60 protein-coding genes (2 of these 60 running past the window's edge) are annotated in these 55,961 nt (G+C 60.4%); 32 read left to right on the top strand and 28 right to left on the bottom strand.

Annotated features, from left to right (window positions below; translation table 11 throughout):
• The 7 genes from urtD to ureE all read right to left on the bottom strand — a co-directional run.
• A protein-coding gene (urtD, locus tag DXY30_RS09925) for an urea ABC transporter ATP-binding protein UrtD (protein ID WP_115094771.1) crosses the window boundary here: on the bottom strand, positions 1–296 show its beginning. 460 nt of this gene lie to the left of the window's left edge; only the first 296 of its 756 coding nucleotides appear in the window; its start codon is at positions 294–296; the stop codon falls past the left edge of the window.
• Positions 293–1,420: an urea ABC transporter permease subunit UrtC gene (urtC, locus tag DXY30_RS09920; RefSeq protein WP_115094770.1), complete on the bottom strand. Its 1,128-nt coding sequence runs from the start codon at positions 1,418–1,420 to the stop codon at positions 293–295. Before urtC ends, urtD begins: the two co-directional genes overlap by 4 nt.
• 4 nt (positions 1,421–1,424) lie before the next feature.
• Positions 1,425–2,579 carry a branched-chain amino acid ABC transporter permease gene (locus DXY30_RS09915; RefSeq protein ID WP_115094769.1) on the bottom strand — a complete coding sequence of 385 codons (1,155 nt, stop codon included), beginning with the start codon at positions 2,577–2,579 and terminating at the stop codon, positions 1,425–1,427.
• 93 nt (positions 2,580–2,672) lie between these two features.
• Entirely contained in the window at positions 2,673–3,971 is a 1,299-nt protein-coding gene (gene urtA / locus DXY30_RS09910; RefSeq protein WP_115094768.1) for an urea ABC transporter substrate-binding protein, read from the bottom strand.
• 119 nt (positions 3,972–4,090) lie between these two features.
• The gene (gene ureG / locus DXY30_RS09905) at positions 4,091–4,696 is read right to left on the bottom strand and encodes an urease accessory protein UreG (RefSeq protein WP_115094767.1); all 606 of its coding nucleotides are present in this window, start codon (positions 4,694–4,696) and stop codon (positions 4,091–4,093) included.
• A complete protein-coding gene (locus tag DXY30_RS09900; RefSeq protein ID WP_115094766.1) occupies positions 4,696–5,367 on the bottom strand; it encodes an urease accessory protein UreF in 672 nt (223 codons plus the stop codon). The genes ureG and DXY30_RS09900 overlap by 1 nt, the downstream gene beginning before the upstream one ends.
• Complete coding sequence (gene ureE, locus DXY30_RS09895) at positions 5,364–5,816, bottom strand: urease accessory protein UreE (protein ID WP_371411082.1); 453 nt, start codon at positions 5,814–5,816, stop codon at positions 5,364–5,366. The genes DXY30_RS09900 and ureE overlap by 4 nt, the downstream gene beginning before the upstream one ends.
• Positions 5,817–5,921: 105 nt before the next feature.
• Here ureE and DXY30_RS09890 point away from each other — a divergent pair, with 105 nt between their 5' ends.
• The 7 genes from DXY30_RS09890 to DXY30_RS09860 all read left to right on the top strand — a co-directional run bounded on the left by DXY30_RS09890 (position 5,922) and on the right by DXY30_RS09860 (position 10,658).
• Positions 5,922–6,857 (top strand): urease accessory protein UreD, encoded by a 936-nt coding sequence (locus DXY30_RS09890; protein WP_115094985.1) that lies wholly within the window; start codon positions 5,922–5,924, stop codon positions 6,855–6,857.
• Between the two features lie 18 nt (positions 6,858–6,875).
• Complete coding sequence (locus DXY30_RS09885; protein WP_115024644.1) at positions 6,876–7,178, top strand: urease subunit gamma; 303 nt, start codon at positions 6,876–6,878, stop codon at positions 7,176–7,178.
• Between the two features lie 10 nt (positions 7,179–7,188).
• Positions 7,189–7,509 (top strand): urease subunit beta, encoded by a 321-nt coding sequence (locus DXY30_RS09880; protein ID WP_115094764.1) that lies wholly within the window; start codon positions 7,189–7,191, stop codon positions 7,507–7,509.
• A 3-nt stretch (positions 7,510–7,512) separates the two neighbouring features.
• Entirely contained in the window at positions 7,513–9,222 is a 1,710-nt protein-coding gene (gene ureC / locus DXY30_RS09875) for an urease subunit alpha (protein WP_115094763.1), read from the top strand.
• Positions 9,219–9,977, top strand: a complete 759-nt coding sequence (locus DXY30_RS09870) for a type 1 glutamine amidotransferase (protein ID WP_115094762.1) — start codon at positions 9,219–9,221, stop codon at positions 9,975–9,977. Before ureC ends, DXY30_RS09870 begins: the two co-directional genes overlap by 4 nt.
• Positions 9,978–10,191: 214 nt before the next feature.
• On the top strand, positions 10,192–10,359 hold the full coding sequence (locus DXY30_RS09865) for a DUF4278 domain-containing protein (RefSeq protein WP_115094761.1): 168 nt from the start codon (positions 10,192–10,194) through the stop codon (positions 10,357–10,359).
• 80 nt (positions 10,360–10,439) lie between these two features.
• Positions 10,440–10,658 carry a hypothetical protein gene (locus tag DXY30_RS09860; protein WP_115094984.1) on the top strand — a complete coding sequence of 73 codons (219 nt, stop codon included), beginning with the start codon at positions 10,440–10,442 and terminating at the stop codon, positions 10,656–10,658.
• A 77-nt stretch (positions 10,659–10,735) separates the two neighbouring features.
• Here DXY30_RS09860 and DXY30_RS09855 read toward each other — a convergent pair whose 3' ends face one another.
• The 7 genes from DXY30_RS09855 to DXY30_RS14585 form a co-directional block, all read right to left on the bottom strand.
• The gene (locus DXY30_RS09855) at positions 10,736–11,410 is read right to left on the bottom strand and encodes a DUF1028 domain-containing protein (RefSeq protein WP_115094760.1); all 675 of its coding nucleotides are present in this window, start codon (positions 11,408–11,410) and stop codon (positions 10,736–10,738) included.
• Positions 11,407–12,609 (bottom strand): Zn-dependent hydrolase, encoded by a 1,203-nt coding sequence (locus DXY30_RS09850; RefSeq protein ID WP_371638801.1) that lies wholly within the window; start codon positions 12,607–12,609, stop codon positions 11,407–11,409. The genes DXY30_RS09855 and DXY30_RS09850 overlap by 4 nt, the downstream gene beginning before the upstream one ends.
• 181 nt (positions 12,610–12,790) lie before the next feature.
• Positions 12,791–14,815 (bottom strand): asparagine synthase (glutamine-hydrolyzing), encoded by a 2,025-nt coding sequence (gene asnB, locus DXY30_RS09845; RefSeq protein ID WP_115094758.1) that lies wholly within the window; start codon positions 14,813–14,815, stop codon positions 12,791–12,793.
• A gap of 9 nt (positions 14,816–14,824) precedes the next feature.
• Positions 14,825–15,940 carry an aspartate carbamoyltransferase gene (locus tag DXY30_RS09840; protein WP_115094757.1) on the bottom strand — a complete coding sequence of 372 codons (1,116 nt, stop codon included), beginning with the start codon at positions 15,938–15,940 and terminating at the stop codon, positions 14,825–14,827.
• Between the two features lie 161 nt (positions 15,941–16,101).
• The gene (locus tag DXY30_RS14590) at positions 16,102–16,230 is read right to left on the bottom strand and encodes a hypothetical protein (RefSeq protein WP_256359552.1); all 129 of its coding nucleotides are present in this window, start codon (positions 16,228–16,230) and stop codon (positions 16,102–16,104) included.
• A gap of 17 nt (positions 16,231–16,247) precedes the next feature.
• A complete protein-coding gene (locus DXY30_RS09835; protein ID WP_115094756.1) occupies positions 16,248–17,678 on the bottom strand; it encodes a sodium:solute symporter family protein in 1,431 nt (476 codons plus the stop codon).
• On the bottom strand, positions 17,668–17,793 hold the full coding sequence (locus DXY30_RS14585; RefSeq protein ID WP_006850406.1) for a hypothetical protein: 126 nt from the start codon (positions 17,791–17,793) through the stop codon (positions 17,668–17,670). Before DXY30_RS14585 ends, DXY30_RS09835 begins: the two co-directional genes overlap by 11 nt.
• A 201-nt stretch (positions 17,794–17,994) precedes the next feature.
• Here DXY30_RS14585 and DXY30_RS09830 point away from each other — a divergent pair, with 201 nt between their 5' ends.
• Genes DXY30_RS09830 through DXY30_RS09820 form a run of 3 tightly spaced genes read left to right on the top strand, consistent with a single transcriptional unit; the run spans position 17,995 to position 21,331 of the window.
• On the top strand, positions 17,995–19,470 hold the full coding sequence (locus DXY30_RS09830; protein ID WP_115094755.1) for a circularly permuted type 2 ATP-grasp protein: 1,476 nt from the start codon (positions 17,995–17,997) through the stop codon (positions 19,468–19,470).
• A complete protein-coding gene (locus tag DXY30_RS09825; RefSeq protein ID WP_115094754.1) occupies positions 19,464–20,459 on the top strand; it encodes an alpha-E domain-containing protein in 996 nt (331 codons plus the stop codon). Before DXY30_RS09830 ends, DXY30_RS09825 begins: the two co-directional genes overlap by 7 nt.
• A complete protein-coding gene (locus DXY30_RS09820; protein WP_115094753.1) occupies positions 20,432–21,331 on the top strand; it encodes a transglutaminase family protein in 900 nt (299 codons plus the stop codon). Before DXY30_RS09825 ends, DXY30_RS09820 begins: the two co-directional genes overlap by 28 nt.
• Here DXY30_RS09820 and DXY30_RS09815 read toward each other — a convergent pair.
• The 3 genes from DXY30_RS09815 to DXY30_RS09805 form a co-directional block, all read right to left on the bottom strand.
• The gene (locus DXY30_RS09815; RefSeq protein ID WP_115094983.1) at positions 21,319–21,810 is read right to left on the bottom strand and encodes a redox protein; all 492 of its coding nucleotides are present in this window, start codon (positions 21,808–21,810) and stop codon (positions 21,319–21,321) included. The genes DXY30_RS09820 and DXY30_RS09815 overlap by 13 nt on opposite strands.
• Before the next feature lie 79 nt (positions 21,811–21,889).
• Positions 21,890–22,933: a GTP 3',8-cyclase MoaA gene (locus DXY30_RS09810; RefSeq protein ID WP_115094752.1), complete on the bottom strand. Its 1,044-nt coding sequence runs from the start codon at positions 22,931–22,933 to the stop codon at positions 21,890–21,892.
• Complete coding sequence (locus DXY30_RS09805; protein ID WP_256359556.1) at positions 22,930–23,523, bottom strand: molybdenum cofactor guanylyltransferase; 594 nt, start codon at positions 23,521–23,523, stop codon at positions 22,930–22,932. Before DXY30_RS09805 ends, DXY30_RS09810 begins: the two co-directional genes overlap by 4 nt.
• A 265-nt stretch (positions 23,524–23,788) precedes the next feature.
• On the opposite strand from DXY30_RS09805, the gene DXY30_RS09800 reads away from it, so the two are divergent.
• Positions 23,789–25,330: a NarK family nitrate/nitrite MFS transporter gene (locus DXY30_RS09800; RefSeq protein ID WP_115094751.1), complete on the top strand. Its 1,542-nt coding sequence runs from the start codon at positions 23,789–23,791 to the stop codon at positions 25,328–25,330.
• Positions 25,331–25,411: 81 nt separating this feature from the next.
• Complete coding sequence (locus DXY30_RS09795; protein ID WP_115094981.1) at positions 25,412–27,643, top strand: nitrate reductase; 2,232 nt, start codon at positions 25,412–25,414, stop codon at positions 27,641–27,643.
• Here DXY30_RS09795 and DXY30_RS09790 read toward each other — a convergent pair.
• The gene (locus DXY30_RS09790; RefSeq protein ID WP_115094750.1) at positions 27,624–28,091 is read right to left on the bottom strand and encodes a nitrate reductase associated protein; all 468 of its coding nucleotides are present in this window, start codon (positions 28,089–28,091) and stop codon (positions 27,624–27,626) included. The genes DXY30_RS09795 and DXY30_RS09790 overlap by 20 nt on opposite strands.
• Before the next feature lie 278 nt (positions 28,092–28,369).
• Between DXY30_RS09790 and DXY30_RS09785 the strand changes: the two genes are divergently transcribed.
• The 4 genes from DXY30_RS09785 to DXY30_RS09770 are packed head-to-tail and all read left to right on the top strand — an operon-like array spanning position 28,370 to position 31,137.
• Entirely contained in the window at positions 28,370–28,681 is a 312-nt protein-coding gene (locus tag DXY30_RS09785) for a hypothetical protein (RefSeq protein WP_115094749.1), read from the top strand.
• A gap of 50 nt (positions 28,682–28,731) precedes the next feature.
• Positions 28,732–29,430, top strand: coding sequence for a carbonic anhydrase (locus DXY30_RS09780; protein WP_115094748.1), 699 nt, complete (start codon positions 28,732–28,734; stop codon positions 29,428–29,430).
• On the top strand, positions 29,427–29,903 hold the full coding sequence (gene moaC, locus DXY30_RS09775; protein ID WP_115094747.1) for a cyclic pyranopterin monophosphate synthase MoaC: 477 nt from the start codon (positions 29,427–29,429) through the stop codon (positions 29,901–29,903). The genes DXY30_RS09780 and moaC overlap by 4 nt, the downstream gene beginning before the upstream one ends.
• Complete coding sequence (locus DXY30_RS09770) at positions 29,887–31,137, top strand: molybdopterin molybdotransferase MoeA (protein WP_115094980.1); 1,251 nt, start codon at positions 29,887–29,889, stop codon at positions 31,135–31,137. The genes moaC and DXY30_RS09770 overlap by 17 nt, the downstream gene beginning before the upstream one ends.
• Here DXY30_RS09770 and DXY30_RS09765 read toward each other — a convergent pair.
• On the bottom strand, positions 31,122–31,931 hold the full coding sequence (locus tag DXY30_RS09765; protein WP_115094746.1) for a DUF3598 family protein: 810 nt from the start codon (positions 31,929–31,931) through the stop codon (positions 31,122–31,124). The two genes, DXY30_RS09770 and DXY30_RS09765, sit on opposite strands and share 16 nt — an antisense overlap.
• Positions 31,932–31,991: 60 nt before the next feature.
• Between DXY30_RS09765 and DXY30_RS09760 the strand changes: the two genes are divergently transcribed.
• Entirely contained in the window at positions 31,992–32,855 is an 864-nt protein-coding gene (locus DXY30_RS09760; RefSeq protein WP_115094745.1) for an NAD-dependent epimerase/dehydratase family protein, read from the top strand.
• Here the strand turns inward: DXY30_RS09760 and DXY30_RS09755 are convergent.
• Positions 32,819–33,247, bottom strand: coding sequence for a molybdenum cofactor biosynthesis protein MoaE (locus DXY30_RS09755; RefSeq protein ID WP_115094744.1), 429 nt, complete (start codon positions 33,245–33,247; stop codon positions 32,819–32,821). The genes DXY30_RS09760 and DXY30_RS09755 overlap by 37 nt on opposite strands.
• Positions 33,248–33,250: 3 nt before the next feature.
• Positions 33,251–33,487 (bottom strand): MoaD/ThiS family protein, encoded by a 237-nt coding sequence (locus DXY30_RS09750; protein WP_115094743.1) that lies wholly within the window; start codon positions 33,485–33,487, stop codon positions 33,251–33,253.
• A gap of 45 nt (positions 33,488–33,532) precedes the next feature.
• On the opposite strand from DXY30_RS09750, the gene moaB reads away from it, so the two are divergent.
• Positions 33,533–34,030 carry a molybdenum cofactor biosynthesis protein B gene (gene moaB, locus DXY30_RS09745; protein WP_115094742.1) on the top strand — a complete coding sequence of 166 codons (498 nt, stop codon included), beginning with the start codon at positions 33,533–33,535 and terminating at the stop codon, positions 34,028–34,030.
• Positions 34,031–34,041: 11 nt separating this feature from the next.
• On the opposite strand, the gene cobA is transcribed toward moaB, so the two are convergent.
• Positions 34,042–34,830 (bottom strand): uroporphyrinogen-III C-methyltransferase, encoded by a 789-nt coding sequence (gene cobA / locus DXY30_RS09740; protein ID WP_115094741.1) that lies wholly within the window; start codon positions 34,828–34,830, stop codon positions 34,042–34,044.
• Positions 34,827–35,489 carry a DNA mismatch repair protein MutS gene (locus tag DXY30_RS09735; protein WP_115094740.1) on the bottom strand — a complete coding sequence of 221 codons (663 nt, stop codon included), beginning with the start codon at positions 35,487–35,489 and terminating at the stop codon, positions 34,827–34,829. The genes cobA and DXY30_RS09735 overlap by 4 nt, the downstream gene beginning before the upstream one ends.
• A gap of 27 nt (positions 35,490–35,516) precedes the next feature.
• Between DXY30_RS09735 and DXY30_RS09730 the strand changes: the two genes are divergently transcribed.
• From DXY30_RS09730 to DXY30_RS09710, 5 genes are all read left to right on the top strand, one after another.
• The gene (locus tag DXY30_RS09730) at positions 35,517–35,783 is read left to right on the top strand and encodes a hypothetical protein (RefSeq protein ID WP_115094739.1); all 267 of its coding nucleotides are present in this window, start codon (positions 35,517–35,519) and stop codon (positions 35,781–35,783) included.
• A 256-nt stretch (positions 35,784–36,039) separates the two neighbouring features.
• Positions 36,040–37,581, top strand: coding sequence for a ferredoxin--nitrite reductase (locus tag DXY30_RS09725; protein WP_115094738.1), 1,542 nt, complete (start codon positions 36,040–36,042; stop codon positions 37,579–37,581).
• A gap of 27 nt (positions 37,582–37,608) precedes the next feature.
• Positions 37,609–37,788 carry a ferredoxin--nitrite reductase gene (locus DXY30_RS09720; RefSeq protein WP_244281354.1) on the top strand — a complete coding sequence of 60 codons (180 nt, stop codon included), beginning with the start codon at positions 37,609–37,611 and terminating at the stop codon, positions 37,786–37,788.
• A gap of 34 nt (positions 37,789–37,822) precedes the next feature.
• Positions 37,823–38,710, top strand: coding sequence for a formate/nitrite transporter family protein (locus DXY30_RS09715; protein WP_038552086.1), 888 nt, complete (start codon positions 37,823–37,825; stop codon positions 38,708–38,710).
• Positions 38,711–38,717: 7 nt separating this feature from the next.
• Positions 38,718–39,440: a HEAT repeat domain-containing protein gene (locus DXY30_RS09710; RefSeq protein ID WP_115094979.1), complete on the top strand. Its 723-nt coding sequence runs from the start codon at positions 38,718–38,720 to the stop codon at positions 39,438–39,440.
• A gap of 53 nt (positions 39,441–39,493) precedes the next feature.
• On the opposite strand, the gene cynS is transcribed toward DXY30_RS09710, so the two are convergent.
• Positions 39,494–39,979 (bottom strand): cyanase, encoded by a 486-nt coding sequence (gene cynS, locus DXY30_RS09705; RefSeq protein WP_170951222.1) that lies wholly within the window; start codon positions 39,977–39,979, stop codon positions 39,494–39,496.
• A 195-nt stretch (positions 39,980–40,174) separates the two neighbouring features.
• On the opposite strand from cynS, the gene DXY30_RS09700 reads away from it, so the two are divergent.
• On the top strand, positions 40,175–40,345 hold the full coding sequence (locus tag DXY30_RS09700) for a cyanate hydratase (RefSeq protein ID WP_115094737.1): 171 nt from the start codon (positions 40,175–40,177) through the stop codon (positions 40,343–40,345).
• A 77-nt stretch (positions 40,346–40,422) separates the two neighbouring features.
• On the top strand, positions 40,423–41,490 hold the full coding sequence (locus DXY30_RS09695) for an anthranilate phosphoribosyltransferase family protein (RefSeq protein WP_115094736.1): 1,068 nt from the start codon (positions 40,423–40,425) through the stop codon (positions 41,488–41,490).
• Here DXY30_RS09695 and DXY30_RS09690 read toward each other — a convergent pair.
• On the bottom strand, positions 41,451–41,918 hold the full coding sequence (locus tag DXY30_RS09690; protein ID WP_115094735.1) for a GNAT family N-acetyltransferase: 468 nt from the start codon (positions 41,916–41,918) through the stop codon (positions 41,451–41,453). The genes DXY30_RS09695 and DXY30_RS09690 overlap by 40 nt on opposite strands.
• Between DXY30_RS09690 and DXY30_RS09685 the strand changes: the two genes are divergently transcribed.
• From DXY30_RS09685 to DXY30_RS09670, 4 genes are all read left to right on the top strand, one after another.
• The gene (locus DXY30_RS09685) at positions 41,917–43,206 is read left to right on the top strand and encodes an MFS transporter (RefSeq protein WP_115094734.1); all 1,290 of its coding nucleotides are present in this window, start codon (positions 41,917–41,919) and stop codon (positions 43,204–43,206) included. The genes DXY30_RS09690 and DXY30_RS09685 overlap by 2 nt on opposite strands.
• Before the next feature lie 45 nt (positions 43,207–43,251).
• On the top strand, positions 43,252–45,390 hold the full coding sequence (ppk1, locus tag DXY30_RS09680; RefSeq protein ID WP_115094733.1) for a polyphosphate kinase 1: 2,139 nt from the start codon (positions 43,252–43,254) through the stop codon (positions 45,388–45,390).
• Between the two features lie 202 nt (positions 45,391–45,592).
• A complete protein-coding gene (locus DXY30_RS09675) occupies positions 45,593–46,579 on the top strand; it encodes an RpoD/SigA family RNA polymerase sigma factor (RefSeq protein WP_115094732.1) in 987 nt (328 codons plus the stop codon).
• A 5-nt stretch (positions 46,580–46,584) separates the two neighbouring features.
• Positions 46,585–47,235 carry a diacylglycerol/polyprenol kinase family protein gene (locus DXY30_RS09670; protein WP_115094731.1) on the top strand — a complete coding sequence of 217 codons (651 nt, stop codon included), beginning with the start codon at positions 46,585–46,587 and terminating at the stop codon, positions 47,233–47,235.
• Positions 47,236–47,237: 2 nt separating this feature from the next.
• On the opposite strand, the gene DXY30_RS09665 is transcribed toward DXY30_RS09670, so the two are convergent.
• The gene (locus DXY30_RS09665) at positions 47,238–48,305 is read right to left on the bottom strand and encodes a 3-deoxy-7-phosphoheptulonate synthase (protein WP_115094978.1); all 1,068 of its coding nucleotides are present in this window, start codon (positions 48,303–48,305) and stop codon (positions 47,238–47,240) included.
• A 96-nt stretch (positions 48,306–48,401) separates the two neighbouring features.
• Here DXY30_RS09665 and acnB point away from each other — a divergent pair, with 96 nt between their 5' ends.
• From acnB to DXY30_RS09650, 3 genes are read left to right on the top strand one after another with little or no spacing between them, the layout of a single operon-like run.
• Positions 48,402–50,984, top strand: a complete 2,583-nt coding sequence (gene acnB / locus DXY30_RS09660; RefSeq protein WP_115094730.1) for a bifunctional aconitate hydratase 2/2-methylisocitrate dehydratase — start codon at positions 48,402–48,404, stop codon at positions 50,982–50,984.
• Between the two features lie 18 nt (positions 50,985–51,002).
• Positions 51,003–52,448, top strand: coding sequence for a ClC family H(+)/Cl(-) exchange transporter (locus tag DXY30_RS09655; RefSeq protein ID WP_115094729.1), 1,446 nt, complete (start codon positions 51,003–51,005; stop codon positions 52,446–52,448).
• A gap of 56 nt (positions 52,449–52,504) precedes the next feature.
• The gene (locus DXY30_RS09650) at positions 52,505–54,091 is read left to right on the top strand and encodes a radical SAM protein (protein ID WP_170951221.1); all 1,587 of its coding nucleotides are present in this window, start codon (positions 52,505–52,507) and stop codon (positions 54,089–54,091) included.
• Here the strand turns inward: DXY30_RS09650 and DXY30_RS09645 are convergent.
• Together DXY30_RS09645 and purU are read right to left on the bottom strand one after the other, a co-directional pair.
• The gene (locus DXY30_RS09645; protein WP_115094727.1) at positions 54,009–55,286 is read right to left on the bottom strand and encodes an O-antigen ligase; all 1,278 of its coding nucleotides are present in this window, start codon (positions 55,284–55,286) and stop codon (positions 54,009–54,011) included. The two genes, DXY30_RS09650 and DXY30_RS09645, sit on opposite strands and share 83 nt — an antisense overlap.
• Positions 55,283–55,961, bottom strand: partial view of a formyltetrahydrofolate deformylase gene (gene purU, locus DXY30_RS09640; protein ID WP_115094726.1) — the 3' portion only. The gene runs 176 nt beyond the window's last position; 679 of the gene's 855 nt are visible here — the last part of the coding sequence; its start codon lies off the right edge, out of view; it ends in the stop codon at positions 55,283–55,285. The genes DXY30_RS09645 and purU overlap by 4 nt, the downstream gene beginning before the upstream one ends.

Raw genomic sequence — 55,961 nt, 5'->3', positions numbered from 1 at the left:
TCCTGGACGGTGAGCTTCTCGAAAACGCGGGGGCTCTGAAATTTGCGACCGATGCCCAGGCGAGCAATGCGATGCTCCGCTCGCCCCACGAGGGAACGACCTTGAAACATCACATCGCCTTCCGTGGGAGCCGTTTTGCCCGTAATCACATCCAGGAATGTGGTTTTTCCGGCCCCGTTGGGGCCAATCACAGCCCGCAGCTCACCAGGCTGCAGGCTGAGGTTGAGATCTCGCAGCGCCAAAAACCCATCAAAACTGACAGTGATTTGGCGCAATTCCAATAAAGCCGTACTCATGACTGAACCTCCTCCTGACCTTCAAGATCGAGACGTGGATAGGTCTCACTCCGACGGGAGATACCGAATCGGTTGAGCCAATTGCGAGGACCATCTCCTCGGAACCAACCAACGACGCCTTCAGGCAAGGCCGTCACCACAAGGATGAACAACCCCCCTTGGATGAACAGCCAACTTTGGGGGAGAGCTTCGCTCACCAAACTCTTGGCGTAGTTGATGGCCACAGCGCCAAGGATGGCTCCCACGAGCGTGCCTCGACCACCGACCGCAACCCAGATCACCATCTCAATCGAGAAGGGAACAGTCATGTATTGCGGCGAAACGATGCCCGACTGAACGGTGTACAGCGCGCCTCCGATTCCAGCCAAACCACCAGCGATGGCAAAGACGATCGTCTTGAAAAGGGTTGGGTTGTAACCCGCAAAGCGCAGCCGGGGTTCGTCATCGCGAATAGCAATCAACACATCACCGAACCGACCCCGCACCACCCAACGCAAAAACAACCACGCCAGGATCACAACAATTGCGGTCAGCCAGAAAAAACTGCGCTGCATCTCTGCCGAACCCACCACCTGACCGAACAACTCCGTGACATCGGTCTTGAGACCATTGGTGCCGTTGATCAGCTTTTGCTGCCCATTGAAAAAATTGAAAAACACCAGGAGCGCGGCCTGGGTGAGGATCGAAAAGTAGACCCCTTTGATGCGGTTACGAAAGACGAGATTGCCCAGCACCGCTGCCAAAACAGCCGGAACCAACCAAATCCCCACCAAGGTGACGAGGGGTGAGTGGAACGGTTGCCAGAACGCGGGCAAACGATCAACCCCATAGAGACTGAAAAATTCAGGGATGCCATTGGGCAGGTCCGCTGAACTGTTCAGCTGCAAGTACATGGCTGCCACGTAACCGCCAAGCGCGAAAAAGATGCCCTGGCCTAGGCTGAGCAGACCGGTAAAGCCCCAGATCAAGTCAATACCCAGAGCAACGATCGCCAGGGAGAGGAAGCGACCCAACAAATTCAGCCGAAATACCGGCAGAACAGCAGGCGCAGCAACGATGGCCGCAACGATCACCACCCAAAGGATGATCAAGGGCCAACGGCGTTGTTGAAATTCTTGGAACATCAGATCAAGCCTCCACCATGCGGCCTTTTTGCGGAAAGAGTCCCGCAGGACGGAACTGCAAAAACACCACGATCAGGGCAAACACCATCACTTGAGCCATGCTCGTTGTGGCGAAGAAATTGACGACACCGGCCAGAGGAGCGGGCATGTCTGGCCAAATCGTGAGCAAACGTCCAGCACCGATCAGATCGGTCAGAACGCCAATGGCGAACGAAGCCAGCACGGTTCCCAGCAAATTGCCGACACCGCCCAGCACCACAACCATGAAGCAGCCCACGATGTAAGACCCGCCCACGTTGGGGCCCACCGAACCCAGTAGGGAAACAGCAACCCCAGCCACACCGGCTAAACCCGAGCCAATGCCAAACGTGAGCACATCAACGGTCTCCGTCGGGATGCCAAGGCAGTCACTCATCGAGCGGTTCTGAGTGACGGCACGGATGCGCATGCCCCACACACTTTTGTTGAGGAACCAAGTCACCCCAACCACCGCAACGATCGTGAGCACGATGATCACGAGACGGGGCACAGGGAATGTGATGTCCATGTAATCGATCCCACCGCGCATCCATTTGGGCGCCGTCACATCCACGTTGCGGGAGGTGGCTCGGGCGATGCGGCTGATTTGTGAGGCCAAGCCACCAGCCAACAACACACCTGCCAGGGCTGAAACAGCCCAGCTCCCAGCACGCACCAAGCGGGCTCGCGGCCCCGCCAAGAGAGACGACGGAAGCAGCAGAGGAAGACCAAAGCCCAGCACCAAAGCCAGAATCAGGCCGGCGGCGTGAGCCAGAGGGACACTCCGCACAAACTGCTGAAGAATCAAACTGACACCCCAGGTCGCCAAGAGTGTTTCCAACGGATTGCCGTAAAGACGGCGAATCACGGTGCGCTCCAACAAAATGCCGACAACACCACTGACGATGAACGCCAGGGGAATGGCAACGAGAACGTAGGCGTTGTAAACGGGCTGCAGGGCAGGCAGCTTGAAGACAAGCTGCACCACATAAGTGGTGTAGGCCCCGAGCATGATCAACTCGCCATGGGCGAGGTTGATGACACCCATCAAGCCAAAGACAATGGCCAGTCCAAGGGCAGCCATCAGCAGAACTGAGCCGATGGCGACGCCGTTGAACAGGGTTTCAAACAGCAGTTGCACAGACGTGTGAAACGAAGCGTTCAGTGAAACGACAAAAGGAGGGACCCGTTAACGGGCCCCTCCCTGAAGAGAAATCAGGCTGTGATCCGTGGATCAGAGCTTGTACTTCTCGCCTTTCGCAGCGTCGGTCCAGTCGCAAGCGAAGCCTTTGGAGCTGGGCTCGAACTGGTTCCAGGCCTGAGGAGCCACAGGACCGTCGGTGGATTCGAGGATCTCGAACTGGCCGTCAGCCGTGATCTGGCCGATGCGGACGGTCTGAGACAGGTGATGGTTAGGCATCACCGTCACAGGACCCTGAGGTGCATCAAATTCGATACCAATCAGAGCTTCACGCACCTTGTCGTCGTCGAAGCTGTTGGCTTTCTCGACGGCCTTCTTCCAGAGATAGACCATGTTGTAAGCCGACTCCTGAGGGTCAGCCACCTGACGGTCTTCGCCGTACTTGGCCTTGAAGTCAGCAGCGAACTTCTTGGATGCCGGGGTGTCGATCGACATCATGTAGTTCCAAGCGCCGTAGTGGCCCTCGAGGAACTCAGAACCAATGGTGCTGATTTCCTCTTCCGCGATGGAATAGCTCATCACGTAGTAGCCGTTCTCAGGGGTGATCCCGGCGTCTTGGATCTGCTTGAAGAAGGCAACATTCTGGTCGCCATTCAGGGTGTTGATGATCACACCGCCGTCAGGCAGAGCTGTTTTGATCTTGGCGATGATCGGGGCAACTTCGGTGTTACCCAGGGGCAGGTAGTCCTCACCGACCACTTCACCACCCAGAGACTTGAGCTGCTCTTTGGTGATGGTGTTGGAAGTACGGGGGAAGACGTAGTCCGAACCCACCAGGAAGAAGGGCTTGCCAGCGGCAGGCGACTTCTCATACATGAACGCGGTGGCAGGCTCTGACTGCTGGTTCGGTGTCGCACCGGTGTAGAAGATGTTGTTGGAACACTCCTGACCCTCGTACTGAATCGGGTAGTAGAGGAAAGCGTCCTTCGACTCGTACACAGGCAGCATCGCCTTGCGGCTAGCAGAGGTCCAGCCGCCGAAGACCACGGGCACCTGATCCTGATCGATCAGTTTCTTGGATTTCTCAGCAAAGGTGGGCCAATCGGAAGCACCGTCCTCGACGATGTACTCGATCTTGTACTTCTTGCCATCGACTTCAACGCCACCATCGGCGTTGATCTCATCGATCGCCATCTTCTCAGTGTCCACCAGGGTGGACTCCGAGATGGCCATGGTGCCGGTCAGCGAATGCAGGATGCCAACGGTGACGGTGTCATCAAAGTCGGTCGCGGGTGCAGAAGCTTTGTCGTCACCACCACAGGCGGTCACGGCGAGACCCAGCGATGCCGCGGCCATGCCAGCAAACAGACGCTTGGAAAGAGGGGTGCTCATGAAATGAAGGGGCACTTAAAAGCTTGGACGCGCGAAACGTCCTGAGATCCGACCATCGCCACTGGAGCGGATTCAAAATGTCACAACGGGAACACTTTTGACCCCAAAAGCTTGTGTTTTCATGATTTTGGTAGCTGTTGCAACAAGAAGCCCACCACATGGTCCAGACCCTCGCCGCTGTGGAGGTTGGTAAAGCACCACGGCTTGTCTCCGCGCATCCGCCGGGTGTCCTGTTCCATCACCGCAAGGTCGGCACCTACCTGCGGTGCCAGATCAATCTTGTTGATCACCAAAAGATCAGACCGCGTGATGCCAGGCCCTCCTTTACGGGGGATCTTGTCGCCAGCAGCAACATCGATCACATAGATGCAGAGATCCACCAACTCTGGGCTGAAGCTCGCCGCCAGGTTGTCGCCGCCACTCTCAACAAGAACAAGATCCAGGTCAGGAAATTGGGCTTCCAGCTCTGCCACAGCTGCTCTGTTGATCGAGCAGTCTTCGCGGATCGCTGTGTGAGGACAACCGCCTGTCTCCACCCCGCGGATCCGCTCTGGATCCAGGGCACCGGCACGGGTGAGGAACTGGGCATCCTCCTGGGTATAGATGTCATTGGTGACCACAGCGAGCTGCAGGTCGTCGCGCAAGCGGCGACAGAGCGCCTCCACCAGTGCGGTCTTGCCGGATCCCACAGGACCCGCCACCCCCAGGCGCAGTTTGCTGCTCATCAGCTTCGAAACAGGCGTGAATACAGCTCAGCATGGGCAAGCTGAGCCATGCCCGCACCCACACCGCTGCTCCAGAGCTGCTGCGGATCGGCAGCCTGAAGCAGCTGCGCTTGCGAGGCAATCATGGGTAGCAGCCGCTGTTGCAGCACCTGCGCTCGGGACGGACCCAACGGCAGCAGCCGCACCGACGCACTGAGCTGATTGGCAACCCAGCCATAGAGATATCCCTCCACCATCTCGCACGCTGGAACAGACAACCCCACGGCGGCCCAAGCCCAGGCCGCTGGCCAGCTCAGGGGCACGTGTTCGGGCAGGGCCTGTCCCATATCAGACATCAACTGCACCAGCGACATTCCCATCTGACGCTGTTGCGCTCGCAGCTCTGCTGCTTCACGGGTGGCCAACAGCCAACCGTCCAGATCGATCAGGCGCGCTTTGGCCGCGCCATCCGCCTGGGTTGACCACCCCACCAGCGCCTCTGCAAGGGGCCTCAAGGCAGCGGCCTCCAGTCGCACAGCACCCCGTTGCAATTCGGCCTCCAACCAAGCCTGAACAGCCTGCTCATCAGCAATGGAGCCAGCCTGAATCAGCACCTCGAGACCTTCCGAGTAGCTGAAGGCACCAACGGGCAACGCCGGGCTAACCAGTTGCAACAACGCCAGGGATGTCATCCGTGCTGATGCCCCCCATAGGCGCCACCCTCGGGAGCAAACGGCTGAAGGCAGCGACTGACCGTCAAACCACGCCCTTCCAGCATCGTGGCCAACACGGAATCCTCCGGGAGCAACAGCTCTTGCTCATGCAGCTCAAGAGCAACGTGGCGATTGCCCAGGTGATAAGCCGCCTGCAACAGCTCAAGGGGATGCGAACCCTGCACCCGCAGCAGCGCTTCCGGCGCTGCCGTCACCTCCACCACGGTCGAACCGGACTGATCCCCCAGCAGATCACCAGGCTGCAGGGATCCCATACGGGGCAACTGAAGAAGAACAAGGCGACCGCAGGAGGTGGTGCGGCGACCGCGCAATACCGTGCGCTCTTCAGCCGTTAACGGCAAGTGCAGGGTTGCCATGGCACTGCTGTTCTGCAGGCGCTGCTCCAACACCACCACTGCATCTGTCACCACCATCTCCTTTCCAATTCCACAGAGAAAGCCTGCCCAGACATCAGCAGCACTTTGGTGTGCGTTGCTACAGAGATGAAGGCGATGGCAGCGGAGCGTGAAGCCATGCAACGTCTCGATCCTTGGCACGGCCGCTGCGACCTGCAGTTTCGTGCAGCCAACGGCAGCACCCGACACCAGGGGGGCTGCACGGCTCCGTTCAAGTTGCTTCGCAGTGAACATGGAGATGACGGACGCTGCGAGCTGCCGGTCCTGCACACCGCCGGAGGCCTGGTGGGCGGCGACCAACTCAGCCTGGCCATCAACCTTGCAACCAACAGCCGCAGCCTGATCACGAGTGTGGCGGCGCAGAAGGTCTATGGATCCATCGGCCGCAGCCGCTTGCAGCCTGAGGGCTGCTCTGCACAACAGCACGTGTGCTGCTCGCTGGCCAGCGGCAGTGATCTCGAATGGCTACCGCAGGAATTGGTGCTGTACGCCGATGCCTTGTTCGAGCAGCACCTGACGGTGACCCTGCCAATGGATGCCTCCTTTGTCAGTGCAGAAATCGTGCGCCTGGGTCGAACCGCCGCTGGTGAAACCCTGCAGCAAGGGCGATGGCGGTCCAGCCTCACGATTCAGCGCATCACCTCAACCAGCTCGACATGGGAGTTGGCTGATCGCGTGGAACTGGGCAGAGCCAGCCTGGAGGGCCCCCATGGCCTAGCTGGTGCACCGGTTTTCGGAACACTGATCTGGGCCGCACCCATGGCCATGAGCGCCGAAACAACCGCAACACTGCTGGACGGAGCGCGGGCCGACCGTGAGGGACTGACGGGCACGATGCGCTGCGGGGCCCTCGGGCAAGGGCTGATCGCCCGCTATTCCGGCAACTCCAGCCGTGATGCCCGCTTCTGGTTCAGTCGGATCTGGGAGCGCACGCGAACGCTCCGGGGACTGACAAAGCCACGCATCCCCAGGGTCTGGCCCCTGCAGGAACAGCCTCTGCGCCGACAAACGTCCACCATGAACGCTTTGGAGACCGCAGCGGAGACACACTGAAGAAGACCGAGCTTCGCTATGCATCTCAGTCCCCAGGAAAAGGACAAACTCCTGATCGTGACCGCGGCACTGCTTGCGGAACGACGATTGAACCGCGGCCTGAAGCTCAACCACCCCGAATCGGTGGCTTGGCTCAGTTTTCTGGTGCTTGAAGGTGCCCGTGACGGCAAGAACGTGGCGGAGCTGATGCAGGAGGGCACCACCTGGCTGCGTCAGGACCAGGTGATGGACGGCGTGCCCGAGCTCGTGCACGAGGTGCAGATCGAAGCCGTCTTCCCCGATGGCACGAAGCTCGTCACCCTGCACGACCCAATTCGCTGAGGCAGAACCCATGGCCCCTCTCATTCCCGGCGAACTGCTTCCCGAACCGGGTGAACTTGAGCTGAATGCGGGACGACCCGTCACCACGGTGAGCGTCTCCAACAGTGGCGATCGACCGGTGCAAGTGGGCTCCCACTTCCATTTCGCCGAAGCCAACGCCGCCCTGCAGTTCGACCGGGCCGCAGCCCGCGGTCATCGTCTCGACATCCCCGCCGGCACCGCCATCCGCTTTGAACCCGGCGACAGTCGCGACGTGAACCTCATTCCCTTTGCCGGTGCCCGACGTGTCATCGGCTTCAACGGCCAGATCAACGGATCCCTCGACGCCTGACCCATGCCCTACCGCATCTCCCGCCAGGCCTACGCCGAGACCTACGGACCCACCACTGGCGACCGGGTTCGCCTTGCGGACACCGAGCTGATCCTTGAAGTCGAGAAGGATTTCACCGTGTACGGCGACGAGGTGAAATTCGGCGGCGGCAAGGTGATTCGCGATGGCATGGGCCAGTCCCAGACACCTCGAGCCGCGGGTGCCGTCGACACCGTCATCACCAATGCTCTGATTCTCGATTGGTGGGGCATCGTCAAAGCCGATGTCGGACTGAAAGACGGCCGGATCGTGGGCATCGGCAAAGCCGGCAACCCCGACACCCAGGAAGGGGTCACGATCGTGGTGGGCCCCGGCACCGAGGCGATCGCTGGAGAAGGTCACATCCTCACGGCCGGTGGCATCGACACCCACATCCACTTCATCTGCCCCCAGCAGATCGAAACTGCTCTGGCCAGTGGCGTCACCACCCTGATGGGCGGCGGCACCGGACCAGCCACCGGCACCAACGCCACCACCTGCACCCCTGGGGCGTTTCACATCGGGCGAATGCTCCAGGCCGCCGAAGGCTTGCCGGTGAACCTGGGCTTCTTTGGCAAGGGCAACGCCAGCACCCCTGAAGCCCTGGAGGAACAGGTGCGCGCCGGTGCCTGCGGCCTGAAGCTGCATGAAGACTGGGGCACCACGCCGGCCACCATTGATGCCTGTCTGTCGGTGGCCGACCGGATGGATGTGCAGGTGTGCATCCACACCGACACCCTGAACGAAGCCGGCTTCGTCGAAGACACGATCGCCGCCATCAAGGGACGCACGATCCACACCTTCCACACCGAGGGTGCCGGCGGCGGCCATGCCCCAGACATCATCAAGATCTGCGGCGAAGCGAATGTGCTGCCGAGCAGCACGAATCCCACCCGGCCCTACACCCGCAACACGCTCGAGGAACACCTCGACATGCTGATGGTGTGCCACCACCTCGACCCCAAAATCCCCGAGGACGTGGCTTTTGCCGAATCGCGGATTCGCCGCGAAACGATCGCCGCCGAAGACATCCTTCACGACCTGGGCGCCTTCTCGATCATCGCCAGTGACTCCCAGGCCATGGGGCGCGTGGGCGAAGTGATCACCCGCACCTTCCAGACGGCCCACAAGATGAAGGTGCAGCGTGGTGCGCTCCCGGAAGACTCCAACCGCAACGACAACCATCGGCTGAAGCGCTACATCGCCAAGGTGACAATCAACCCCGCTCTTGCCCATGGCATCAGCAGCGAGGTGGGCTCGATCGAAACCGGCAAGCTCGCCGATCTCGTGCTGTGGAAGCCGGGCTTCTTCGGCATTCGCCCTGAACTGGTGATCAAGGGCGGTTCAATCGTGTGGGCCCAGATGGGCGATGCCAACGCCTCCATTCCCACCCCCGGGCCCGTGCACGGCAGGCCCATGTTCGGCGCCTTCGGCAAAGCCTTGGCTCCCAGCTGCCTCACCTTCGTGAGCACAGCCGCCATGGATGCTGATATCCAAAGTCAGCTGGGTCTGGAGCGCACCTGCATGGCGGTGAAGGACACCCGCAGCGTGGGCAAAAGCGCTCTCAAACTCAATTCGGCCCTGCCGAAGGTGAGCGTGGACCCGCAGACCTATGAGGTGTTCGCCGACGGTGAACTGCTCACCTGCGAGCCCGCCGAAGTGCTGCCCCTCGCCCAGCGCTATCTGCTGCTTTGAGCACCACCCTGCTGGTGATCCAGCACGTTGACCACGAAGGGCCCGAACTGGTGGGACAACTGGCACGGGAACGGGGAATGACTCTCCGGACCCTGCGGCCCGACCGAGGCGACCGCCTGCCGAACGCAAGTGAATGCCCGAACAGCATCGCGCTGGTGCTGGGAGGACCAATGGGAGTGAACGAGCATCATCAACCGGACCTGCACTGGCTACAAGCCGAGCTGAACTGGTTGACGGCCTGGCACCAGCAGCGTCGACCGGTGCTGGGCATCTGCCTGGGGGCGCAGCTCTTGGCTGTCGCTGCTGGCGGATCCGTGCAACCCCTGCAGGTTGGGGCACCACCACAGCAGCTCAAGGAACTGGGACTGGGCGCAATCCACTGGGTTGCTGATCCGACCCATGAGGCCTTACTGCAGGGACAACCGAGCGGGACCTTGGTCCTGCATTGGCATGGCGATCGCATCCACCTGCCGGCCGATGCAACCCTGCTTGGTTCCTCGCTGCACTGTGCGGAACAGGTCTTTCGAATCGGCGATCACGCCATTGGCCTGCAATGTCACCTCGAGATCAACAGAGACGCACTGCAACGCTGGATCGCCAACGACCACACTTACGTGATGAGCGCCCTTGGGCCTGAAGGGCCCGAACGCCTGATGCGGGAGTGGTACTGGCTTGGAGACAAGCTGCAGGAGCAAGGTCGACACTTTTTCAATATTGCGCTCGATCAGCTACAAGAGCGCTGCAAGACCAGGTGATTTACATCAACAAGGCCAACAAATTTCTACGGATAAAAATAAACAAAACCAAAAACTTTTCTGAACAAGTATCGAACCGAACGTCACCACCACGACTGAAAACGCTTCAATTGTTTTGTAGCAACAGCTACCGATCGTTCACTTCGCATCACGCGAAGCGCAGTTCGCCTCAGGCCATGGAACGGGGACCTGAGCTTGCTTCGAGGACCTTCCAATGACCACTCTTCTCTATCGCGGGCATCACTACCAGCAAAACAACACTGCTGAAGGCAAACCTGGTGTGCAGCTGGTCTACCGCCGCAACGTGTATCAATCCCGTCAGATCAACAGCCAACGGTCTCCAGTGCAGCTCGTATACCGCGGTGTGGGCTACACGCGCTAGGCCAACTTTTCAATCCGTAGCAAGAGGAACATTCTGTTCGCTTGGATTAGGGCGTAATGGATCCAGCTTCAGCAACGACGTTGGATCTCATCACTTCCCGCCTGGACCAAGGCCTTGTGCAGGTGAATCCTTCCAGTGTGCACGGGGTGTTCTGGCTGCAAACCCACTTCCCAGCCAGTGAATGGGATGCCTTGCTTTCTGGCCAGGCTGCTTTTGGAATGGATTGCATCGACGACCTCGTCAATGATGCGCGTCAAGCTGGTTTGAATGTGGAATGGGAAGCCACAGTCCCCAATTGAGCCATTCAGATTTTTCAAAAAGCCCTCGGCACTCAGTGTTGAAGGGCTTTTTTAATGGCACAAACGAACGAGCATTGTTAAGCCACCAACCGATTGAGCATGGGCAACTCTGAGAGTTCATCCCTCCATTCCTGGGCCCAAAGTGCCTGGCTGCGCTCGTAAACCTCCATCAACTGCTCCACCGCACTCTCATGGAAATCAACGCGTAGGTCCAACAGCGGAAAGGCAGCTTCACCACTCACCTGCACCGCTGCTGAGGTGCAGAAATCGGAGCGGTGATCACCTCCAGCTGCTTCACCCGCCTGAAGGGCAGCCATCAAGCGGCGGCCAAGTTTCAAGCTGGGATCGCTGGTGAGATACGCCTGCTCCATCGCCTCCACAACACCCTCGTCCACCAAACAATTGCCGGCGACGGACAGGTCACGACGATGGCGGTGCCCAGCCCAAGCGCCGCAATCCTGCCCCGTCCAACAGGCCGTTCGACCATCCAGATCGATCAGATGAAACTGACGCCGATCACGATGCTGATCATCCGCCAGAAGGCTGGCCAAAACACTCTCCGCATCCGCACTCTGCTCCAAGCGTTCAAGGCCACAGATCCCCAGATAGGGATTGGTGTGGGCCTGGGTCGCCACAGCTCCAACTCCGGCGCGGATGTGGGGCACGGTGGATCCAACGGCCAGATGACAGGTGGCAACAGCCACGCCAAAGCGGCCGTTGTTGGGATCACGGGCCAGGATCGAAAAGGTCACGGCAGCTGACTGTCGAGCCGTAGCAGTGTTTCCAGCAGCACAGCGGTGCCTGCCCAGCACTGTTCATCGCTGGTGAACTCCGCAGCTGAATGACTCAAACCGCCCCGACTGGGAACAAAAATCATGCCCATCGGCCAACGACGACCAACCTCCTGCGCATCGTGGCTGGCTCGGCTGGGGAGATGGCTGTGAGACAAGCCGAGATCGGCCGAGGCCTCAGCAATGGTGGCCATCACCAAAGCATCAGCAGGGGTGGGATCAACACTGAACTGTGGGTCCACCGCGATCGGACAGCCCGTTTCAGCACCAATGCTTTCGACCTGCTGCATCAACTCCTTCACTAACTGATCAAGAACAGTCGGGTCAACATCTCTCAGGTCGACCGTCAGGGCGACAGCGCCGGGGACGACATTGGCGGCATTGGGCCAAACCTCAAGTCGACCCACGGTCGCCACAGGATCTCCTGGATGGCTGGATGCCATGGCCTCGACGGCAAGAACAATGCGCGACGCCGCCACGAGGGCGTCCTGTCGCAGACCCATCGGTGTGGTGCCGGCGTGATTGGCCTGTCCCTGCACATTGATGCTGAACCGACGCTGACCAACAACACCCTCCACAACACCAATGGCATCCCCACGTTGCTCGAGAACGCCGCCCTGTTCAACGTGCAACTCAAGAAAAGCGGCATAGGCCTCATCGGAGCGTCGGGCCGACGCCAGCGAAGGCCAATGCCCCCCGATTCGCGCCAGATTCTCTTGAATTGTCTGGCCGTTACTGGTGACATAACTCTCCGGGTTATCGGAAGCCGTCCCCGCCAAGCCTTTGCAACCCACCATGGTCGACTCCTCGTCGGCAAAGGCGATCAACTCAATGCCGTGCCGCAGCCGCATGCCCTGGTCCTGAAGAGCGCGGCAGGCTTCCAGACCTGCAAGAACACCCAGGGCACCATCAAAGCGCCCACCGGTGGGAACGGTGTCGAGATGCGACCCGGTGACCAAAGCAGGACGGCAGGGATCGAGGCCTTCAAGATGCCCGATCAAATTGCCAGCGGCATCGACACGCACCTGCATGCCCAACTGCTTCATCCAACTGGCCAGCAACTCGCGGCCCTGAACGTCTTCAACCGAAAACCCGCGACGACAAACGCTCCCATCCGGCTTGGCGCCAATGCTGGCCAGCTGCTCAATCGTTCCAGCCAAACGACCACGGTTTGGACCCGCCGCAACTTTGCTTGGCTCAATCTCAATTGCAGGGCTGATCTGAGAAGTCGAGATGAGCGATGGCAATGCCGTGACCTGCGTTTCAAAGGGAGAACAATCTTCACCCGAAAAAACACAGAAACCTGTAGCTAGAGCAACGATTTAATCCCGATCAAAGAATTCAAACGGGCATCAGCACCCGCCACCCCAGGCGATCGGCCTCCCGACGGGCCAGGGCTGGAACGTCTTCTGCCACAAACATCCGGTGCAGCATTTGCACACCCAGCAGATGATTGATCACGGCATCCATCTGCACACGCTCCGCATCGGTGGTAGCAGGGTCCGCATGACGCGCAAACAAGGCGCTAACGCCGTCTTTGCTCAACAAACCGGCAGCATCGATCGCCTCATCACTGAGGTAGTCATCGGCGAGTTGCTTCATCTGCTCCCACTTCTCGCGCTCCGTATGAGCTGGCGGCGCCATGAAGGCAAACTTCTCGCGCCGATACAACACCTCGGGCAACAATCCCGCCATGGCTTCCCGCAACACGTATTTCTCGGTTTTTCCCTTAATCCGCAGTTCGGGTGGCACTTGCACGGCAACAGCGGCCAGATGGTGATCCAGGAAGGCCGGTCGCGCCTCCATGGAATTGGCCATGTCGACCCGATCACCACCCCAGGTCAAGATCTGGCCCTCCAACATGGTCTTGATCCAAACGTACTGAGCCTTATCCAGGGCATGGCGCCCTTCCAGTTGATCGGCATCCAATTGCTCAGCAATCGCTTTACCCGGGGAGTAATCCTGCAGAGCTGCAGCATGAGACTCCGCCAAAAGCTCCGGCACCAAGGGCGCACAGGCAAGCCACGGCTGCAGGCAACTGGGGGTGAAGCCAACCACCGCATCGAGGTCGGGATCGTCCACCTGGTTTTCAGCCAGCATCGCTCCCTGCACCAGGGCATTGGACTGCTGAAGCAAGATTTCCCAGCTGGCGCGCTCCTCCTGAGGCAGATCATCGAGACCGTGGAGGAACATGTCGCGACGAAAGGCGGGATAGCCGCCGAACAGCTCGTCTGAGCCTTCACCGGTCATCACGACCTTGTAGTCAACGTTGTTGACATGGCGACTCATCAAGAACTTCGCCACCGCCAAGGTGTTGTAGATCGTTCGCTCGGCATGCCAGATGGTGCGCTCCATATGGCCATAGAGCTCCTGGCCGGAGAGACGCATCAGATCCTGCTCAGCCCCCGTGGCCTCGGCCATCTCCCGAGCAATCGGCGACTCGTCGTAACGGGCATCATCAAATCCGATCGTGAATGCCTTCACCGGTGCCTGGCTGACGGCTGACGCCAAACCGAGGATCGAACAACTATCGATGCCGCCAGAGAGGTAACAGCCCACAGGCACGTCGGCCACCATGCGCAGCTCGACCGCCTCCAGCAAGGACGCACGGACAGCAGCGATATGGTCGGCCTCCGTGAGGCGACGATCGCGCTGGTCCTGACGCGGAAAGTCGACATCCCAGTAGGTCGACTCCGACACCTCCAGCTGCCCATTCGCACGTTGCACCTTGAGCACATGGCCGGGCTTCACCTGCTGCACCCCTGCAAACGCAGTGGTGCCAGGAACCATGGTCTGCATCAACTGATGGAACAGACCCTCCGAGGTGAAACGTCGCTCCACCGCCGGATGCGCGAACAGCACCTTCAATTCGGAACCGAATACCAGACCCTCAGGCGTCATCACCCAGTACTGCGGTTTGATGCCGAAGCGATCCCTCACCAGGTAAAGGCAATCCTCCGCACGATCAAACAACGCAAAGGCAAATTCCCCGCGCAATAGAGGCAAGGTCGCCTCCAAGCCCTGGCGCTGATAAAGCCGGAGCAGGATCTCGGAATCGCTCTTGCTGCTGAAGCGCACCCCCTGGGCAGTGAGGTCCGCTCTGATGCGTTGAAAGTCGTAAAACTCACCGTTGTGCGCCATCAGCACCTCACCGTCATCGGTGAGAAAGGGCTGACGGCCCCGTGACTCGTTCAGATCGATGATCGAGAGGCGGGCATGGCAGAAACCAACACCAGCCTGATCAAGCACCTCCACGCCAAAGCCATCGGGCCCACGATGGGCCTGGATCGCTGCCATGTTGACCAGCAGCTGGCGGTCCACCGTCTGACGACGGTCTGCGTTGAAAACACCTCCGATTCCGCACATAACGCTCGCTCAGACGACATCCATGACGCGTTCGGCCCGGTTCACCATGCAGGTGAGCAGTGCCATCCGCAGGAACACAGCTCCCCTGGCCTGGCTGAAATACCAGTTGTGGGGTGTGTCATCAAGGCAGGTGCTCAGTTCCGCTCCCCGCGCCAAGGGGTGGAGCACGATCGCTTCAGGCTTGAACGGCATGTCGCGGGTGAGGCGAAATCCTCCCCCGTGCACTTCATAGGTATCGCCAACCCAGGCGATGGCGTTGATGTAAATGACATCCAGATCGGGCACTTCAGCCTGTAGATCGGTGCTGCAGCGCACCTTCATGCCGCAAGCCTCGAGCTCCTCCAACTGCCCTGGGTCAAACAACTGCAGATCCGACTCCAGCCCGGGAGCATGAATCACCACCACCTCATCCACGGTCTGCGGGAATTTGGCCAGGATCCTCAGCAGTGAGCGAACCGTTCGCATCCGCGATGGAATCCCAACGATTCCGATGCGAATCCGATCAGCCGCAGCCACCTCAACTTCAGCGAGCTTGGGCCGCCACTTGAAGATGGTGTACAGATCCGCCATTGCCTGAGTCGGATGTTCATCAATGCCATTGCCCGCATTAATGATCGGGATTCGCAGAGTTGACGTCATCGCATAAACAGCGCCGGGATCGCTGTCCCGAAGCACCACGCAATCGCCGTAGTTGTTGAACATGTGGGCGACATCTTCAAGGGACTCGCCCTTCGCAATCCCGGTGGTAGCTCTGTCGGTGATGTTGATCGAGCTGCCACCAAGGCGATGCCAGGCACTGTCAAAAGAGAGACGGGTGCGCGTGCTCGGCTCATAAAACGCGTTAATCAGAATCTTGCCGGTCAGCGGCGTGTTGTGGCGGCAATACCGATCGGGATTGCTCTCGAATTTCGCCGCCAGCCGAAACACCTGCAACAAGGCCTCGGGTCGAAACGGTTGGATCGACACCACATGCTGATTCACCAGATCCAGCAACGGCTCTCCGTCCTCGGCAATCGCGGCCAGCAGCTCCTGGGGTTGGTTCTGGCCATAGACATCGGGACCCATCGGCTGAAACCGAATCTGTACCGACGACGCTTCAACTACTGCTGAATTTGCCTGTGCCATAGCTAAATCGGATCAACACTCTGTTTGCCAAACCGAGTGCTAAGGCCAAGAACTACATCTTTTACCGGTAACAACAACGACACCCCTTCGTCCACGAAGAAACAGCTTCTTAAGCAAAGATCCGGAAAAAATGTTCAGCTGGTTACTAACACCTGCAGCCGTCACCACACACGACCGTTCCGCCACTCAACCCACCAAATCAGTAGCAACACGAGCACAGACAGCACCAAGGCAAGCTGACTGGCCACCAGCAGAAACTGAAAGCCGGAGAGTCCAACGAGGTTGGCCATCAAAAGAAGACTTTGGATCATCCCTCCTCCTGCAACAAAGTGAAGTCGAACCGTTCCGGCCACGTGCGACTGCCGATCAGCATCACGACTGCTGACACGGCCGCCGAAAACACAGCAGCGCAGTAAGGCGCAATCAGCACATAAGCGAGCAGACCAACAACGCTGCCAGCGAGCATGGCCGCAATGGCAGCCGTGCGGTTGGCCGTGCGCCAGTACAGACCGCACGCCACAGGCCAGACCGTGGAAGCCACCAGGGCACCGGTGAAGAACAACACCGACGCCAAAGAATCCAGCCGCGGCCAGGACAGCGCCAGGGTGACGACCGCCAACCCCACCACCATCAGCCGCGCAGCCTGCTTGAGCTGCACGTCACTGGCCTGGGGTCGCAATAACCGGAAGTACACATCCTCCGCCAGAAGATCGGCAGTGGACGCCAGCAGCGAATCCAGGGTGGAGGTCAGCGAGGCAAACACCACCACGAACACCAGAGCAGCGCCGCCGGCTCCGAGCAGATCAGCTGCCATCACTGGGAACACCATGTTCACCTGCTCGAGAGGCAACTCACGCGCCAATGCCACCAGGCCGATGGAGCCCGTCACCATCGGCACGCTCATCCAGGCGACCCCCCCCAACACAAAGGAAGTCATCACCACCGAGCGACGGCTAGCGAAGACCCGAGACCACCAGATGTTGTTGTGAAACACCTCGCCCATCGAGAAGAGGGCGGAATTCCACGCAATCAACAAACCGGCAGGCAACAGCAGATCGAGCCGATCGGGATGCCGGGCAAGCAACGAGGCATGCACCTCGGGCATCGGGAATTGCCGGAAAGCGAGCACCGCCACCACCGCCAGCAGCACCATGATCAAGAGCGACTGGATGAAATCGGTGCCGATCACGGCCCGCATCCCCCCGAACAGGGTGTAAATCGTTGCGACACCAATGACCACAAGCATCCCCACGTGGTAATTGAAGCCTGAAAGGGCCTGCAGCAGCAGTCCGGCACCCATCGCCTGGGTCATCAGAAAACCCAGGGTGTAAATCGCGGTGATCACCATGAACACCCACCACGCCAGGCGCCCGTAACGCAACCGAATGAAATCGCCGCTGGTGCGCCCGTTGGGCATCAGCTGCTTGATCCGCGAAGCCAGGGGGGCAAACAGGATCAGTCCAAGCCCTGCCAGGGCATAGCTGAACATGCCCCATAACCCGGTCTTGTAGCCGAATTCAGGGGCAAGCAACGTGGTGTTGCCGGTGACCCAGGAAGCCATCAACGTGGCGGTGCTCAGGGCCAGCCCGATGTTGCGCCCCGCCAGCATGTAGTCATCGGCATTGCCTTGACCGCGCCGACCCCAGGCAATCCCTAGGGCAACCCAGAGAACAGAGAACAACACCACCAGCGCCCAAGCAATCCCTGGCTGGAGGAAGGGAACCGAGTCAGCGGACATCCGTCGACCCCCTGCGGTTCCAATAAAGATGTCCGCGCAGAATCATCACCACCGTCGCCGCAGTAACAACGGCACCGAGGGCAAAGATCAGTCGGGCCCAGAGCAATTCATCCAAAGCAAAGACCCTTTGAACTCCAGAAACAGATAAGCAAAAGAGTCTTCCCCGCCTGGCCCTTCGCACTCGATTCAGGTGCCTTCGGATACCCAAACATCAAGCGATCAGCGCCCTATCGCCTGAAATTGCGGAATGTGTAGCAACCACCACCCGAGGGGAAGTGGGGCGACGCATTGGATAGATATTGCTTACGCGACCAGGATGTTCACCGACTACAAACCCACGGTCGGGTTCGACGAATATTTCTGCAGTGAAACGGCGAGGCCGCGCGAAGATCTAGCCACGCTGCTCGCATCGCTGGGGCAGATGGGGTTGCCCGAACTGAACCGCAGCCATGCCTCTGCCAGCCAGCTGCTGCGTCGCCTCGGCGCCACCTTCCGCCTGAACGATTCCGGCCTCAAAGGCAGTGAACGGATTCTTCCTTTCGATCCCTTGCCCCGACTGATCGGACGCAGCGACTGGATCACCCTGGAGCGCGGACTGCTGCAACGCCTAGAAGCCATCGACTGCTTCCTCGCCGACATCTATGGCCCCCAACAGATCCTCAACGACGGTGTGATCCCGCGGGAAGACGTTGAAAGTTCATCCGGCTGGCGCCCTCAGATGCAGGGCATCACCTTGCCCCTCAACCGCTGGTGCCACATCTCCGGGCTCGACCTGATCCGGGACGGCAACGGCACCTGGCGTGTGCTGGAGGACAACCTGCGCTGTCCATCGGGTGTGGCCTATTTCCTTGAAAACCGTCGGGTGATGAAACGGTTGTTCCCTGGCCTGTTCGAAGGCCGTGCCGTTCAACCCATCGACGACTATCCCTCCCATCTGCTGCGCACCCTTCAGGACCTGGCGACCTGGAGTGACGCCCCTCGCGTGGCGATCCTCACTCCCGGTGTGTACAACAGCGCCTATTTCGAGCACAGCTATCTAGCCCAGCAGATGGGCATTCCCCTGGTGGAAGGCCGCGATCTGGTGTGCGACAACGGCCGGGTCTGGATGCGCAGCACCAACGGCCTCAAGCCGGTGGATGTGATCTACCGCCGCATCGACGACGATTTTCTTGATCCCACCGTCTTCCGACACGACTCAATGCTGGGGGTGCCGGGCCTGATCGACGTGCTGCGGCAAGGACGGGTCGCCATCGCCAATGCCCCCGGCACAGGCGTCGCCGACGACAAGCTGATCTACGCCCACGTGCCGGCGATGATCCGCTACTACCTCGATGAGGAGCCGATCATCGAGAACGTTCCCACCTATCTCTGTGCCCGCCCAAAAGACCGCCGCTACGTGCTCGAACACCTTGAACAGCTGGTGGTGAAATCGGTGGCGGAAGCCGGGGGCTACGGAATGCTGATCGGCCCCCAGGCCAGCCGCTCTGAGCTGGCTGACTTCGACTCGAAGATCCGTGCGAATCCCCGCAACTTCATCGCGCAACCCACCCTGCAGCTCTCCACAGTGCCTTCCCTCAGTGACGGTGAGCTGTACCCCTGCCACGTCGATCTACGCCCCTATGTGCTGCGCGGCTCGAGCGACTGGGTGAGCCCAGGGGGGCTGACACGGGTGGCCCTCAAGCGGGGCTCACTCGTGGTGAATTCATCCCAAGGGGGCGGCTGCAAGGACACCTGGATCGTCGAAGAACAACGGATCGCAGCAACACAACGAGTGGAGGCTGTGCCGTGTTGAGTCGCGTTGCCGATTCGCTCTACTGGATCAACCGTTATCTGGAACGCGCCGAAAACATCTCACGTTTTCTGGAAGTCAGTGAAGCGATGGCGCTGGACTGTCCTCCAGGGAGCGCAGAGCCATGGTTGCCGTTGGTGGAGGTGACGGGGGATCGGAACCGCTTCGATACGGCCTATCCCGATGCCACTCCCAAACAAGTGGTGCGCTTCCTACTGCTGGACCGCAGCAATCCCAACAGCATCGTGAGCTGCATTGCGATGGCTCGGGAAAATGCGAGGCAGATCAGGGATGTGATCACCACGGAAATGTGGGAGCAGATCAATGATCTGCACTGGAGTCTGCAAGACGACGAAGACATCTGGCGAGAACCCGTGCAGGAACAACTGCGGATCATCCGCCGCGGTTGCCAGCTCGTTTACGGGATTACCGACACCACCTTGAGCCGCGATCTGAGCTGGCTGTTCAGCCAGCTGGGACGTCTGATCGAACGCGCTGACAAAACCTCCCGCATCCTCGACGTCAAATACTTCCTGCTGCTGCCATCTCCCGAGGAAGTCGGCGGGGTGCTGGATGAATTGCAATGGATCACCCTGCTGCGCACAGCGGGGGCTTATCAGATGTACCGCCAGAGCGTCCAACAAGCGATCAGCCCCGCATCGGTGGCCCGCTTTTTGCTGCTAGGCCCCACCTTTCCTCGGTCGGTGCGGTACTGCCTCCAGGGCATCAGCGACACCTTGCAACAGATCCAGAAGCACCCGAGCCAAGACACGCCGGATGACCTCGACTGTTTGCGCGGGCAGCTCCTGGCCCGCTGGAGCTACGTGCGGATCGACAACCTGATCGAATCCGGCCTGCATCAAGCCATTGACCAGCTTCAGCAAGACCTCAATCAACTCCACATCCTGATCCAAACCCGCTATTTCACAAGCGCCGACCTCCGTACCACCCCAGCCGATCCAGCATGCGCGCTCTCATCGTTCACCGCCTGACCTATCGGTATGACGCCCCGGTTTTCTTAGGGGAGCATCGCCTCTGTCTGAGACCGCGGGGGCAGGGGTTCCAGACCTTGCTGGACCATCACCTCAGCGTGCTGCCTGAACCTGAGCAACGTCGGGAACTGGTGGCCGCCAGCGGCGACGAAATCCAACGGCTCCGCTTTCTTGGCAGCACCGAGCAACTCGTCTTTGAGGCCCGCAGCCTGGTGGAAACCCGACCGGCTCCACCGCTGCAGAGCTGCTTCAACGGACTCGAACCACCACTGCCCTACCCGAGGGGCCAACTCAACAGCGATCTGCAGGGCGCCTTAGAAGGCTGGTTGCCCAATGGACAGCACGAACCCGCAGCCATCGACCTCACCCAGGAAGCGCTGATGGGCAGCAACCAACAGACCCTGGCCTTTCTGAAGCAACTCATTGAACTGATTCAAGAGCGGGTGAAATACACCCAACGCCATGTAGGGCCGGCCTGGCCAGCGGGCCGAACCCTGCGCGAGCGAATCGGCTCTTGCCGAGATCTGGCCATGCTGATGGTGGCCTGCTGCCGCGTGGTGGGTCTTCCGGCCCGATTTGTGAGCGGATATCAACTGCAGCAACCTCCCCCGAAGGAGTACGACCTCCATGCCTGGGCGGAGGTCTACCTACCTGGAGCGGGCTGGAGAGGCTTTGACCCCAGTGCCGGCACGGAGGTCAATGAGCGATATGTGGTGCTCGCCACCTCCTCCAAGCCGGAACTCACCGCGGCCGTGAGCGGCAGCTTCAGCGGCCCCCCAGGAACAGCGAGTGAGCTGAATTGGCAGATTCAGATCAACGATGAAGCCACCGGAACGGAGAACTCACATCACAACCTCGTTCAGGCCGCCTGAAGCAGAGGTTCCACCCCATGCAACTGGGGCTTCCGAGCAGAGCTATGGGTTGCAGCCATCAAGGCCGGGATCTCGGCGCTGTTGTAGACGCGAAATTCCCGCACAAGAGAGACGCCTTCCTCACGGACCGCCTGGTTCAGAACGACGGAGCCATCGGGATCGGAAATCGAACGGTGGAAGGTGCCGGGAGGAATGCGAAGGATGTCACCACCACTCTCCAGCCGAACGATGTGAAACGGCTGCTCCCAAGCCAGATTCACCAAAAAGAAGGTTCTCCCGCCGCTAGCCGCCAGCAAATTGTCTTCCTGATGGGGATGCAAATAAAACTGCCAGGCTCCGCTCTCAGGGTCGTTGGGTGGCGACACCGCCGGACCGCTATGTATCACCAGGTCACGCGCGTTCGAGGTGTCCACAGTCACGTCGAAGAAACGAACCGATGGAGTGTCGCGAAAGCGCTCGTAGGCCAGCAGTTCGAACATCTCGATGGATCCTTGAAGATCCTTCAGCTGACCTGTTGTACCGGGAGCCTCACTCAAAAACGGTGACAATCACAACGGTTCAGCCCCCCAGATACGCCATCTCCGCATGAGTTGACGCACCGGCCTCTGGATCACGCTCCTCGCTGTAGCGATCTTGGCGCCGCTGCCAGAGATCGCGCATGGCCTGCTCTAGGCAAGGCTCCGACGAGAGCACAGGCTTGAGATCCATGCCATCAGCGGAGAACAAACAGGTGAACGCCTGCCCATCGGCGGTGACTCGCAACCGGTTGCAATCTCCACAGAACGGCTCACTGATCGAGGCGATCACACCGATGGCCCCGGCACCATCGCAATAGCTCCAACGCTGTGCCGTCCCACCCAGCGGGCGCCCCAGGGGTTCGAGGGGCCAACGAGCGTGAATGCGCTCCACCATCTGCGCCGCCGGCAGCACCTGGTCCAGCCTCCACTGGTTGCGGTTGCCCACATCCATGAACTCAATCAAGCGCAGCTCCACCCCCTGCTGCCGCGCCAAACCGGCCAAGGGAAGAAGTTGATCATCATTCATCCCCCGTTGGATCACGGCGTTGAGCTTGAGTTCACCGGCCGAGGGGTCAAAACCAGCGGCACGAGCCGCCGAAATGCCGTCCTGCACCTTGCGCACCAACCGTTCACCGGCGAAAGCGCCACCCTGGAGACCAGCCATGCGCGCTGCTGCATCCCCTTCTGCTGCATCCAAGCTGATGGTGATGCGATCCAACCCTGCTGCGCGCAGCGACCGAGCCATCGGTTCCGAAAGCAAAACCCCGTTGCTGGTCAGCGCCACCGCTTCAAGACCTGCCATCGGATCTGATCGACGCCTCCGGGCTTGCGCCACCGCCTCAAGCAAGGGCAACAACCGACGGCTCAACAACGGCTCTCCACCCGTTAGCCGTAGCGTTTGGGTTCCAAGGCGCGAGGCGACACGAATAACGCGCATCTGCTGCTCAAGCGTTAGCAAGCCAGGTGGGTCATCCACATCCGGACGGCAGTACGGACAGGCGAGATTGCAGCGGGCCGTCAGTGACAGCCGCAACACCCCGAGGGGCCGGTTGAATCGATCTGCGAGCGGCAGCGAGGTGCTCATCCTTCCAACGCTGACAGATCTGCGGAGCAGTTGGCATTGAGCAGAGCTTCTGCAGGCAACCGCACCGACTGATGAGGAACACGCATCAACCAGTCCATCCAGCGCAACTCTCCACGTTGCAATTGCTGATCGAGACAGGAACGAAAGGGGGGGCCTGAAGGAATCACCGCCAACAACGGCTGCAGCCGCTGACCGTCATGGGCCACCGCTGCTTGCTCAGGAGAACGGTTCCAGGCGGCGATGAGCTGAACAAAAACAGCCGTCCGCAAGCGCGGCATGTCCACCGGAAGCACCAGCAACGCCTCTCCGGGCGGAAGCGGCAGCACCCTGGCAAGCGCCTGCAGGGGGCCATTCCAGGGAGGGGGCTCCAACAGCACGGAACATCCGGGTCGGAGCTCCAGAACCTCTGCATGCTGGCGATGGCGACTCAACACTTGCACCGGGTACCCCAAAGGCAGCAGCTGGTCGACCAACGCCGTCAGCCAGACACCACCGGATGGATGGGGCAACAGCGCCTTGTCACGCCCCATGCGACGGCTGCGTCCGCCACTGAGCAAACAAACCCGCAAGCCTTGGTTCACATCGCTGATCAACAATCTGCACCAGCGAAGTCCAACAACCCAACAAAGTTGCAACCGCTACCAAATCATCCAGGCACAAGAACACCTGATCCAATCAATCAGCTCCATTGATGTTTGCTAAGGAACACAAAAACAGAGATTGGTAACCAATCTGACCAAACAAAGGCCCGGCAAGTTGATTAACTGCGCGAGTTAAACGGATCTTCTTTTTGACCGTTTTGCCATCCCTGGGCACCCTTCGTTTTGACGCCCGAGGTTTCACTTCTTCTTCTCAATGCTTGGCGACCTCTGGTCGTTCCAGGGCAGGTATCGAACCCTTCACCTGACCTGGATCGCCTTCTTCTTGACCTTCGTGGTCTGGTTCAACCTGGCCCCTCTGGCCACCACCGTGAAAGCGGACCTCGGATTGACTGTTGGTCAGATCCGCACAGTGGCCATCTGCAACGTGGCCCTCACCATCCCGGCTCGTGTGCTGATTGGCATGCTGCTGGACAAATTCGGACCCCGGGTCACCTACTCCTCAATCCTGGTCTTCTCGGCCATTCCCTGCCTGCTGTTTGCCTCCGCTCAGGACTTCAACCAACTTGTGGTGGCACGTCTGCTGCTCTCCATCGTGGGCGCCGGCTTTGTGATCGGCATCCGAATGGTGGCCGAGTGGTTCCCTCCCAAGGAAATCGGCCTCGCGGAAGGGATCTACGGCGGCTGGGGCAACTTCGGCTCCGCCTTTTCGGCCCTCACGATGGTGGCCCTCGCCGGCTTCCTCTCCTTCTCCGGTGGTTTCGAACTGCCGACCGGTGCTGTTCTGAACTGGCGCGGTGCGATCGCCCTCACCGGCATCGTTTCGGCTGCCTACGGCCTCTTCTACTTCTTTAACGTCACGGATACACCCCCCGGCAAGACTTACCAGCGTCCTGAGAAGACCGCAGGCCTGGAAGTCACCTCCATGCGCGACTTCTGGGGCCTGCTCGGCATGAACGTGCCCTTCGCGGCCATCCTCTGTGTTCTCTGCTGGCGCCTGTCCAAAGTTGGCTTCCTCACCGCAAGCACCTACCCGCTGGCCCTCGGTGCCGTCGCCGTCTGGTTTGCCTTCCAGACCTGGGGAATCATTCGCACCAACCGCGATCTGATCCTTGGCAACAAGGTTTATCCCAAGGAAGACCGCTACGAGTTCCGCCAAGTGGCGATCCTCGAGCTCACCTACATCGTGAACTTCGGTTCCGAACTGGCCGTGGTCTCGATGCTGCCCACCTTCTTTGAAACCACCTTCGACCTGCCGAAGGCCACCGCCGGAATCCTGGCCTCCTGCTTCGCCTTCGTGAACCTGGTGGCGCGCCCTGCAGGTGGTCTGATCTCCGACCGGGTCGGCAGCCGCAAGAACACCATGGGCTTTCTCACCGCTGGTCTCGGCGTGGGCTACCTGGTGATGAGCATGATCAAACCAGGCACCTTCTCTGGCACCACCGGCATCGTCGTGGCTGTGGTGATCACCATGCTCGCCTCCTTCTTCGTGCAATCCGGTGAAGGCGCCACCTTTGCGCTGGTGCCCCTGGTCAAGCGTCGCGTCACCGGTCAGGTGGCCGGTCTGGTCGGTGCCTACGGCAACGTTGGTGCCGTCACCTACCTGACGATCTTCAGCCTCCTGCCGATGTGGATGGGCGGCGGCGGCGAACCCACCCCCGAGGTGATTGCTGCCTCCAACAGCGCCTTCTTCCAGATCCTGGGCGTCGCAGGTTTGATCGTGGCCTTCTTCTGCTTCTTCTTCCTCAAAGAGCCCAAGGGCTCCTTCGCAGAGCTGCACGAAGGCGAAACGGCCTGATCCATCAACCTCAGCAGCAACTCGTTGCTGCGCAACGACCCGGAGCTCCAGCTCCGGGTTTTGTTCTTTTTTGGTTCCTGCATGGTGAACTCCCCCCGCAGCGTGCGCAGCCAGTGCCCCTACTGCGGAGTGGGCTGTGGCCTAGAGCTGCTCCCTCCTGCTGTGAAGGGCCAAGCCGTGAAGCGGGATGCTGAAGGCAATCCAATGTGGACGGCCCGCGGCGACCGCGAGCATCCCTCCAGTCTTGGTCAGGTCTGCATCAAGGGCGCCACGGTTGGCGAAACGCTGGCCCAAGGACGACTGCGCCAACCCCTGTTCCGCGAAACGCTCGAGGACGACTTCGCACCGATCAGCTGGGACGAAGCCCTCGAAAAAATCACCGGACAGATTCAGGCAAGCGTGACCCAGCGCGGCAATGCCGATGGCATCGCCATGTACGGCTCCGGCCAGTTCCACACCGAGGATTACTACCTGGCCCAGAAACTGCTGAAAGGCGCACTGGGCACCAACAACTTTGATGCCAATTCGCGGCTGTGCATGAGCTCAGCAGTGGCGGGCTACACCCGCAGCCTGGGTTCCGATGGTCCTCCCTGCAGCTACGAAGACCTCGACCACTGCACGGTGGCGTTTCTGATCGGCACTAACACCGCCGAGTGCCACCCGGTGCTGTTCCAGCGCCTGCTGAAGCGAAAACGAAAAAACCCTGGCAGCGTCAAGATCGTGGTGGTGGATCCACGCCGTACCGACACCGCTAAAGCCGCCGACATCCACTTGCCGATTGCACCAGGCAGCGACCTGGCCCTGCTGCACGGCATTGCCCACCTGGTGCTCCGCGAGAACGGCCAGGATCCAGCCTTCATCGACGACCACACCGAGAATTACGACGCTTTTTTTGACGTCGCCGCCCGCTGGACTCCAAGGCGGGTTGCCCTGTTCTGCAACATCCCCGAAAAACGCCTGCGGGAAGTGGCCGCTCTGTTCCACCGGCGCGAGAAGGTGCTCAGCCTGTGGTCAATGGGGGTGAACCAACGCCGTGAAGGAACAGCAGTCGTGCAGGGGTTGATCAATCTGCATCTGCTCACCGGTCAGATCGGCAAAGAAGGAGCGGGCCCGTTTTCCCTGACCGGCCAACCAAATGCCATGGGCGGGCGCGAGGCCGGAGGCTTGGCGCATCTCCTGCCGGGCTACCGCTTGGTAGCCAACGCTGACCACCGTGCCGAAGTGGAGCAGGCCTGGCGGCTGCCGGAAGGACAGATCAACGCCAAGCCTGGATTGGCGGCCTGGCAGCAGATCGAAGCAATGGAACAGGGCGCTCTGGATCTGTGGTGGGTGGCCGCCACCAACCCCCTGGTCAGCCTCCCGGATCTCGACCGGGTGAAGTCAGCCATAAACAATTGCCCGCTGGTGGTGGTGAGCGAGGCCTATGCCGACTCTGAAACGTCCCATTACGCCCACCTGCTTTTGCCCGCAGCCCAGTGGAGTGAGAAGGCCGGTGCCATGACCAATTCCGAACGACGGGTGACCTATTGCCCGGCCTATCGACGCCGCTTCGGCGAAAGCCGGCCCGACTGGGAGGTGTTCGCTGACGTGGGACGCCGCTTGGGCTACACCAAACAATTCAGCTTTGATTCAGCGGCCGCGGTTTACGCCGAATTCACCGAACTGACCCGAGGGCGCCTCTGTGACGTCAGTGGCCTGAGCCATGCACTGCTTGAACAGGACGGTCCACAGCAGTGGCCGTACCCCCACGGCAGCACCCCCAGCGCAACGGCGAAACGCCTCTACGAAGACCATCAGTTCCCCACCCCGAACAAGCGCGCCCGCTTCAGCACCGATCAACCGCTCGGGCTGGCGGAGCCCCCCTGCGAGACCTACCCCCTTGTACTGACGGTTGGCCGCTATCTGGGGCAGTGGCACACCATGACCCGCACAGGGAAGGTGGAACGGCTGATGAAACAGCATCCCGAACCGCTGCTGGAGATTCACCCCGGTGACGCTCAGGATCTAAAACTGCGTAACGGCGAACTGGCAGCGATCAGCTCGCGCCGCGGTCACCTCACCGCCACCGTGAAAGTCACCGATCGCATTCGGCGTGGATCGGTCTTTCTGCCAATGCACTGGGGATTCACCCAGGAGAAGGCCTGCGAGGCCAACACCCTGATGCACGATGAGGCCTGCCCGGTATCGAAGCAGCCGGAACTCAAGGCCTGCGCGGTGATCGTGGCTCCGGCCGTCTCGGTGGTAAAACCCGTCGAGCAGCAGAAAGGAAGGCTGGAGGCACTGCGCCGGCTGCTCACACCAGCACTTCGCTGAAGGCTGCTTCAAGGTTGTGGTGATCGTGTCCCGGCCGGGCCAACTTGCACAACGCAAAGCGATCCAGCTCACTGAGCTGAGCCCATTGCTCCAGAGTCATCAACACACCTCGCGCCGTTGCCGCCTCCTGCACCGCAGCGGGCAGCTCGGCCAGCTGTTGCCAGGGGGCGCCGCTGACCGGTGGAAGATCCTTCGCCATGCCATCGGCCATGGCGCTCGTGCAATCGCGCAGGTGTTGGCGAAGCTGCTCGATGGCGTCGGCCCCATCCGGCCAATCCACCAGGGTTTGACGTTGATCCTTGGAGAGTTGCAACCAGTGATTGAGCTTTAACTTCACCCCACAGAGATCAAGTTTCCGACGCACACAAAGCGGTATGCAGCGCCAGTTGCCGATGAAATCCTGCTCAAAGGCAAAGCAATGGCTGGCGGAATCGCAACGACTGGACATCAACCAAAGCCTTGATTGGTGTCAATGATGACAACAGAAGACCGCGGAAACAGAGATGTTTACTTTGATACAAATCTTGGCCTGTGCGCTTCGCCCTCTCCCTCGGAATGTTGCTGGGAATGTCCCACGGATGGGTCACGGCTGAAGCTCTCCAGCAACATCCAATGCAGGACTTTGATCCCATAGGAACTGTTAATTCCGCTACACAATTCAGCCCATTCAGTAGTCGTTCACACCAATTCTTTCCATACTGAAGATCTGTTCTGAGAGTTTCTGCCGTGACCAGCAGCATCTCGTCCACTTCCGGCCGCAGCCCCATCACCCTGGCAGCCGGCTTCCTGGGTGCGTTCATCGTTGGCTCGCTAGCCGTTCAGCTGGTTCGCAGCCAAACGGCTTCCGTCCAGGCCGGCACGGCTGCAGTGGAACCGGTGATTGCCGGGCCAGCTGCTCTCTGGGCTCCCTTGGCCGAAGCGGATGTCTCCTCCATGAGTGCGAATGTGAGTGCTCAACCGGCTGCTGCCATCAAGCCCGCCGTGGAACCCGTGGTCGGCTCCGAGGCCACTCTCTGGGCCCCCTTCGGCGAGCGCTGATCGCACTAGCGCTAATCGCACTTCCCAACAGCCGGCCATAAGGTGCCGGCATGGGGATCCAACGCCGTCAATTCCTCCAATCAACAGGCGGCATGGCCTTGGCCGCCCTGATACAACCGCGGCCTGTTGATGCTGCGGAGGATGGGTTCTGCGTTCCCGACGATCCACTTCAGGCCCTGATGGCGGGGAACCGCCGTTTTGCAGAAGCGTGGCGCCTGGCGCTTGAAGAGAACAGGGCAACGCTGCGCGGGACCGATCCTGACCCACGCTGCTTCAATTCCCCCAGAGCTTTGGCCACAAGCCAACATCCCTGGGCGACCGTGCTCACCTGCTCTGATTCACGGGTGTCACCGAGCTGGGTGTTCGACACCACCCCAGGCGACCTGTTTGTGATCCGCAACGCCGGCAACAGCGCTTTTGACGAAGCGATTGCCTCGGTGGAGTACGGCGTCAGCGTTCTCAAGACGCCGCTGGTGATGGTGATGGGGCACAGCGGCTGCGGAGCTGTCACGGCAGCGATGGACGACAAGCCTTTGACCCCTTCGCTGGAACGGCTGATCCATCCCATCGAGGAGACCATTAGCGGCAGCAGCAATCTGGCGGAGGCCGTCAGAAGCAATGCCCTTGCCACAGCATCCACGCTGATCCAACGCAGCTCGGTCTTGGCCGAGGCCAAAGGCAGCGGTGCCCTGAAACTGGTAGTGGGTTATTTCCAACTCACTAACGGTGTTGTGACCTTGATCAAATGACGGAAGACCTAAGTCATCTGAACCAACAAGGCGAAGTTCACATGGTGGACGTTGGGCACCGTCCTGCCACCAAGCGCGAAGCCCATGCCAGTGGAGCCATTCGTATGGCGCCCGCAACCCTGACACTGATCCAGCGGGGAGAGACGCCGAAAGGTGATCTTCTGGCGGTCGCCCGGGTGGCTGCCATCCAGGCCGCAAAACGCACTTGGGAATTGATTCCCCTGTGCCACCCCCTACCGCTCAGTGGCATGGATGTGACGATCGACGCTGACGAATCTCTACCTGGCCTCGTCGTCCACTGCCGTTGCCGGACAACGGGCCAAACCGGGGTGGAAATGGAAGCAATGACAGCCGTTTCCGTGGGGCTGCTGACCCTTTACGACATGCTCAAGGCGGTCGATCCAGCCATGACGATCGAGGCCATCCAGCTTCATTACAAAGAAGGGGGGCGCAATGGTGTTTGGAAGCGCTGAGCCGTACGGACGCGAAGGTCTACCCCTGGAGGAGGCACGCCGACGGGTTCTGGCAGCGATCCAGCCGATCACGGCCAGCAGCACGGTGCCCCTCCAGGCAGCCCTCGGCCGCGTGAGCGCAGGAACTGTGCTGGCCAGCGCGGCCGTTCCGGGGTTTCCGGCCTCAATCATGGACGGCTATGCCTTGGGGCAGAGCCACCAGCCCAAGCTCGGAGAGACCTGGCAGCTGAAAGGGCGCTCCGCCGCAGGCCAACCCTTCAACCAAACCCTGGCCAATGGCGATGCGATTCGGATCCTCACCGGAGCTCCACTGCCGGACGGTGCCGGCTGGGTGCTGCCCCAGGAGCTCATCACAGTGGACGGCAACACCCTCCAGCTGGCGAAAGAAGCGTCGGATCGTCCCTGGATTCGCCCGAAGGACGAGGAATGCCGGCCAGGGGACCTGCTGCTGGCCGCTGGACAGCGACTGGGGTCCGCCGATCTCGCACGCCTCGCCGGCTGCGGCATCGCCGCATTGGCCGTTGTGTCACAACCCCGCATCGGGCTGCTGATCAGCGGGGACGAGCTGGTGCCACCCGGAACAGTGCGGCACCCCGGTGCCATCTGGGAGAGCAACGGCACGCTTCTGGAGACGATGCTCCAGGCCCTCGGGCAGTCGGTGACCCAGCGACGGGTGGTGGCCGATCAACCCAACGCCCTGCGGCAGGCCCTGCTTGATCTGGCCAACGACTGCGACGTGGTGGTGAGTACCGGAGGCGTCTCCGCCGGCGATACCGACTGGATCCGACCCCTGGTAGCGGAGCTGGGTGCCGTGGACTTCTGGAAATTGTTCCTTCGCCCGGGTCGTCCCTTCGCCTTTGGAAGCATCGGTGAGGGCGTGCCGTTTTTCGGACTACCGGGCAATCCCGTGGCGGCGGCGGTCACCGCCCTGCAACTGCTCTGGCCCGCCCTGCAGGCCCTGGAGGGGCAGATCGAACCAGAGCTGTTCCCCCGGGTGATGGTGGAACTCGCCGACCCTTTAAGCCGCCGACCGGGACGGCCGGAACTGGCCCGAGCCCGCCTCGACACCAACGCCGCAGGAGCGCTGCTGGCACGGGTGGATGGCTCGCAGGCCTCCTCCCGAATCGGCTCCCTGCAACGGGCCGATCTTCTGTTGGAACTACCGGCGGAGGCCGGCTCGTTGCAAAGCGGTACGCGCCTCTGGGCCCAGGTGATCCGTCAGCGAATCTTCTGAACCGTCGCTGGGCAAAAGCATCGACGCTCCCAGGCCAAGAGCTGGCCCGATGCATCGAAATGGATGCTGACCTGCTGAAACAGCGCAGCGCCGAGACGTCCTGCGATCTCCAGGCTGAAAGGCTCCGCTGGAATTTCACTGGGCACCGAGAACACCAAGCCATCGGGCATCACGGCTGAGCAGTCATTGTGAAGAAATTGGTGCGCATCAAACACCACGGGAGCAGCGTCCTCGGCCTCGGCCTTCACCCCCAGCTGAGGTCGCAGCGTCTGCCGCTCACCGCTCCATCCCTTCACCAAATCCAGCAGAGCCTCGGGTGTCCCGCATGCGGGACGCTCGGGTTCGGGATCGGGGCTCAGACGGCAACGAAAGCCCACCGCCCCAACGCGCTGCAAGCGCCAACGGCCGTTCCGCGGTTCCCAGAGCAGCACCAGCATCGAGCGGGAGCGACCGCAAAACAGGTTGATCTCGTGGCCGAAGCGCGGACGATCGGCATCCAAGCCAAGGCTGGACTGGCCCCCCGCCCCGGGAAACTGCCAACAACCGCCACCGGCGTTGTATTTGGCTCGGCTGATGGGATAGGTGGCCAGGCCACCGGGAGCAAACGCCAGCCCCGACCCATCCCAGACCCCGTGGTCATCATCCGAAAAGGAAATCGCGTATGTGGTGGGATCAATCCGGCGGGATGGACGCTGTAGGTCCAGCCGATCGGCGCCGTCGCGTTCAAACCAATGGCCACATCCCTGCCAGTGGCCGGCGAAATTGCGACGGTTGAGGGTCCATTGATCAGTCATCTCCGTGACGGCATGGAACGGTCGATCTCCTTAGGGTCGCTGCAACAGCCATCCCCCGCCATGGACCTCACGATCGTTGGCTGCGGGTATGTGGGGCTTGCCCTGGCGGAGCGGCTGCAACTGAGACGGCCACAGCTAAAGCTGACGCTGACCACCACCAGCAGCGAACGGCTGGAGCACCTCAGCTCCCTGGCGGATCGGGTGAGGGTATGCGATGCCACCAATCCCGCCCAATTGCTGGACGCACTGCGGCAGAGCAGCAGCGCCGTGTTCTGCCTCGGTCCCAAGGGAGATCGCCAGGTGGATGCCAACGGCTACCGCCACACCTTCGTCAACAGCTTCCGCTGCCTGAAGTCGCTGTTGCCAGAACTCCCGAATCTTCGACAGATTCTCTACACGGGCAGTTGCTCGGTGTACGGCGATGCCCAGGGTGGCTGGGTGGATGAGCAAACGCCGCCCGACCCGGGCCGCGGCCATGGCGATGTTCTGCTGGAAAGCGAGCAACTGCTCAACAGCATCGGCGACCGGCGCGTTTGCATCCTTCGCCTCGGAGCGCTGTACGGCCCCGGCCGCGATCTGGATCGACGTTTGCGCGGACTCGCCGGCCTGGAACGCCCCGGCAGCGGAGGCTCTTACAGCAACTGGCTGCATGTGGCGGATGCCGCCGGTGCCCTGGAAGCAGCAGTGGATGGTGAATGGACCGGCGTGGTGAATGTGGTCAACGACGAACCGATCCGGCTGCGGGATCTAGTGGAGCGAAGCCTGCAACGCCAAGGGCTGGCACCGGTGCACTGGCTTGGACAAGACGATCCGAGTTCAGCGGGCCGGCGGATCCGCAACACCCGGCTCAAACAGCTGGGCTACCAACTGCAGCACCCAAGCGTTGATCACAGCGGCGTATTTGCCTCCAGCCAGGTTCCCTGACCGCTGCACCACTCCCGCTTCCAGAACGGGGCCTGATGCTTGAGTTGCTCCAACAACGCAGCAGAGCAGCGCTGCGCCGCGCCGCGCCGATCAGCCTGGACCGCCACCAGCACAATCGGGTCTCCAGGGGCGAGCCTCCCCACCCGATGCAGCACCAAAATCGGACCCACCCGGTGCTCCTGCTGCAAACGCTGTGCCATGGCCGTGATCTGACGTTCGCAAAGGCCGGGGAAGTGCTCCAGCTCAAGCGCCTCCAGAGGTCGGCCATCCATGGCGGTGGGACGCACCCGACCAATGAAGATCGCCGCGGCCGCGGCATCCCCACTCCAGATCGCGAGCTGCTGCCAAGGATCAAAGGGATCCGGGCACACCTCCACACAACAACTGGTCATGCTTCAACCCCCCGTGAACGGTGGAAGAAAGGCCAGCTCATCACCGGCCTGCAACCGCTGATTCGCACCGACCAACTCCTGATTGACCGCAATGCGGATGCCCTCGAGCGGGCCAAGATCCAACTGGTTCCAGACCTCACGGGCCGTTGATACCCCTGGCGTGAATGGAAGGGAACGCTCCGCCCAACCGGCACGTTCTCGGAGGGAGGCGAACAACAGCACCTTCAGCACCGCGTCCATGGCAGCTGGAGCGGTTCTAGCGTCCGAAGGCTCCGCCGCTGTGCCATGGGCCTGTCCATCACCCTGCTCACCATCTCCGACACACGCACCCTGGCGGACGACAGCAGCGGAGATCAGCTGCTGCGCAGACTTGAAGCCGCCGACCATCGGCTTCACGAGCGAAGACTCTGCCCGGATGATCGCTATCAAATCCGCAGTGAACTGAGCCGCTGGATCGCCGATCCCGCGGTTGATGTGGTGATCACCAGTGGGGGTACCGGTCTGACCGGCCGCGATGGCACCCCCGAAGCCGTGGCACCTCTGCTGGACAAAACAATCGAAGGATTCGGGGAACTGTTTCGCGTGCTCTCCTTCGAGAGCATCGGCACCAGCACCCTGCAAAGCCGCTGCCTTGCCGGCGTGGCCAACGGCACCTTTGTGTTTGTGCTGCCGGGATCTCTGGATGCGGTGACTACGGCTTGGGACCGGCTCATCCGTGCTCAACTCGATACCAACACCCGGCCGTGCAACCTGGCCCAGCTCCGGGCTCGCTTGAAGGAATAGAGCGTGGATTGTCAGAACGGAATCGGCATCGTGACCGCTGCCGGTGTGGGCATGCAGGCCTCCACCTGCTGGTCAATCACCTCACCAACCACAACGATCGAGGGTGACTTGAAGGCTTGCGCTCGGCATTGATCGGCAACGTCAACCAAGGTTGCTTTGAGGCAACGCTGCCCCGCCACCGTGCCCTGCTGGATCACCGCCACGGGAGTTGTCGAAGCCAAACCACCCGCCATCAGTTCCTCCGCGATCCGGGGCAGATTGTGCAATCCCATGTAAATCACCAAGCCGTCACTGGCAGCGGCCAAGGCACGCCAATCCACAGAGGGACGACGCTTGTCGATTTCCTCATGACCGGTGACGAAGGTCACCGATGACCCCGCCCGCCTGTGCGTGACGGGAATTCCGGCATAAGCAGGGGCAGCGATGCCGGCCGTCACGCCAGGGACCACCTGAACAGAGATGTTCCTTTCCGCCAAGTAAGCCGCTTCTTCACCTCCACGACCAAAGAGAAAGGGATCACCCCCCTTCAACCGCACCACCGTGCTGTGTTTCTGGGCCATTTCCACGAGCACAGCATTGGTGCTTGGTTGCGGCACTGAATGATGCCCACGACGCTTGCCGACAAAACGGCGTTCGCAGGCATCAGGGACAAGATCCAGCACTTCCTTGGGCACCAGCGAGTCGTACACAAGGGCATCGCACTCGCGAAGCAGCCGATGCGCTTTCAGCGTGAGCAACTCGGGATCACCAGGACCGGCTCCCACCAGATAAACGGTTCCGGATTGTTCAGCGGTGCTCACGGCAGAGAAACAAGCAGATCGATCAAGGCCTGACGGGTGGGGGAATGCTCCAACAGAGGAGGCAATCCACCAGCTTCGCTCAGCGCCTCCGTCATGCGATTCGGGGCTAGAGCCAACGGGAGTGGCCGGGCGCGGGGATGCCGCTGCTGGAACTCCAGCCAGGCATCGAAGGAAACCAACGGCAACGCCAATCGAGACGACAGCATCGTGAGAAACCGATCCGCCACACCTGGACGGAGGGGATGGTGCACCAGCACGGCATCACGCCGTTCAGGCAGGGGAAGCGCTGACAACACAGCGTCCCACCAGGAGGTCCATGCACCGAGAAAGGGCAGCAAGCTCACATTGGCCCCAGTTGCACGAAGCCTGTCCCGAATTGCAGGCACATCGGTTCGAGCGTGAGCTCCAGGCAGCAACAACAAAGGAAAAATCCAGGAGGGTTGGGGAGGAGCCGCCACGGCCTGTTCAGCCGTCAGCACCTCCAACTGCACCGGCGCCGATCGCCGCTCAGCCAGAAGAGCCGGTAGGGACGCCAAACAGTCGGGAACAGCACCACCACTGCGGCCGTGCGCCACGAGGTGCAGACCACGCCTTCTCGCATCGGAAGCGTCATTCCGTAGCAATGGCCACGGATCGATGACCCTGCCGGCTGATGTCATCGGGTTGTTCTGAACGTTGAGGAAGTCATGGCGCCCCGCCGTAATTTTGATCGTGCTCCATTGGACAGCCGCTCCTACCGCGAGCCTCTGGACGGACGAATCGAGCGATACGACGCCCGGAACGATCGCTACCGCAGGGGATACGACCCCAGGGACGCCCGCTACGACAGAAGAATCGATCGCGCGGCTGGGCCGTCCGAATTGGACCAAGACTTCGCTGCGATGAAGCGCGTTTGGCAAATGCTCCGTGCCGGAGCAGTGCGGATGGTTGGCGAAATTGGACGCCAATACTGAGGCTTAATCAGGTTGCCTTTTACGGCCTCGCGGCAACCACCAGATGTAGCCGGCATTACAAATCGGCCAAATCAGAGCCCTGTCATCGATCAACGCCAAAAGTGTTCTCTTTGTTACGGACCAGGGTTGCCATCACAGTGTTTATTCAATCAACCCAACGCTCCCTTCGTTTTGAAGCGTTGCCGGTCTTCGGGCCATCTCGATTGATTCGCGCCTCGTCTTTGAGCAATCAATCCGCCCACTTTTCAATCGACTTATGACTACTAGCTCTCCCTCCAGGCCTTACCTGGATGGCAAGAAGCTCAACAAGATCGAGCAGAACAAGGCGGCCAAGGATGGCCTGTTGGTCGGTAGCGAGATTGAGAAATTCGCCGAACTCGGCTGGGAGCAGGTGGATGAGACCGACCTTCAACTGCGTTTGAAGTGGTACGGCATGTTCTGGCGTCCGAAAACGCCAGGCAAGTTCATGCTCCGCCTGCGTGTGCCCAATGGAGTACTGACCGCAGATCAACTGCGTGTGGTTGGTTCGATCGTCGAGCGCTACGGCGAAAACGGCAGTTGCGACATCACCACGCGGCAGAACCTGCAGTTGCGTGGTGTGCTGCTGGGCGACCTGCCAGAGGTTCTTAAACGACTAACGGAAGCAGGTCTCAGCACGATTCAATCCGGCTTCGACAACCCCCGCAACGTCACTGGCAACCCGATCGCCGGCATCGATCCCAACGAGATCGTCGACACGCGGCCGTACACCACCGAGCTGCAGAACTTCCTCACCAACAACTGCCAGGGCAATCCCGAGTACTCCAACTTGCCCCGCAAATGGAACACAGCCGTTGCCGGTGCCAAGGACAACTTCCTGCTCCACAACGACATCGTCTTTCACCCCGTGGAACGGGATGGGGTGATGGGTTTTGGTGTGTGGATCGGCGGTGTTCTGTCATCGCAGATGAATGCCTATGCCATTCCTCTGAATGCCTGGGTGAAGCCTGACGAAATCTGCAAGATGACCGACGCCGTGATTCGGCTCTGGCGCGACAACGGTGAGCGGGACAAGCGCCCCAAAGGCCGCTTCCGCCTTTATCTCGATCAGGTGGGCCACGACGTGTTCCGCAGCCAAGTGGAAGAACTCTTCGGTCCGCTGACACCGGATCCTGGCTCCGTGTTCAACACCACGCCCCGCTCCCACTACGGATTCCATCCCCAGAAACAGGAGGGACTGTCCTACGCCGGTCTCCATGTTCCCGTAGGCCGTCTGACCGCCCAGGATCTTCAGGATTTGGCCACCGCAAGCCTCAACTACGGCAGCGGCGAAGTGCGTCTCACGGAAGATCAGAACGTCATTCTCGTGGGACTGGCCAACGACAAGCGGGAAGCCTTAAAGGCCGATGCCCTGGTGCAGCGCTTCCCGCTGGAACCCGGTCACATCTCTGCTGGAACGGTGTCCTGCACAGGCAACACTTACTGCGGCTTTGCCCTGACTAACACCAAAGACCAAGCCCTTGAAGCGGCCAAGGAACTCGACCAGGAACTCAATCTTCCCGACGAGCTGAAAATCCATTGGACCGGCTGCCCCAACACCTGCGGACAGGCCTACATGGGTGCCATCGGCCTCACCGGCACCAAGGCAAAAAACAGTGAGGGAGTCATGGGTGAGGGCTACACGATGACCATCGGCGGTTCCCAAGGCGCCAACCCAAGCATCGGCGAAATCCACCGCAAGGCCATCCCCGCCGATGAGATCAAGGCAGCGCTGAAAGAGGTGTTGATCGACAAATTCGGGGCCACCCCGAAGGCCTGATCGCTGACGTCACCGTGACGCTTCCTTTTGAAGTCACGGCTCCAACGCAACGACCACTCCCCCCTCACCGTCATGGCCAACCGCAACGACGTGTTCTCTCGTTTCGTCAACTGGCTTAGCGCCAGTGGTCGCGACGGAGCCGCCATCAACCGTCAGGGCGGCAGCCCTGATCTGTTCTCCCGCCTGATGAACCGCATCAGCGGCTGACATCAAACCTTCGTCCAACTCTCAATCTCAACCGATGGACTACGTCCTACCTAATGAGCTTGTCGACGGCATGATTGCCGCCGGCGGCAAAAAATCAACGGTCAGCGTGAAGAACCTGCTGATCCGCGGCTTTTACTCCGGAGCCATCCTTGGCCTGGCAGTGATCCTGGCCCTGACCGTGGGCATCACCGTGAAAGCGCCCTTCGTCGGCTCGCTGCTGTTCCCCTTCGGCTTCGCCAGCATCGTGCTGTTCGGCATGGAGCTGGTCACCGGTAACTTTGCGCTGCTGCCGATGGCCACCTGGGCTGGCAAAAGCACCTGGGGCGCCACCTTCCGCAATTGGGTCTGGGTCTGGATCGGCAACTGGATCGGCACCGCAGTTGTGGCCGTGATCATGGCGATCAGCCTCACCAGCGGCACCATGGATGGCGCTGCTGACAATGTCGGCCCGCCGATCTGGGACGCCGTGGCGCAGAAGATCATGGCTCTCAATCAAATCAACGTTGAGAAGAAGTACGAGGCCCTGGGAAGCATGGGCTTTTTCCTTGCCTTCCTGCGCGGACTGGTGGCCAACTGGCTGGTCTGCCTTGGCGTAACCATGGCTCTGGTGAGCAAGAGCGTTCCGGGCAAAATCCTGGCCTGCTGGCTTCCGATCACGGCCTTCCAATCGATGGGCATGGAGCACATCGTGGTGAACCAGTTCCTGCACACCGCCGGTCCGATCCTTGGTTCCGGTGTCCCCTTCACCAAGGTGATCTTCTGGAACTTCCTGCCGGTCACCCTGGGCAACATCGTGGGCGGCATGGTGTTCATCGGCATGCTCTTCTACAGCACCCACCGCACACAGATGGAGAACGTGCTGCCGACCGAGCACGATGAAAAGCTGGAGCGTGAGCTCGCTGCTGAACTGGGTGCCCGCTGATCCATCCATGAACGACGAAGCCGTTCTCTGGGAACGGCTCGCACGATCACGACGCGCTCCTTTGGAGCCCGCTTGGCTGGGGGAGGTCTACTCCCCCAGCCTTTCTGTTGATCTGCGGCGAGCCCTCTGCGAAAAACTGGGAATGCAAGCCGAGCGCGGCTGGCCCGTGATCCATGAACTCCTTGCCAACCATGGGGTTCAACCCGATTTAGTGATGGCAGCAGGGCTGTGCCACCAGAGCGAAGCCCGCGATTGGTTGTTAGTTCAACTCGAGCAAACCTCTGACAACGAGGACGCCAACCTGAGTGTGGTTCAGGCTCTGGCCTGCTGGGGAGCCGACGTTCCGGAGTCAGTTGTAGTGAATTGCCTGCATCACCCAGGCCAACTGCACCGGCTCGCTGGTCTGCAACTGCTCAGCTTCCGGTCCCACTGCCTCGACGACGGCGAACTGCTGCAGTTCTGCCAAGAGGTCTTGAATGATTTTCGCGATCCAGTCGTTGTGGCCGCCATTCGGGTTCTGCAACGCCGCGATGGCGTGTTGATCAGCGAAAAGCTGGCAGAACTGTGTCGCAACGGTTCCCTCCCTGTTGCAGAGGCAGCAGTCCGCGCGCTGGGTTGCATCGCCACACCTGCCAGTCAGCGCTGTCTGCTGGAGCTGAGCGAAGAACTAAATGACGACACTCGAAAGAAGATGGCAAGCACCCAGCTGAGCCAACAGTTTCGCCAATAAAAAAGCCCCGCTTTTGCGGGGCCTTGATGTCTTTAATCAAGACAACTGGTTGTTCACCACTTTTTGTAAGGCAGAAACTTGCCGCACATGGTGATTTTGACCCGATCACCTTTGGGATCTTCCACTTTGTCGACATCGAGCGTGAAATCGATCGCGCTCATGATGCCATCACCAAAATGCTCCTGGATGACATCCTTCAGAGGCATTCCATAGACCTGCATGATCTCGTAGAAGCGATAGATCAAGGGATCGGTGGGGATCACAGGATCAAGACTTCCCTTAGTGGGGAACTCCTGCAAAGCCGCGGTGATGGCCGGATCAAGGGAGAGAAGCGCAGCCAGCTTGTCAGCCTCTTCCTTGGAGGCCGTGGCTTGACCGTAGAACAATGAAGCAATCCAGACCTCATCAAGGCCCATGGCCGCTTCCAGATCGGCAAAGCTCATTCCCTTGGCTTTCTTGGCAGCCATCAAGCTGGCTGTGACGGTCTCCTGAGAAGGAGCTGACAACGACGGGGTCGAAGGAACAGCTGAAACAGTCATGATTAAACGAAAAGTTGTTATGGCCGCCTCAAAAACAGCGTCCCGAACCGGAACGTCTCAGCAGCTCATAAACTGTTGCGCAAACACTGACTTAACAATGAAGCATCAACTACAAAACAACAGCCTGTTTTGAAGCAATCGGCACAGCCAAGAGGCTCGTGGTGCGAGTGAAATTGATTTCAAAGAAGAATTTCGATGAGCCAATTTTTCCAATCCATGGCAACCCTGCTTCAGGGGCAATTCCTTCCAGCGACCACAGCACCACAACTGATGCTGGAACGGCTCTATTACGCCGATGGCCGCCACCACCCGGGGCATCCACGTCATGGCAGCTTCGAGGGGCTATCCCGTCTAGGCGGGCCCTGAGCTTTCGTAGCAATTGCTACCCCTGCCGGGTCAGTCGCTCCTGAAGACTGACCCAATCTTTAGGCCGGAACTTTGAGATGAGCGGAGTTCTCTCCGGCCGCGACCGCTTCAAACAGCACCTGCGCAAGGTAGGAAGCGGTGAACACACCAGCAAAGGCATGAGTCGCGAGGAAGCGGCTGATGCCATGGAGCTGATGCTGCAGGGCGAAGCGACGCCCGCACAGATCGGCGCCTTCCTGATTGCCCATCGCATCCGACGGCCCGAACCCCAGGAACTCACGGGGATGCTCGACACCTACCGAGCCCACGGCCCGGTGCTGCAATCCACCGCTGGCAATCGAGCGCCGTTGTGTTTCGGCATGCCCTACGACGGACGCACGCGCACAGCGCCGATTTACCCGCTCACCGCGCTGGTGCTGCTGGCCTGTGAGCAGCCGGTGGTTCTTCAGGGCGGTGACCGGATGCCGATCAAATACGGCGTCACCGCTGTTGATCTGTTCCGTCTTCTCGATCTCGACCTGACAGGTCTGCCAATCAGCGCCGTTGCAGACGGGTTCCAGCAGAACGGCTTCGCCCTGATTCACCAGCCGGATCACTTCCCCATTGCGGAAACTCTGATCGGCTATCGCGAGGAACTGGGCAAGCGTCCCCCGGTTGCCAGCCTGGAATTGCTCTGGACTCCCCATCAAGGCGACCACCTTCTCGTCAGTGGCTTTGTGCACCCGCCAACCGAAGCCCGCGCCTGGGAAGCCCTCAAGCAAGGCGGCGAGACCGATGTCCTCACCGTGAAAGGTTTGGAAGGAGGAACCGACCTGCCTATCGGCCGTGCCTGCATCACGGCACGGGTGCGGAATGGTGAAGCGGAGCGATTGATCCTGCATCCCCGCGACCATGGTTGCCATGACGCCGACGTGGAATGGGCTGACGAAAGCACCTGGGCCGAGCAGGCGCGAAACGCCCTGCAGAACAAAGGCCCTCTCTGCGATGCCCTGCGCTGGAATGCCGGCGCCTATTTATGGTTCTCCGGCTGCAGTGAATCCCTGGAACAGGGCATTCAACGGGCGGAATCCGTCATGCAGACGGGTCAGGCCCAAGCCAGGCTGGATCAACTGTGCGCTTGGCGAAGCAGCTTGACCATCCGATAGCGCTCAAACGGCACGCCTCCGATCAGGATGGTTTCCGGCGACTCCACCACCCAGCCACGACGCTGCAGCAACGATCGGCTGAGCTGGCTGGCCTCCGTCCGCAATTGCAGGACGCCGGACGCCCAGGCATCAGCCTCAATCTGGTTCAGCAGGGCACTGCCATGGCCACGCCGCGATGCCCGACCGCGGCAGTAGAGCAGCGACAGACGGTCTTCAGGATGACGGATCGCAAAAGCTGAACCGTCCGTAGTCAGCCAACCCGAGCCATCCCGGAAAGTCGCATCCAGCACACCGGGCAACCAGGCCAGGGCTGCCCAGGCTCTGACTTGTTCCTCTGAATAGAGAAGAGGGGCCTGCGATTCGATCGCGTCGGCATAGATCTCCCGCAAAAGCGATTGATCCTCCGGAGCAATCGGACGCAAAGCCATGGCAACCGCCTGTGGGAATGTGAGTCTCTCCTGCGTGGCGACAAGCTTGCAGCGTCCCCGGATTCCCACACTGCTCAGCGCATTTCTCACGCTGCTCAACGACCGGCTCAGCGAAAGCATTGTTTTTCCGCTGTTGCCATTTCTCCTGGCCCAGTTCGCCCCAGACGGACGAACCCTGGGCCTGCTGGCGGGAAGCTATGCACTCGCTCAATTCCTGGTGACCCCGTTGATCGGAGCGCTGAGTGATCGTTACGGGCGCCGACCCGTGATCAGCATCTGCGTCGCAGGCTCCGTTCTTGGACTCGGGCTGTTTGCAGTAACCGTTTCCGTGCCTTGGCCTAACCAAAGCCTTCTGCCCTTGCTGATGCTTTTCGCAGCGCGGATCATTGACGGCATCAGCGGCGGTACGGCTGCAACGGCCAGCGCAGTGCTTGCCGACATCACACCTCCCGACAAACGAGCCCGTGCCTTCGGATTGATCGGCGTGGCCTTTGGCTTGGGTTTCATCCTTGGCCCCTTCGTTGGCGGACAACTGGCCCGGGTGGCGGTGTCACTACCGGTTTGGGTCGCCACAGGATTCGCTGCACTCAACCTCTTGGTGGTGCTCAATCTGCTGCCGGAGACCCATCCCCAAGACTCCCGCAAAAGCCTTCCCAGAAAACGCGACCTGAATCCGTTTGCACGGCTGAGCCAAGTGCTGATGAACCCCAGCGTGGGTCGACTCTGCGCTGCATTTTTCCTCTTCTTCCTGGCCTTCAACGGATTCACAGCCATCCTGGTGCTCTATTTCAAGCAGCGCTTCGGCTGGGGCCCTGAGCTGGCCACCACAGCATTCCTTGTGGTGGGGGTGGTCGCCACCGTGGTCCAGGGAGGACTGATCGGTCCCCTGGTCAAGCGCTTCGGTGAATGGCGTCTGACCTTGCTCGGCCTGGGTCTGGTAATCATTGGATGCCTGCTGATCCCCAGCGTCGGCTCATCAGACCGAGCCGGCGCGATTTTTACCGCCGTCGGAATCCTTGCTCTGGGCACAGGCCTGGTCACACCAAGCCTGCGCAGCCTGGTGTCCAGACGCCTAGGCCGGGAGGGGCAAGGCAGCGCCTTGGGCAGCCTTCAGGCCCTGCAAAGTTTGGGAAGCTTTCTCGGACCCCCCTTGGCAGGGTTGAGCTACGACCTGCTCGGCCCTGTGAGTCCCTTTGCAGCAGCGGCAACCGTTCTGGTGCTTGTGATCGGCCTGGTCGCCGGAAGCCCTCTTCCAGACATCTCCGATACACGAACAAGCGAATCCTGATTGCTACGTTTTGGCTAACGACACGAACGCCGAGACGTTCAGCCCATGTGCGCAGCAGCCCTAGCCCCGGAGCACTACATCAACCGGGAGCTGAGCTGGATCGCCTTCAACGAGAGGGTGTTAGCCCAGGCCCTTGATCCGCGCACACCCTTGCTGGATCAAGCGAAGTTCAGCGCCATTTTCAGCAACAACCTCGACGAATTCTTCATGGTTCGCGTGGCTTCCCTGAAGTCACAGGTAGAGGCCGGCGTCAGCAAACCGAGTGAGGATGGCAAGTCACCCCTGGAGCAGCTGCTTGCGATCCGAGAGCAACTCATTCCCCTGCTGAAGCAGCAACAGGTTCACTACCGCCAACACCTGAAGCCAAAGCTGCTGGAACACAACGTTGAACTGCTCGATTACAAACAACTCAACGAAGACCAACGCACCTGGGTTGACAACACCTTCCAGACGTCGGTGTTTCCGGTGCTGACGCCCCTGGCTGTAGACCCAGCTCATCCATTCCCCTTTGTCAGCAATCTGAGCCTGAACGTCGCCGCCGTGGTTGTTGACCCTGAAACAGGGCAACGTCAATTTGCACGCGTCAAAGTTCCGCAGAAGAATCTTGCTCGTTTCATCGCCATCCCCTCAGAACTGAGCGGAACTGAGGACAAACCAGTTCACACCGCCATTGCTCTCGAGCAGGTGATCGCCTTCAACCTTGAGGTGCTGTTTCCTGGCATGACGATCGAAGGGCACTACTTCTTCCGCGTGACGCGGGATGCGGATCTGGAACTGAGGGATCTGGAAGCCGATGACTTGATGCTGGCCCTAGAACAAGGGCTGCGGAAACGACGGATGGGCGGTGAGGTGGTGCGCCTCGAAGTTCCCAACGAGATGCCCAGAGACGTTGTGGAGATGCTGATGACCGGGCTGAGCGTGGAAGAGGAAGACCTTTACGTGATCGATGGACCCCTGGGCCTGGACGACCTCTTCGGGCTGACCGGGCTATCACTGCCGAAACTCAAAAGTCGTACCCAGGGAGGCCAAACACCGGCTGTGCTTGCACGAAGTCAGCAGCACCTGGTTGAAGAGGGCGCGATCAAAGCGGATGAATTCGAATCGATCTTCTCGGTGATTCGTCGTCAGGACATCCTTCTGCACCATCCCTACGAGCTCTTCTCCACAACCGTCGAAGAGTTCATCAATCAGGCAGCGGACGATCCCCAGGTGATGGGCATCAAGATGACGCTATACCGCACCTCCAAAGACTCTCCGATCATCGCTGCCCTGATCCGCGCTGCTGAAAACGGCAAGCAGGTGATGGCACTGGTGGAATTGAAAGCGCGATTTGACGAAGACAACAACATTCAATGGGCCCGGCACCTGGAGCAATCAGGGGTTCACGTTGTCTACGGCGTGCTTGGGCTCAAAACGCACACCAAGATCGTTCTGGTGGTTCGTAAGGAGAAAGAGAAGCTACAGAGTTATGTGCACATCGGCACTGGCAATTACAACTCCAAGACCTCGAAGCTTTACACAGATCTCGGGTTGCTCACAGCCAACCAAGAGCTGGGACAAGACCTGGTTGAACTGTTCAATTACCTCACCGGTTTTTCAAAGCAGCAAAGCTTCCGTCGCTTGCTCGTAGCCCCAGTCACGTTGCGAAAAGGTATGGAGCTGTTGATACGCCGAGAGATTGAGCATGCCCAACAAGGCAGACAGGCCATGATCCGAGCCAAAATGAATTCCCTGGTCGATCCCAGCATCATTTCGCTTCTTTATGAAGCGTCCCAAGCCGGAGTCAAGATCGAATTGATCATTCGCGGCATGTGCAGCCTGTATCCAAACCGTCAGGGGTTGAGCGAAAACATTCAGGTGATCAGCATCATCGGCCAATTCCTCGAACATTCAAGGATCTTTTGGTTTGCCAACGGGGGCTCTCCAGAGGTTTATATCGGCAGTGCCGACTGGATGAGCCGCAACCTGGACCGCCGCATTGAAGCGGTCACCCCAATCGAAGATCCTGAACATCGCCAAAAACTGGAACGCCTGCTGCAGCTTTACCTGAATGACAACCAGGGCGCCTGGGACATGCAGAGCGACGGCACGTTTGTACAGCGCAAACCAACGAATGAGGCCTCAGGACGCAATGCCCAGATTCAATTGGTCAAGGAATGGAGCATGGGTATCCAATCCTTGTAATTCTCTGGCTTTTTAAAAGCGCTGCGTCTGTGATGTCCGATACAACATCACTTCAAAAACAAACTTGAAGCAGCCACGATCACGCCTTCAACAGTTGCTTGAGAACGAAAAGATTTAGATCCGGAAATTCTTCCGATTCGAAACAGTCATCGCTGTTGCTCGGTGCTAAGTTCAGCCCAAATTCATTCAGGAGACCAGGGTGATGGGGATCCCTCTGGAATCTTCCGGCACGACACATCAGTCGTCCCGGAAGGAACCTGCGTTGCCGTCCACTGGACGTCGACCATCTTCGCGACAAGGAGGGCGGCTCGCCACCGACTCCATCGGTTTTTACTTGAGCAGCATCGGACGTATTCCGTTGCTTACGGCAGCTGAAGAAATTGAACTTGCACATCATGTGCAAGCGATGAAACAACTTCAGGAGTTACCTGAAGAGGAGCTGACCTCTCGGCATCAGCACAAGATTCGCATGGGCAAACGAGCCCGCGATCGGATGATGGCAGCCAACCTCCGCCTCGTGGTGAGTGTGGCCAAGAAGTACCAGAACCAAGGCCTCGAACTTCTCGACCTGGTTCAAGAAGGTGCCATTGGCTTGGAGCGAGCGGTCGACAAGTTCGACCCCGCCATGGGCTACAAATTCTCCACCTATGCCTATTGGTGGATTCGCCAAGGAATGACGCGCGCCATCGACAACAGCGCCCGAACCATTCGCCTGCCGATCCACATCAGCGAAAAACTCTCGAAGATGCGTCGCATCTCCCGGGAACTATCCCACCGCTTCGGTCGTCAACCAAATCGGCTTGAGTTGGCGAGTGCCATGGGAATCGAACCCAGGGAACTGGAAGATCTGATGTCCCAGAGCGCACCCTGTGCATCGCTGGATGCCCATGCCCGTGGCGAGGAAGATCGCAGCACCCTTGGCGAACTGATCCCGGATCCCAATGGTGAAGAGCCGATGGAAGGGATGGATCGCAGTATCCAAAAAGAACATCTCGGTGGCTGGCTGTCTCAACTGAACGAGCGCGAGCAAAAAATTCTGCGTCTGCGTTTCGGCCTTGGCGGTGAAGAGCCTCTGACCCTTGCGGAGATCGGTCGTCAGATCAATGTGTCCCGCGAGCGCGTCCGACAGCTGGAAGCCAAGGCGATTCTCAAGCTGCGGGCCATGACAAACCACCAACAAGCCGCATAAGCAACTTGCTTTCCTTCACCGGACCCATCGCCATCCTCTGCTGGATGGCGATGGTGACAGCGGGAGCCGTGTTGTGTCGTCGCCTTCGTCCGAACCAACGGGAACTCAGTCGAAAAATTGTGCACATCGGAACCGGAGCCGTGGTTCCGATGGCCTGGGTCTTTCAGATTCCTTTCGTTGTCGCCATCCCAGTTGCGATGGTGATCACTCTTGCTACGGCGATCAACCACCAATGGCGCTTCATCCCCGCCGTTGAGGATGTCAATCGCAACAGCTACGGCACAATCGCCTACGGAATAGCGATCACAACGCTGCTTCTGGTGTTCTGGCCAACCCGAGCCGATGCCGTTTCCGCAGGGGTTCTCGTAATGGCACTGGGAGATGGGTTTGCAGGATTGATCGGCCGGGGCGTCGACTCACCGAAATGGGTCCTCTTCGGTCAGACCAAGTCAACCGTTGGCACCATGACCATGGCAGGTGTCACGGGCCTGGTGCTGATCGGACTGGCCCGATGGTCGGGGGCTGACCTACCCCTGCCAGCAGCCTTCAGCATGGTGGCCATCGCAACCGGCCTGGAACAGCTCAGCTGGCGCGGACTCGACAACCTCAGCGTTCCCCTCAGCGTTGGAATTCTGTGGAGTCGACTGGTGGTCTGATCTCAAGCAGTGACCGTCTGTTTGCGACTGGCAACGGCCGCGGCCAGATCATCCAGCAGTGCTTCTGTGGTCTCGAGGCTGATGCAGGCATCCGTGACGCTCTGGCCGTAGGTCAGCTGCGACAAGTCGGCGCTGAGCTTCTGATTGCCTTCCACCAGATGGCTCTCAATCATGACGCCCATCACGTGATTGGACCCACCCCGCAACTGCTCGGCAACACTGGCCAGCACCTCCGCCTGCCGCCGGAAATCTTTGTTGCTGTTGGCATGGCTGCAATCCACCATCAAACGGTCCTTCAGACCGGCCTGGCTCAACTCAGCCGCGGCCGCCTGCACGGCCTCCTGGTGGTAGTTGCTGCCTCGGCTGCCTCCGCGCAGCACGAGATGTCCATAGGGGTTACCCGTGGTGCTGACGATCGAGGCATGACCCTCACGATTGATGCCGAGAAAATGATGCGGCTTCGAGGCAGCCTGCATGGCATTGATCGCGATGATGGCGCTGCCGTTCGTGCTGTTTTTGTAGCCGATCGGCATCGACAGACCTGACGCCATTTCACGGTGGGTCTGACTCTCCGTCGTCCTTGCACCGATCGCGGTCCAGCTGATCAGATCAGCGATGTACTGCGGAACCACTGGATCGAGCAGTTCCGTTGCAGCAGGCATTCCCTCACGGGCGAGATCCAGCAGCAATCCCCTGGCCCGACGCAGACCAGTATTGATGTCATAGGAATCGTCGAGATGGGGATCGTTGATCAACCCCTTCCAACCGACCGTGGTCCGGGGCTTCTCGAAGTACACCCGCATCACCACATCCAACTGATCCTTCAGGCGCTCACGGATGGGTGCCAAACGCTGGGCATACTCACGGGCTGCTTTGACATCGTGAACGGAGCAGGGACCCACCACCACCAGCAAGCGATCGTCACGACCGCTGAGAATGTCCTGGATGCGCTGGCGGGCGGACGCCACGGTCTCAAGTGCCGCCACATCGATGGGAAGCTCCTGATGCAACACCGCAGGGGCCACCAGGGGACGTGTCTCCACCACATGCAAATCGGAGGTGGTGGCCATGACTGGACGCGAGAATCCGACCAAGGCTACGCACCCCGCTCACTGTCAACAGACACGGTCCGGAAGAATGGTGATCGTCCCTGAACAAAGATCTCCATGCTGAGCGATTACCGCGAGCTGGCCGCCGCCCGGGAAGCCCAGGGCGTTCCCGCTCTTCCGCTCAACGCCGAGCAGACCCAGGGACTGACCGAACTGCTGCAGAACCCTCCTGCCGGCGAAGAAGCGTTCCTGATGCACCTGCTCAGCGACCGGATCCCCCCGGGTGTGGATGAAGCCGCTTACGTGAAGGCCACATGGCTCAGCGCCGTGGCCCAGGGAGAAGCCACCAGTCCCCTGGTGTCACCGCTCGAAGCCACGCGCCTGCTGGGGACGATGGTGGGTGGATACAACGTGGCCGCCCTGATCGAGCTGCTGAAGAACCCTGACGCTGCACTGGCAGGCTGTGCTGCTGAGGGACTCAGCCGAACGCTGCTTGTTTACGACGCGTTCAACGAAGTGATGGATCTGGCGGCAGACAACCGCTTTGCCCAACAGGTTGTGGACAGCTGGGCCGCAGCCGAGTGGTTCACCTGCAAGCCGGAACTGGCCGACAGCATCACCGTCACGGTGTTCAAGGTCGAGGGCGAAACCAACACGGACGATCTCTCGCCGGCCACCCACGCCACTACCCGGCCGGACATCCCTCTCCATGCCCTGGCGATGCTCGAAACCCGGGATCCAGAGGGTCTGAAAACGATCGCGACCCTGAAAGACAAGGGCCATCCCGTGGCTTACGTCGGTGACGTGGTGGGAACAGGAAGCTCCCGCAAGAGCGCCATCAACTCGGTGCTGTGGCACACCGGCAATGACATTCCCCATGTGCCCAACAAACGGGCCGGTGGCGTGATTCTTGGCGGCAAGATCGCCCCGATCTTCTTCAACACCGCCGAGGACTCAGGCGCACTACCGATCGAATGCGATGTCAGTGAACTGAACACCGGTGATGTCATCACGATCCGACCCAATGCCGGCACGATCGAACGCGACGGCACCGTGGTAAGTCGGTTCGAGCTGAAGCCCACCACGATTAGCGACGAGGTGCGGGCCGGCGGTCGCATCCCCCTGATGATCGGTCGCGCCCTCACCGACAAGATACGCACAAAGCTTGGCCTCAGCCCTTCGGAACTGTTCATCCGCCCCTCGGCACCGGCGGACACAGGCAAGGGCTTCACCCTGGCTCAGAAAATGGTGGGCAAAGCCTGCGGCCTCGCCGGCGTCCGACCCGGCACCAGCTGCGAGCCGCTGATGACCACCGTCGGATCCCAGGACACCACCGGCCCAATGACACGGGACGAAATGAAGGAACTGGCCTGCCTGGGCTTTTCTTCCGACCTAGTGATGCAGAGCTTCTGCCACACCGCCGCCTATCCGAAGCCGGTGGATCTGCAGACCCAAAAGGACTTGCCCGACTTCTTCGCCCAACGCGGTGGCGTGGCTCTGCGGCCGGGTGACGGCATCATCCACAGCTGGCTGAACCGAATGCTCCTCCCCGACACCGTCGGCACCGGCGGCGACAGCCACACCCGCTTCCCCCTCGGCATTTCCTTCCCAGGAGGCTCCGGGGTTGTGGCCTTTGCGGCCGCCATCGGCGCCATGCCGCTGGACATGCCGGAATCCGTGCTGGTGCGCTTCAGCGGGTCATTGCAACCCGGCGTCACCCTCCGGGATGTGGTGAATGCCATCCCCTGGGTGGCCATTCAGCGGGGGCTACTCACCGTTGCAAAGGCCAACAAGAAAAACCTGTTCAATGGCCGGATCATGGAGATCGAAGGTCTCCCCGACTTGAAGCTGGAGCAAGCCTTCGAACTCACCGATGCCAGCGCCGAGCGCTCCTGCGCCGGCTGCACCATCAAGCTCTCAGAAGACACAGTGAGCGAATACCTGCGCAGCAATGTGGCGCTGCTTAAGAACATGATCGCCCGCGGCTACAGCGATGCCCGCACCCTGGCCCGCCGAATCAAGGAGATGGAGGCCTGGCTGGCCAACCCGCAGCTGATGAGCGCCGACCATGACGCTGAGTACGCCGAAGTACTGGAAATCAATCTGAACGAACTCACCGAACCCGTGGTGGCCTGCCCCAATGACCCCGACAACGTGAAGTTGCTCAGCGAGGTGGCCGGTGACCCGGTACAGGAGGTTTTCATCGGCTCCTGCATGACCAACATCGGTCATTACCGAGCCGCGGCGAAAGTGCTGGAAGGCGCCGGTCAGAACACGGCGCGCCTCTGGGTCTGCCCCCCGACTCGAATGGACGAGGAAACCCTGAAAGCCGAGGGCTACTACACCACCTTCGAGGCCGCAGGGTCCCGCATGGAGATGCCGGGCTGCTCCCTTTGCATGGGCAACCAGGCCCGCGTGGAGGACAACACCACCGTGTTCTCCACCAGCACCCGCAACTTCAACAATCGCCTGGGCAAAGGTGCTCAGGTGTACCTGGGAAGCGCTGAACTGGCCGCTGTCTGCGCCCAGCTGGGTCGAATCCCCACCCCGGAGGAGTACAGCAGCATCGCGGCCGAGAAAATCGATCCCCTCTCCGACGAGCTCTACCGCTATCTGAACTTCGATCAGATCAGCGGTTTTGAAGACCAGGGGCGTGTGGTCAGTGCTGACGACGAAGCAACTGTTCTGGCTCAGGCCTGATCCCTAATTACCTCATCTGTGCCAGCCCTGAGCGAACCCAAACAACGACGCCACCTCCTGGGCTCCAGCCGGAGCATCAGGAGGTTGTTGGAGCGCCGCTGGCTGGTGGTGGTCCTGGCTCTGGCGCTCACTGGACTCGGAGCAGCCATCACCGGCCTGCTGTTTACCAGCGGTATCAACCTGCTGCGCGACTGGCGGCTCGATCTGCTCGATGAATTTCCTGCCTGGGTGGTGCTCCCCGCCCTCGGCGCCATCGGGGGCATGGTCTCCGCCTGGCTGATCACCAACCTGTCTCCAGCAGCTGGCGGAGCGGGGATCACCCACATCATGGGTTTCCTGCGCCACAGGTCGGTGCCGATGGGGCTTCGGGTGGGCCTGGTGAAGCTCGTGGCCGGCATCATTGCCATCGGCTCAGGCTTCCCTTTAGGCCCAGAAGGCCCAGCTGTGCAGATGGGCGGCTCCGTTGCCTGGCAGATGTCCCGCTGGCTTCGGGCACCGGTGGCCTTTCGGCGAGTGATTGTCGCTGCAGGCGGCGGAGCAGGCATTGCCGCCGTGTTCAGCGCTCCCATCGGCGGATTCATCTACGCCATCGAGGAGCTGCTCCACTCCGCTAGGCCCGTGGTCCTGTTGCTGGTGATCATCACCACCTTCTCTGCCGACACCCTGGCGGATGTTCTCGGCTTCCTCGGTCTCAACCCTGGGGGCAGTGGGTTGAACAGCACCATCGGTTTTCAACTGGAGCGGGAATACACCCCCCTGGTGCGCTTCCTGCCTGTCGATCTGCTGTACCTGATCGCTCTCGGCGTGGTGATCGGCGTGCTGGCGGAGCTGTACACCCGGTACGTGCTCACCATGCAGCGGCAGGGCAACCGTTGGTTCGGTGACCGGCTGATTCTGCGCATGACCCTGAGCGGACTCGTCCTGGGCTGCGTCTATGCGGCCCTGCCCGACGCCTTCCACAACCCCAGCGAGCTGAAGCACCTGATCGGAGCCGGCAAGGCCGACATCAGCCTGGCCCTCGCCAGCTTTGTGGTGCTGTTCTTCAGTACCGGTCTGGCGGCGGGCTCAGGAGCACCAGGGGGACTGTTCATGCCGATGCTGACGCTGGGAGGAGCCATTGGTTTGGCCGGCGGCATTGGCGTTGAGGCCCTCACCGGCCACGTTCCCACCACTTACGTGTTCGCTGGCATGGGTGCCTTCGTTGCCGGCTGTTCGCGAACCCCGATATCAGCCATGTTCCTGGCGTTTGCGCTCACCAAGGATCTGCTCATCCTCAAGCCCATCCTGGTGGCCTGCCTTACCAGTTTCCTGGTGGCCCGGTTGTTCAATCCGGATTCCATCTACGAGCGCCAGATGGGTATGGAGCTGGCCTCCGAAGACCGAATGCAAATGCGCTTGAACCGTCACCGCCGACCGTTTGAAGCCCCCAAACCACCCAAAGGCCCTTCCGGAGATCCACTCTGAACCAGGAAACACTGCTGTTCGAGCCGGCCTTACCGGAGCCCGGAGCCCTTCAGGCCGTGTTGGCCTTTCCCAGCTCCTATTCCGTGGGGATCACAAGCCTGGGTTATCAGATCGTCTGGGCCACGTTGGCGCAACGCAGTGATGTGGACGTTCGGCGACTGTTCACAGACCAGCACGATCCCTTGCCCCGCCATTGCGATCTGTTCGGGCTCTCCCTGAGCTGGGAACTCGACGGCCCTGTACTGCCGGAGCTACTGCAGAACCAGCGAATTCCGATCTGGGCCCTGGAGCGGGGAGATGAGGACCCCATCGTTTTCGGCGGCGGACCGGTGCTCACGGCCAACCCCGAACCCCTGGCACCGTTCTTTGATGCCGTGCTGCTCGGAGACGGCGAACTTCTGCTGCCCGCCTTCATCGACGCTCTGCAGAGCTGCCGGCAGGCATCGCGGCCGGAACGACTCCGACACCTGGCTCAGGTTCCAGGGGTATACGTGCCGTCGCTGTATGCCCCGCAATACGACCCAGACGGCGAGCTGATCGGCATCGAACCGATCGATCCGGCGGTTCCAGCCCTCGTCGAAAAGCAGACCTGGCGAGGCAACACCCTCAGTCACTCAACGGTGGTCACCCCTGAGGCCGCTTGGCCCGACATCCACATGGTGGAGGTGGTGCGCAGTTGCCCTGAACTTTGCAGGTTCTGTCTGGCCAGCTACCTGACCCTTCCGTTCCGGACGCCGTCGTTGGATGACGGTCTGATCCCAGCCGTGGAGAAAGGCCTGCAAGCCACCAAACGCCTTGGCCTGTTGGGTGCTTCCGTCACCCAGCATCCCCAGTTCGCCGACCTCCTCCACTGGCTGGATCAGGACCGTTTCGATGACACCCGCGTCAGCGTTAGCTCGGTGAGAGCAGCCACCGTGACCCCGGATTTGGGTCGGATCCTGGCCAAACGGGGCAGCCGCTCCCTGACCATCGCCATCGAAAGCGGCAGTGAACGGATGCGCGAGGTGGTGAACAAGAAACTCACCACGGAGGCCATCCATGAGGCGGCCCGCCATGCCAAACACGGCGGCCTCTCGAGTCTCAAGCTCTACGGGATGGTGGGCTTGCCGACGGAATCGGATGACGACGTCGAAGCAACGGCAGATCTCCTGCTGGCTCTCAAAAAAGGAACAGCCGGACTGCGCTTCACCCTGGGGGTGAGCACCTTTGTACCCAAAGCCCAGACCCCCTTCCAGTGGCAAGGGGTCAGACCGGAAGCTGAGAAGCGCCTCAAACGCCTGGCCAAAAGGTTGAAACCGAAGGGAATCGAGTTCCGACCGGAGAGCTATGGATGGAGCGTGATTCAGGCCCTGCTCTCCCGCAGCGACCGTCGCCTGGCCCCGGTGATCGCGGCCGTTGGCGAAGACCGCAAGAGCATGGGCGGCTGGAAAAAGACCTACCGGGCTGCTCTCAACGGTGAGCTCGAGCCGATGCCAGGGCCAGCCCTGCCGCCGCCTCCGCAATGGAGTGCGGTGATCCACGAGCCATGGGAGGCCTCACGGACCCTGCCCTGGACCCACCTCAGGGGGCCCCTAGCTCCGACGACGCTGCGGGACCATCACGATCAGGCCTTGACTGTGGGATCTGCCCAACCTCCTGGTTAAAGGCAGCCAAACCCGCCAACAGCGTCCAGCCGAGAATATTCAGGCGACTGTCGAAAAACGGCAGGTCGGTGGCATGCATCGCCACCAGCACAAGCGTGGCGGTCCACCAAGCCCGTTCCATCGGTGCTTTTTGCAGGATCCCCTTTCGCAGCGCCACAACCAGCAAAAGGAGCACCGTTCCGACAATCAACAGCATCACCGGAAGGCCGTGGCTGATCGCCAACTCCAGAGGGAGATTGTGGGAATGGCCATGCCAACGCTTGGCCGCATAGATCGGATAAAGCACGCTGAACGCGGCTGCCCCCCAGCCGAGCCAGGGACGGGCCGCAACCAACTCCAGGGCATACCCCCACTGGCCCAGACGGGTGTGTTTCCAGGCGGTGGGCCCTCCCCGCTCCAGAAGCCGATCGAGAATCGGCTCCGGCACCACAGCCATGCCCAGTTGACGCCATCCAGGGGGGACACCGGGCAGCACCACCAAGAACAACGGAGAGGCCATCAACAACAGGAGGGGCAGCAACCAGAACCACTGCATCGGTCCCAGAACAAAGGGAATCGCCAAGGCCAGTGCTCCCATGGCATTGCGCGACTGGGTGAGCAGAACAGCAACAACCGTCGAAAGCGTGAGCAACACAGCCGCACCACGCCGCCTCCACCCATCCGGTCGCAGCACAGCCGCCAGCATCAAGGGCCAAACCACCCCGAGCCAGGCTCCCGCCATGTTGGCGTAATCAAACAGGGCCGAAAGCCGCCCTTGCGGCTGGCCACCGGGGGCGACGAACCAGATGATGGCACCACCTCCAAGTTGCCAGGGACCCTCCCACCCCAGAAACATTTGTCCCAGGCCGGTCAGCAGCACAGGAAAGGTTCCGGCCACAAGCATCCAAGCCGCCTGGCGGCGCTGCTGTTCGCTGGCGAGATAGGGCTGAAAGGCCCAGAAGGCCCAGAACAGTGGCAGCCAATTGGCCAACCCAGCCCAGGCAAGAGGCCCAGTGTCAGCCCCCAAAGCCCCCACCAGCATCAACAGGGCAGCGACAAGAAGCGGTTGCGTCCAGCGATTCCGCCACACAGGCCGATCCCTGCCCCGACTTCCGCTGACACAAGCCACAAGGAGACAGATTCCCGAGAGCAGAGCACTGGAGGGAAGCAGAAAAAGGCCGAGCTGGAACGCCTGACCGCCGCGATGAGACGTCATGCAAAAACGGCGGTGCGTCCTCGGTAAACCATCACCTGACGGCGCAGATGCAAGCGAAGGGCCCGCGCCAGAGCAAGGCGTTCAGTGTCACGGCCCTTGCGGATCAGATCCTCCACCTCATCCCGGTGGCTGACGGGAACCGTGGTTTGCTCAATGATCGGACCATCATCCAGATCCTCAGTGACGTAGTGCGCTGTGGCGCCGATGAGCTTGACCCCACGGTCCCAGGCCCGGTGGTAAGGCTGCGCGCCCTTGAACGCTGGAAGGAAGGAATGGTGAATGTTGATGACCTGTGGAAATCGCTCGAGAAACTCCGAACTAAGAACCTGCATGTATTTGGCCAGCACCGCAAGTTCAACGGCGTTCTCCTCAAGCAGCTGCAAGATTCGGTGCTCCGCTTCCGCCTTGGCATCCTTTCTGACAGGCACATAAATGAAAGGAATCTCGAACGACGCACACAGGGGTTCCAGATCCGGATGATTGGCGATAACCAAGGGAACCTGCATCGGCAGCTCTCCGCTTTGAACACGCCAAAGCAGATCCTGCAAACAATGGCTCTGCTTGCTGGCAAAGATCGCTACGCGGGGGAAAGCGTCGGAGAAGTGGAGCTGTGCCTCACCACCCAGCCGCTCTCCTAGGGCCTGAGCTGCCTCGGGTAGGGCATCTCGGGGAATG

It is taken from the genome of Synechococcus sp. UW106 (assembly GCF_900474015.1).
GTDB lineage: Bacteria > Cyanobacteriota > Cyanobacteriia > PCC-6307 > Cyanobiaceae > Parasynechococcus.
This window is presented reverse-complemented; position numbering and strand designations above follow the sequence as displayed.

Excerpts from the sequence above, each read along its gene's own strand:
- DXY30_RS09710 (WP_115094979.1), top strand. The coding sequence starts at position 38,718 with ATGAACGACGAAGCCGTTCTCTGGGAACGGCTCGCACGATCACGACGC.
- DXY30_RS09810 (WP_115094752.1), bottom strand. The coding sequence starts at position 22,933 with ATGAGCACCTCGCTGCCGCTCGCAGATCGATTCAACCGGCCCCTCGGG.
- DXY30_RS09675 (WP_115094732.1), top strand. The coding sequence starts at position 45,593 with ATGGGGATCCCTCTGGAATCTTCCGGCACGACACATCAGTCGTCCCGG.
- DXY30_RS09715 (WP_038552086.1), top strand. The coding sequence starts at position 37,823 with ATGGACTACGTCCTACCTAATGAGCTTGTCGACGGCATGATTGCCGCC.
- DXY30_RS09755 (WP_115094744.1), bottom strand. The coding sequence starts at position 33,247 with ATGACCAGTTGTTGTGTGGAGGTGTGCCCGGATCCCTTTGATCCTTGG.
- DXY30_RS09665 (WP_115094978.1), bottom strand. The coding sequence starts at position 48,305 with ATGGCCACCACCTCCGATTTGCATGTGGTGGAGACACGTCCCCTGGTG.
- DXY30_RS09725 (WP_115094738.1), top strand. The coding sequence starts at position 36,040 with ATGACTACTAGCTCTCCCTCCAGGCCTTACCTGGATGGCAAGAAGCTC.
- DXY30_RS09795 (WP_115094981.1), top strand. The coding sequence starts at position 25,412 with ATGGTGAACTCCCCCCGCAGCGTGCGCAGCCAGTGCCCCTACTGCGGA.
- ppk1 (WP_115094733.1), top strand. The coding sequence starts at position 43,252 with ATGTGCGCAGCAGCCCTAGCCCCGGAGCACTACATCAACCGGGAGCTG.
- acnB (WP_115094730.1), top strand. The coding sequence starts at position 48,402 with ATGCTGAGCGATTACCGCGAGCTGGCCGCCGCCCGGGAAGCCCAGGGC.
- DXY30_RS09735 (WP_115094740.1), bottom strand. The coding sequence starts at position 35,489 with ATGACATCAGCCGGCAGGGTCATCGATCCGTGGCCATTGCTACGGAAT.
- DXY30_RS09750 (WP_115094743.1), bottom strand. The coding sequence starts at position 33,487 with ATGGACGCGGTGCTGAAGGTGCTGTTGTTCGCCTCCCTCCGAGAACGT.
- DXY30_RS09880 (WP_115094764.1), top strand. The coding sequence starts at position 7,189 with ATGGCCCCTCTCATTCCCGGCGAACTGCTTCCCGAACCGGGTGAACTT.
- DXY30_RS09695 (WP_115094736.1), top strand. The coding sequence starts at position 40,423 with ATGAGCGGAGTTCTCTCCGGCCGCGACCGCTTCAAACAGCACCTGCGC.
- DXY30_RS09790 (WP_115094750.1), bottom strand. The coding sequence starts at position 28,091 with ATGTCCAGTCGTTGCGATTCCGCCAGCCATTGCTTTGCCTTTGAGCAG.
- ureC (WP_115094763.1), top strand. The coding sequence starts at position 7,513 with ATGCCCTACCGCATCTCCCGCCAGGCCTACGCCGAGACCTACGGACCC.
- DXY30_RS09685 (WP_115094734.1), top strand. The coding sequence starts at position 41,917 with ATGGCAACCGCCTGTGGGAATGTGAGTCTCTCCTGCGTGGCGACAAGC.
- DXY30_RS09700 (WP_115094737.1), top strand. The coding sequence starts at position 40,175 with ATGAGCCAATTTTTCCAATCCATGGCAACCCTGCTTCAGGGGCAATTC.
- DXY30_RS09730 (WP_115094739.1), top strand. The coding sequence starts at position 35,517 with ATGGCGCCCCGCCGTAATTTTGATCGTGCTCCATTGGACAGCCGCTCC.
- DXY30_RS09835 (WP_115094756.1), bottom strand. The coding sequence starts at position 17,678 with ATGTCCGCTGACTCGGTTCCCTTCCTCCAGCCAGGGATTGCTTGGGCG.
- DXY30_RS09800 (WP_115094751.1), top strand. The coding sequence starts at position 23,789 with ATGCTTGGCGACCTCTGGTCGTTCCAGGGCAGGTATCGAACCCTTCAC.
- DXY30_RS09885 (WP_115024644.1), top strand. The coding sequence starts at position 6,876 with ATGCATCTCAGTCCCCAGGAAAAGGACAAACTCCTGATCGTGACCGCG.
- urtA (WP_115094768.1), bottom strand. The coding sequence starts at position 3,971 with ATGAGCACCCCTCTTTCCAAGCGTCTGTTTGCTGGCATGGCCGCGGCA.
- moaB (WP_115094742.1), top strand. The coding sequence starts at position 33,533 with ATGGGCCTGTCCATCACCCTGCTCACCATCTCCGACACACGCACCCTG.
- DXY30_RS09645 (WP_115094727.1), bottom strand. The coding sequence starts at position 55,286 with ATGACGTCTCATCGCGGCGGTCAGGCGTTCCAGCTCGGCCTTTTTCTG.
- DXY30_RS09765 (WP_115094746.1), bottom strand. The coding sequence starts at position 31,931 with ATGACTGATCAATGGACCCTCAACCGTCGCAATTTCGCCGGCCACTGG.
- DXY30_RS09780 (WP_115094748.1), top strand. The coding sequence starts at position 28,732 with ATGGGGATCCAACGCCGTCAATTCCTCCAATCAACAGGCGGCATGGCC.
- moaC (WP_115094747.1), top strand. The coding sequence starts at position 29,427 with ATGACGGAAGACCTAAGTCATCTGAACCAACAAGGCGAAGTTCACATG.
- DXY30_RS09840 (WP_115094757.1), bottom strand. The coding sequence starts at position 15,940 with ATGGCACAGGCAAATTCAGCAGTAGTTGAAGCGTCGTCGGTACAGATT.
- cynS (WP_170951222.1), bottom strand. The coding sequence starts at position 39,979 with ATGACTGTTTCAGCTGTTCCTTCGACCCCGTCGTTGTCAGCTCCTTCT.
- DXY30_RS09830 (WP_115094755.1), top strand. The coding sequence starts at position 17,995 with ATGTTCACCGACTACAAACCCACGGTCGGGTTCGACGAATATTTCTGC.
- DXY30_RS09865 (WP_115094761.1), top strand. The coding sequence starts at position 10,192 with ATGACCACTCTTCTCTATCGCGGGCATCACTACCAGCAAAACAACACT.
- DXY30_RS09815 (WP_115094983.1), bottom strand. The coding sequence starts at position 21,810 with ATGTTCGAACTGCTGGCCTACGAGCGCTTTCGCGACACTCCATCGGTT.
- DXY30_RS09690 (WP_115094735.1), bottom strand. The coding sequence starts at position 41,918 with ATGGCTTTGCGTCCGATTGCTCCGGAGGATCAATCGCTTTTGCGGGAG.
- DXY30_RS09900 (WP_115094766.1), bottom strand. The coding sequence starts at position 5,367 with ATGACATCCCTGGCGTTGTTGCAACTGGTTAGCCCGGCGTTGCCCGTT.
- urtC (WP_115094770.1), bottom strand. The coding sequence starts at position 1,420 with ATGTTCCAAGAATTTCAACAACGCCGTTGGCCCTTGATCATCCTTTGG.
- DXY30_RS09890 (WP_115094985.1), top strand. The coding sequence starts at position 5,922 with ATGCAACGTCTCGATCCTTGGCACGGCCGCTGCGACCTGCAGTTTCGT.
- asnB (WP_115094758.1), bottom strand. The coding sequence starts at position 14,815 with ATGTGCGGAATCGGAGGTGTTTTCAACGCAGACCGTCGTCAGACGGTG.
- ureG (WP_115094767.1), bottom strand. The coding sequence starts at position 4,696 with ATGAGCAGCAAACTGCGCCTGGGGGTGGCGGGTCCTGTGGGATCCGGC.
- DXY30_RS09820 (WP_115094753.1), top strand. The coding sequence starts at position 20,432 with ATGCGCGCTCTCATCGTTCACCGCCTGACCTATCGGTATGACGCCCCG.
- DXY30_RS14590 (WP_256359552.1), bottom strand. The coding sequence starts at position 16,230 with ATGGCCAACCTCGTTGGACTCTCCGGCTTTCAGTTTCTGCTGGTGGCC.
- DXY30_RS09760 (WP_115094745.1), top strand. The coding sequence starts at position 31,992 with ATGGACCTCACGATCGTTGGCTGCGGGTATGTGGGGCTTGCCCTGGCG.